Source organism: Arthrobacter sp. SIMBA_036 (assembly GCF_046535135.1).
Classification (GTDB): domain Bacteria; phylum Actinomycetota; class Actinomycetes; order Actinomycetales; family Micrococcaceae; genus Arthrobacter.
Map to the genome: position 1 here is coordinate 173015 of NZ_JAWRXG010000006.1, position 56050 is coordinate 229064.

65 protein-coding genes, 2 tRNA genes and 1 other RNA gene (2 of these 68 cut by a window edge) are annotated in these 56050 nt (G+C 61.3%); 45 read left to right on the top strand and 23 right to left on the bottom strand.

The features are described 5' to 3' along the window. A protein-coding gene (locus SB659_RS10350) for a hypothetical protein (RefSeq protein WP_410550335.1) crosses the window boundary here: on the bottom strand, positions 1–96 show its 5' end (the start). The gene continues 498 nt to the left of window position 1, outside the view; only the first 96 of its 594 coding nucleotides appear in the window; its start codon is at positions 94–96; its stop codon lies beyond the left edge, outside the window. A gap of 83 nt (positions 97–179) precedes the next feature. Between SB659_RS10350 and SB659_RS10355 the strand changes: the two genes are divergently transcribed. The 26 genes from SB659_RS10355 (at position 180) to SB659_RS10480 (ending at position 22420) form a co-directional block, all read left to right on the top strand. Further along, positions 180–263 (top strand) — tRNA-OTHER (locus tag SB659_RS10355). Between the two features lie 158 nt (positions 264–421). Further along, positions 422–730 carry an HNH endonuclease gene (locus tag SB659_RS10360; RefSeq protein WP_410550336.1) on the top strand — a complete coding sequence of 103 codons (309 nt, stop codon included), beginning with the start codon at positions 422–424 and terminating at the stop codon, positions 728–730. 143 nt (positions 731–873) lie between these two features. Beyond that, complete coding sequence (locus SB659_RS10365; RefSeq protein WP_410550337.1) at positions 874–1170, top strand: hypothetical protein; 297 nt, start codon at positions 874–876, stop codon at positions 1168–1170. Positions 1171–1252: 82 nt separating this feature from the next. Continuing rightward, on the top strand, positions 1253–2593 hold the full coding sequence (locus tag SB659_RS10370; RefSeq protein WP_410550338.1) for a terminase large subunit domain-containing protein: 1341 nt from the start codon (positions 1253–1255) through the stop codon (positions 2591–2593). Beyond that, on the top strand, positions 2590–4176 hold the full coding sequence (locus SB659_RS10375) for a phage portal protein (protein ID WP_410550339.1): 1587 nt from the start codon (positions 2590–2592) through the stop codon (positions 4174–4176). Before SB659_RS10370 ends, SB659_RS10375 begins: the two co-directional genes overlap by 4 nt. Beyond that, entirely contained in the window at positions 4154–4891 is a 738-nt protein-coding gene (locus SB659_RS10380; protein ID WP_410550340.1) for a hypothetical protein, read from the top strand. The genes SB659_RS10375 and SB659_RS10380 overlap by 23 nt, the downstream gene beginning before the upstream one ends. 89 nt (positions 4892–4980) lie before the next feature. After that, the gene (locus SB659_RS10385) at positions 4981–5457 is read left to right on the top strand and encodes a hypothetical protein (RefSeq protein WP_410550341.1); all 477 of its coding nucleotides are present in this window, start codon (positions 4981–4983) and stop codon (positions 5455–5457) included. Positions 5458–5472: 15 nt separating this feature from the next. After that, positions 5473–6393, top strand: a complete 921-nt coding sequence (locus tag SB659_RS10390; RefSeq protein WP_410550342.1) for a major capsid protein — start codon at positions 5473–5475, stop codon at positions 6391–6393. Further along, entirely contained in the window at positions 6393–6665 is a 273-nt protein-coding gene (locus SB659_RS10395) for a hypothetical protein (RefSeq protein WP_410550343.1), read from the top strand. The genes SB659_RS10390 and SB659_RS10395 overlap by 1 nt, the downstream gene beginning before the upstream one ends. Positions 6666–6690: 25 nt before the next feature. Beyond that, positions 6691–7164: a hypothetical protein gene (locus SB659_RS10400; RefSeq protein WP_410550344.1), complete on the top strand. Its 474-nt coding sequence runs from the start codon at positions 6691–6693 to the stop codon at positions 7162–7164. A 334-nt stretch (positions 7165–7498) separates the two neighbouring features. Further along, a complete protein-coding gene (locus SB659_RS10405; protein ID WP_410550345.1) occupies positions 7499–7792 on the top strand; it encodes a hypothetical protein in 294 nt (97 codons plus the stop codon). Continuing rightward, positions 7789–8193 carry a hypothetical protein gene (locus tag SB659_RS10410; RefSeq protein WP_410550346.1) on the top strand — a complete coding sequence of 135 codons (405 nt, stop codon included), beginning with the start codon at positions 7789–7791 and terminating at the stop codon, positions 8191–8193. The genes SB659_RS10405 and SB659_RS10410 overlap by 4 nt, the downstream gene beginning before the upstream one ends. A gap of 50 nt (positions 8194–8243) precedes the next feature. Further along, positions 8244–8909: a hypothetical protein gene (locus SB659_RS10415; protein WP_410550347.1), complete on the top strand. Its 666-nt coding sequence runs from the start codon at positions 8244–8246 to the stop codon at positions 8907–8909. 90 nt (positions 8910–8999) lie between these two features. After that, complete coding sequence (locus SB659_RS10420; RefSeq protein WP_410550348.1) at positions 9000–9152, top strand: hypothetical protein; 153 nt, start codon at positions 9000–9002, stop codon at positions 9150–9152. A gap of 30 nt (positions 9153–9182) precedes the next feature. Next, positions 9183–9530 carry a hypothetical protein gene (locus tag SB659_RS10425; protein ID WP_410550349.1) on the top strand — a complete coding sequence of 116 codons (348 nt, stop codon included), beginning with the start codon at positions 9183–9185 and terminating at the stop codon, positions 9528–9530. 47 nt (positions 9531–9577) lie between these two features. Next, positions 9578–9967, top strand: coding sequence for a hypothetical protein (locus tag SB659_RS10430; protein WP_410550350.1), 390 nt, complete (start codon positions 9578–9580; stop codon positions 9965–9967). 19 nt (positions 9968–9986) lie between these two features. Beyond that, a complete protein-coding gene (locus tag SB659_RS10435; RefSeq protein ID WP_410550351.1) occupies positions 9987–13670 on the top strand; it encodes a peptidoglycan DD-metalloendopeptidase family protein in 3684 nt (1227 codons plus the stop codon). Between the two features lie 12 nt (positions 13671–13682). Beyond that, positions 13683–14657, top strand: coding sequence for a hypothetical protein (locus SB659_RS10440; RefSeq protein ID WP_410550352.1), 975 nt, complete (start codon positions 13683–13685; stop codon positions 14655–14657). Beyond that, positions 14651–15778, top strand: a complete 1128-nt coding sequence (locus tag SB659_RS10445; RefSeq protein ID WP_410550353.1) for a Gp37-like protein — start codon at positions 14651–14653, stop codon at positions 15776–15778. Before SB659_RS10440 ends, SB659_RS10445 begins: the two co-directional genes overlap by 7 nt. Continuing rightward, positions 15778–16764 (top strand): hypothetical protein, encoded by a 987-nt coding sequence (locus tag SB659_RS10450; protein ID WP_410550354.1) that lies wholly within the window; start codon positions 15778–15780, stop codon positions 16762–16764. The genes SB659_RS10445 and SB659_RS10450 overlap by 1 nt, the downstream gene beginning before the upstream one ends. Beyond that, a complete protein-coding gene (locus SB659_RS10455; RefSeq protein ID WP_410550355.1) occupies positions 16761–17219 on the top strand; it encodes a hypothetical protein in 459 nt (152 codons plus the stop codon). The genes SB659_RS10450 and SB659_RS10455 overlap by 4 nt, the downstream gene beginning before the upstream one ends. Continuing rightward, the gene (locus SB659_RS10460) at positions 17212–17661 is read left to right on the top strand and encodes a hypothetical protein (protein WP_410550356.1); all 450 of its coding nucleotides are present in this window, start codon (positions 17212–17214) and stop codon (positions 17659–17661) included. Before SB659_RS10455 ends, SB659_RS10460 begins: the two co-directional genes overlap by 8 nt. Continuing rightward, complete coding sequence (locus tag SB659_RS10465; protein WP_410550357.1) at positions 17661–18545, top strand: M23 family metallopeptidase; 885 nt, start codon at positions 17661–17663, stop codon at positions 18543–18545. Before SB659_RS10460 ends, SB659_RS10465 begins: the two co-directional genes overlap by 1 nt. A gap of 3 nt (positions 18546–18548) precedes the next feature. Beyond that, positions 18549–18938, top strand: coding sequence for a hypothetical protein (locus SB659_RS10470; RefSeq protein ID WP_410550358.1), 390 nt, complete (start codon positions 18549–18551; stop codon positions 18936–18938). Further along, positions 18931–21288, top strand: coding sequence for a hypothetical protein (locus SB659_RS10475; protein WP_410550359.1), 2358 nt, complete (start codon positions 18931–18933; stop codon positions 21286–21288). The genes SB659_RS10470 and SB659_RS10475 overlap by 8 nt, the downstream gene beginning before the upstream one ends. A 139-nt stretch (positions 21289–21427) precedes the next feature. Then, entirely contained in the window at positions 21428–22420 is a 993-nt protein-coding gene (locus tag SB659_RS10480) for a hypothetical protein (protein ID WP_410550360.1), read from the top strand. A 99-nt stretch (positions 22421–22519) separates the two neighbouring features. On the opposite strand, the gene SB659_RS10485 is transcribed toward SB659_RS10480, so the two are convergent. Beyond that, positions 22520–23125, bottom strand: a complete 606-nt coding sequence (locus tag SB659_RS10485) for a hypothetical protein (RefSeq protein WP_410550361.1) — start codon at positions 23123–23125, stop codon at positions 22520–22522. A 215-nt stretch (positions 23126–23340) separates the two neighbouring features. After that, entirely contained in the window at positions 23341–23520 is a 180-nt protein-coding gene (locus tag SB659_RS10490) for a hypothetical protein (RefSeq protein ID WP_410550362.1), read from the bottom strand. Positions 23521–23574: 54 nt separating this feature from the next. Between SB659_RS10490 and SB659_RS10495 the strand changes: the two genes are divergently transcribed. The 7 genes from SB659_RS10495 (at position 23575) to SB659_RS10525 (ending at position 27905) form a co-directional block, all read left to right on the top strand. Next, positions 23575–23952, top strand: coding sequence for a hypothetical protein (locus tag SB659_RS10495; RefSeq protein WP_410550363.1), 378 nt, complete (start codon positions 23575–23577; stop codon positions 23950–23952). A gap of 422 nt (positions 23953–24374) precedes the next feature. Then, a complete protein-coding gene (locus SB659_RS10500; protein WP_410550364.1) occupies positions 24375–24800 on the top strand; it encodes a hypothetical protein in 426 nt (141 codons plus the stop codon). A gap of 157 nt (positions 24801–24957) precedes the next feature. Further along, positions 24958–25413, top strand: a complete 456-nt coding sequence (locus SB659_RS10505) for a hypothetical protein (protein WP_410550365.1) — start codon at positions 24958–24960, stop codon at positions 25411–25413. Further along, entirely contained in the window at positions 25410–26084 is a 675-nt protein-coding gene (locus SB659_RS10510; RefSeq protein ID WP_410550366.1) for a hypothetical protein, read from the top strand. Before SB659_RS10505 ends, SB659_RS10510 begins: the two co-directional genes overlap by 4 nt. A gap of 1 nt (position 26085) precedes the next feature. Next, a complete protein-coding gene (locus SB659_RS10515) occupies positions 26086–27099 on the top strand; it encodes a hypothetical protein (protein ID WP_410550367.1) in 1014 nt (337 codons plus the stop codon). Positions 27100–27471: 372 nt separating this feature from the next. Then, positions 27472–27669, top strand: a complete 198-nt coding sequence (locus tag SB659_RS10520) for a hypothetical protein (RefSeq protein ID WP_410550368.1) — start codon at positions 27472–27474, stop codon at positions 27667–27669. Then, positions 27666–27905, top strand: a complete 240-nt coding sequence (locus SB659_RS10525; protein ID WP_410550369.1) for a hypothetical protein — start codon at positions 27666–27668, stop codon at positions 27903–27905. Before SB659_RS10520 ends, SB659_RS10525 begins: the two co-directional genes overlap by 4 nt. 265 nt (positions 27906–28170) lie before the next feature. On the opposite strand, the gene SB659_RS10530 is transcribed toward SB659_RS10525, so the two are convergent. Further along, positions 28171–29301: a tyrosine-type recombinase/integrase gene (locus SB659_RS10530; protein WP_410550370.1), complete on the bottom strand. Its 1131-nt coding sequence runs from the start codon at positions 29299–29301 to the stop codon at positions 28171–28173. 99 nt (positions 29302–29400) lie between these two features. Beyond that, positions 29401–29485 (bottom strand) — tRNA-Ser (locus tag SB659_RS10535). A 349-nt stretch (positions 29486–29834) separates the two neighbouring features. Here SB659_RS10535 and ffs point away from each other — a divergent pair. The 3 genes from ffs (at position 29835) to recR (ending at position 33574) form a co-directional block, all read left to right on the top strand. Beyond that, positions 29835–29931, top strand: an RNA gene (gene ffs / locus SB659_RS10540) — signal recognition particle sRNA small type. A 34-nt stretch (positions 29932–29965) separates the two neighbouring features. After that, positions 29966–32941: a DNA polymerase III subunit gamma and tau gene (locus SB659_RS10545; protein ID WP_410550371.1), complete on the top strand. Its 2976-nt coding sequence runs from the start codon at positions 29966–29968 to the stop codon at positions 32939–32941. 33 nt (positions 32942–32974) lie between these two features. After that, the gene (recR, locus tag SB659_RS10550) at positions 32975–33574 is read left to right on the top strand and encodes a recombination mediator RecR (protein ID WP_284979175.1); all 600 of its coding nucleotides are present in this window, start codon (positions 32975–32977) and stop codon (positions 33572–33574) included. A gap of 31 nt (positions 33575–33605) precedes the next feature. Here the strand turns inward: recR and SB659_RS10555 are convergent, their stop codons facing one another. Together SB659_RS10555 and SB659_RS10560 are read right to left on the bottom strand one after the other, a co-directional pair. Beyond that, entirely contained in the window at positions 33606–34988 is a 1383-nt protein-coding gene (locus SB659_RS10555) for a sensor histidine kinase (protein ID WP_410550372.1), read from the bottom strand. Next, complete coding sequence (locus SB659_RS10560; RefSeq protein WP_284979177.1) at positions 34985–35695, bottom strand: response regulator transcription factor; 711 nt, start codon at positions 35693–35695, stop codon at positions 34985–34987. The genes SB659_RS10555 and SB659_RS10560 overlap by 4 nt, the downstream gene beginning before the upstream one ends. 141 nt (positions 35696–35836) lie before the next feature. Between SB659_RS10560 and SB659_RS10565 the strand changes: the two genes are divergently transcribed. The 4 genes from SB659_RS10565 to SB659_RS10580 all read left to right on the top strand — a co-directional run bounded on the left by SB659_RS10565 (position 35837) and on the right by SB659_RS10580 (position 40078). Beyond that, positions 35837–36361, top strand: coding sequence for a hypothetical protein (locus SB659_RS10565; RefSeq protein ID WP_410550373.1), 525 nt, complete (start codon positions 35837–35839; stop codon positions 36359–36361). 211 nt (positions 36362–36572) lie between these two features. Beyond that, positions 36573–37919 carry an aspartate kinase gene (locus SB659_RS10570; RefSeq protein ID WP_284979179.1) on the top strand — a complete coding sequence of 449 codons (1347 nt, stop codon included), beginning with the start codon at positions 36573–36575 and terminating at the stop codon, positions 37917–37919. 132 nt (positions 37920–38051) lie between these two features. Further along, positions 38052–38351: a DUF4193 domain-containing protein gene (locus SB659_RS10575; protein ID WP_284975731.1), complete on the top strand. Its 300-nt coding sequence runs from the start codon at positions 38052–38054 to the stop codon at positions 38349–38351. A 272-nt stretch (positions 38352–38623) separates the two neighbouring features. Beyond that, positions 38624–40078: a purine-cytosine permease family protein gene (locus SB659_RS10580; protein ID WP_284979180.1), complete on the top strand. Its 1455-nt coding sequence runs from the start codon at positions 38624–38626 to the stop codon at positions 40076–40078. Between the two features lie 30 nt (positions 40079–40108). Here the strand turns inward: SB659_RS10580 and SB659_RS10585 are convergent, their stop codons facing one another. The 14 genes from SB659_RS10585 to SB659_RS10650 all read right to left on the bottom strand — a co-directional run bounded on the left by SB659_RS10585 (position 40109) and on the right by SB659_RS10650 (position 52116). After that, the gene (locus SB659_RS10585; RefSeq protein WP_284979181.1) at positions 40109–40318 is read right to left on the bottom strand and encodes a hypothetical protein; all 210 of its coding nucleotides are present in this window, start codon (positions 40316–40318) and stop codon (positions 40109–40111) included. After that, positions 40315–40674, bottom strand: coding sequence for a lipopolysaccharide assembly LapA domain-containing protein (locus SB659_RS10590; RefSeq protein ID WP_284979182.1), 360 nt, complete (start codon positions 40672–40674; stop codon positions 40315–40317). Before SB659_RS10590 ends, SB659_RS10585 begins: the two co-directional genes overlap by 4 nt. Positions 40675–40778: 104 nt before the next feature. After that, positions 40779–40994 carry a hypothetical protein gene (locus SB659_RS10595; RefSeq protein ID WP_284979183.1) on the bottom strand — a complete coding sequence of 72 codons (216 nt, stop codon included), beginning with the start codon at positions 40992–40994 and terminating at the stop codon, positions 40779–40781. A gap of 121 nt (positions 40995–41115) precedes the next feature. Next, entirely contained in the window at positions 41116–41721 is a 606-nt protein-coding gene (locus tag SB659_RS10600) for an SDR family oxidoreductase (RefSeq protein ID WP_410550374.1), read from the bottom strand. 75 nt (positions 41722–41796) lie between these two features. Next, a complete protein-coding gene (locus SB659_RS10605; RefSeq protein ID WP_410550375.1) occupies positions 41797–43290 on the bottom strand; it encodes an NAD-dependent succinate-semialdehyde dehydrogenase in 1494 nt (497 codons plus the stop codon). Continuing rightward, entirely contained in the window at positions 43290–44477 is a 1188-nt protein-coding gene (locus tag SB659_RS10610) for an iron-containing alcohol dehydrogenase family protein (RefSeq protein WP_410550376.1), read from the bottom strand. The genes SB659_RS10605 and SB659_RS10610 overlap by 1 nt, the downstream gene beginning before the upstream one ends. 5 nt (positions 44478–44482) lie before the next feature. Then, entirely contained in the window at positions 44483–45472 is a 990-nt protein-coding gene (locus SB659_RS10615) for an NAD(P)-dependent oxidoreductase (RefSeq protein WP_284979187.1), read from the bottom strand. 32 nt (positions 45473–45504) lie between these two features. Further along, positions 45505–47034 (bottom strand): aldehyde dehydrogenase, encoded by a 1530-nt coding sequence (locus SB659_RS10620; RefSeq protein ID WP_284979188.1) that lies wholly within the window; start codon positions 47032–47034, stop codon positions 45505–45507. A gap of 9 nt (positions 47035–47043) precedes the next feature. Then, the gene (locus SB659_RS10625; RefSeq protein WP_410550377.1) at positions 47044–48147 is read right to left on the bottom strand and encodes a mandelate racemase/muconate lactonizing enzyme family protein; all 1104 of its coding nucleotides are present in this window, start codon (positions 48145–48147) and stop codon (positions 47044–47046) included. After that, positions 48144–48668: a formaldehyde-activating enzyme gene (fae, locus tag SB659_RS10630; protein WP_410550378.1), complete on the bottom strand. Its 525-nt coding sequence runs from the start codon at positions 48666–48668 to the stop codon at positions 48144–48146. The genes SB659_RS10625 and fae overlap by 4 nt, the downstream gene beginning before the upstream one ends. 2 nt (positions 48669–48670) lie before the next feature. Continuing rightward, positions 48671–49609, bottom strand: coding sequence for a glycine betaine ABC transporter substrate-binding protein (locus SB659_RS10635; protein ID WP_410550379.1), 939 nt, complete (start codon positions 49607–49609; stop codon positions 48671–48673). Positions 49610–49638: 29 nt separating this feature from the next. Further along, positions 49639–50424, bottom strand: a complete 786-nt coding sequence (locus SB659_RS10640; RefSeq protein WP_410550380.1) for an ABC transporter permease — start codon at positions 50422–50424, stop codon at positions 49639–49641. Then, positions 50421–51458, bottom strand: coding sequence for an ABC transporter ATP-binding protein (locus SB659_RS10645; protein ID WP_410550381.1), 1038 nt, complete (start codon positions 51456–51458; stop codon positions 50421–50423). Before SB659_RS10645 ends, SB659_RS10640 begins: the two co-directional genes overlap by 4 nt. Further along, the gene (locus SB659_RS10650; protein WP_284979194.1) at positions 51451–52116 is read right to left on the bottom strand and encodes an ABC transporter permease; all 666 of its coding nucleotides are present in this window, start codon (positions 52114–52116) and stop codon (positions 51451–51453) included. The genes SB659_RS10645 and SB659_RS10650 overlap by 8 nt, the downstream gene beginning before the upstream one ends. Before the next feature lie 167 nt (positions 52117–52283). On the opposite strand from SB659_RS10650, the gene SB659_RS10655 reads away from it, so the two are divergent. Beyond that, positions 52284–53159, top strand: a complete 876-nt coding sequence (locus SB659_RS10655; protein ID WP_410550382.1) for an IclR family transcriptional regulator — start codon at positions 52284–52286, stop codon at positions 53157–53159. 7 nt (positions 53160–53166) lie between these two features. Here the strand turns inward: SB659_RS10655 and SB659_RS10660 are convergent, their stop codons facing one another. Next, positions 53167–53391, bottom strand: a complete 225-nt coding sequence (locus SB659_RS10660) for a hypothetical protein (RefSeq protein ID WP_284979196.1) — start codon at positions 53389–53391, stop codon at positions 53167–53169. A gap of 102 nt (positions 53392–53493) precedes the next feature. Here SB659_RS10660 and SB659_RS10665 point away from each other — a divergent pair, with 102 nt between their 5' ends. From SB659_RS10665 to SB659_RS10680, 4 genes are read left to right on the top strand one after another with little or no spacing between them, the layout of a single operon-like run. Next, positions 53494–54021, top strand: coding sequence for a MarR family winged helix-turn-helix transcriptional regulator (locus SB659_RS10665; protein WP_284979197.1), 528 nt, complete (start codon positions 53494–53496; stop codon positions 54019–54021). Positions 54022–54047: 26 nt separating this feature from the next. Further along, positions 54048–54509: an SSI family serine proteinase inhibitor gene (locus SB659_RS10670; RefSeq protein ID WP_410550383.1), complete on the top strand. Its 462-nt coding sequence runs from the start codon at positions 54048–54050 to the stop codon at positions 54507–54509. Positions 54510–54521: 12 nt separating this feature from the next. Next, the gene (locus SB659_RS10675) at positions 54522–55472 is read left to right on the top strand and encodes a 3-methyladenine DNA glycosylase (protein ID WP_410550384.1); all 951 of its coding nucleotides are present in this window, start codon (positions 54522–54524) and stop codon (positions 55470–55472) included. Positions 55473–55474: 2 nt separating this feature from the next. Next, positions 55475–55864, top strand: coding sequence for a serine protease inhibitor (locus SB659_RS10680; protein WP_284979200.1), 390 nt, complete (start codon positions 55475–55477; stop codon positions 55862–55864). An 80-nt stretch (positions 55865–55944) separates the two neighbouring features. On the opposite strand, the gene SB659_RS10685 is transcribed toward SB659_RS10680, so the two are convergent. Beyond that, positions 55945–56050 carry the 3' end of a S8 family serine peptidase gene (locus SB659_RS10685; RefSeq protein ID WP_410550392.1) on the bottom strand. The gene runs 2954 nt beyond the window's last position, so only the last 106 of its 3060 coding nucleotides appear in the window; its start codon lies beyond the right edge, outside the window; its stop codon occupies positions 55945–55947.

Genomic DNA, 56050 nt, shown 5'->3' on the forward strand with positions numbered 1-56050 from the left:
AACAATGAGGACAACGCCGGCCCCCCCTACGGCTGCACAGATGTGGCCTGGATTTGCGCCTTCATCATCGACGAACCAACTCTTCAATTTTTCCACCCCTGAATCCTATTAGAGGCCTGACGCGGTCATGGCCAACCATGGCCCATGAGGAGTATGCAGCCCGCCATACTCAACCACCCGGAGGATATGCGAAAGGTGAGCAGCCTGTTTACTAAAACGGGTACGGCCGAAAGGCCCAGCAGGTTCGATACCTGCATCCTCCACTGATCGAAACGCACGCCGACTAAACCATTGAGGACCGCGGCCTAGCAAAGTAGATCACCACACCCGTGCGCCGTCCCCGGGTTACGAGATCGGCAACGCCGGACCCCAGTCAGTGCACATGACTGGGGCCTGGCACCAACGCCCATGTGAGGTGACCATGGCGAGCAGCAGGACAGGCACGGCGCAATGGCAACGAGTACGCAAGCAACGACTCGACCACGACAGGGAAGCTGGCCTAACCAAGTGCCCACGCTGCGGCATCGGACTTGACTGGGTCTACACACGCCGGCCCAACAGCCCAGAGCCAGACCACATCATCCCATGGTCAAAAGGCGGCAAAGACACCTTCGAAAACACCCGAACCATATGCCGACAATGCAACCAGCAACTCGGTGGACTCCTAAACCGCAAGAAAGCAAGACCCATTGTCAACACCGTAGAGCTCCAAACATCCACCAACTGGTAGCCGGGATGCCCAAAGAGGGGTTATCCACAGGTTATCCACAGCCCCCAGGGGGTATACCCCGGGACCCCCCTACCGCCTAGCCCCACCCTGCATAGCGATCTCCCCCCGAGTTTTTTCCACACAGCCCGTCAGGAGGTGGCGGCATGTCCAAGAGCCATATACGTGCCGTGGGTCCCGATGAGAAGGCTGAACGGGCTGAACCCAAGACGGTCCTTGAGGCTGCCGAGTCTGGGGATCGTGTTGCTGAGCTGACTGCTATGCGTCGTGTTATTGCCCGCGCTTTGGATAACGAGAACACTTCCCCTCGCGACCTTGCTGCGTTGTCTCGTCGCCAGATTGAGATCAGCAAGGAGATTGATGCTCTGAGGCGTCAGAAGCTCGAGGAGGAACGAGAGAGTGACATCTCCGCCGACGAAGAGTGGTCAGAGGAAGCTATCTGAGGTTGCGCGGCATATTTGCCGGCCGACTGGGATTGTTTCGACTGGGTTCCCGCCTGTGCGTGACAGGGCTAAGGCCATGGGCATGCCGATGGATCCTTGGCAGGATGGCGCCGCACGCCTGGCTTTGGCTAAGCGCGAGGATGGTCTCTACGCGGCCGGCATCGGTGGTGTGGTCCTTTCGATCCCTCGGCAGGTTGGAAAGACCTATCTGATTGCCGCTATCGTTTTCGCTCTTTGCACTCTCTTCCCGAATCTGACTGTGATCTGGACGGCTCACCGGACCAGGACTCACAACGAGACGTTCAAGAAGATGCAGGGCATGTCTCGCAAGCCGAAGATCGCCCCGTACATCGAGAATGTCCGGGCGACTAACGGCGAGCAAGAGATCATGTTCAAGAACGGGTCTCGTATCTTGTTCGGCGCCCGTGAGTCTGGTTTTGGCCGTGGTTTCGATGAGGTTGACATCCTTGTGTTGGATGAGGCCCAGATCCTTACGGCTGATGCGATGTCGGATATGGTGCCGGCGACGAATGCGGCACCGAATGGTCTTGTTTTCATGATGGGCACCCCGCCGCGGCCTAAGGACCCGGGCGAGGTCTTCACGAATGTGCGCCAAGCGGCGCTGAAGGGGGATCCTGACACGCTCTATATCGAGTTCTCGGCCGATAAGGGCGCGAATCTGGATGACCGTAAGCAGTTGGCGAAGGCTAACCCGTCTTATCCTCACCGGACCAGTGACGCGGCGATTCAGCGCATGCGGAAGTTGCTGGGCTCTGATGAGAGCTACCGCCGTGAGGCTTATGGCGAGTGGGACGAAGAAGCTCTCACAAAGAAGGCCATCAAGGTTACTGCTTGGGATGGGTTGAGGATCAGCCAGGACGCTGTTCCGGATGATGACAGCCGTCAGGTGTTCGCGGTGAAGTTCGCGATTGATGGTTCCGCGGTGGCTCTTGCTGCTGCACGCCGACCGGATGCCGGGGCTGTCCATGTCGAGGGCATCAAGATGTCTTCGATGGCTGATGGTACGCGGTGGCTTGTGGATTGGCTGCTGGAACGTTACGAGCGTGCCGCACAGATCGTCGTTGACGGTAAGTCCGGTGTCGGTTATCTCGTGAATGCCCTCATCGAGGGTGGTGTTCCGAAGTCGGTTATCTGGACTCCTGGGACTGATCAGGTGGTCGCGGCTCATTCAATGCTTGAGGCGGCCATCGTGTCCCAGGATAAGGAATTGTCCCACCTTGGCCAGAAGGATCTGGACGACCAAGTGAAGGCTGCTGAGAAGCGGAAGATAGGCGCGACTGGCGGCTTTGGTTGGGCTGCTCCGGAGGGCGAGAGTGTGGTTTTGCTGGATGCTGTGACGCTTGCCCATTGGGGCGTAAAGACGACGAGACGCCGACCAGGCAGAAAGGCGGGTTTCCTGTGAGTGCATGGACCGCCGCTGACATTACTGGGCTGCGTGTTGACAACGCGACCGATGATGAGCAGTCCAAGATCCGGAGTTTGCTCGCCGAGTGGAGCGCCCGCCGGGATAAGAACTTGAAGCGTTCGCTGTACTACGACGGTGAGCAGGCGTTCAAGGATCTCAACTTGATGCTCCCGCCGCAGTTGAAGAACGCGAAATTCTATCTGGGCTGGGGCACGATGGCTGTCCGGAAGCCTGCGATTCGTTCGCAGTTCGAGGGGTTGCGGCTGCCCGGTTCTGATGATCCTTTGGGGTTGGGGCGGACGCTCACGGAGAACAACTTCGGTCTTGAGCTTTCGCAGGGCATCGTATCGGCGTACAAGCATGGCCCGGCTTTCGTGACGGTGGCGAAGGGCGATGTTGGTGAACCTGATGTGCAGATCCAGTCGCACTCTGCCGAGACTTCTGCGGCTTTGTGGGATCGGCGTCGGCGCCGTATCAGCGCTGCCCTGACGATCTCCGCCTTCAAGGAAGACAAGCCATCCGAGTTCATTGTGTACTTGCCGGACGTGGTTCTCCGCTGCGCTCGTAATGCCATCGGGCGATGGTGGGCCGAGCGGATCGAGAACAAGATTCGCCGGACGCTTGTGGAGCCGCTGACCTACGATCCGCAGTTGACCAAGCCGTTCGGCCGGTCAAGGATTACTCAGCCTGTCATGGCTCTTTGTGACATGGCCGTCCGTGCTTATGTCCGCATGGAAGGCAACGCGGAGTTCTACAGTTCCCCGCAGCTTGCCATTGAGGGTATCGACCCGGATTCGTTCGGCGAGGTTTCGGAGTCGAAGAAGTTCAAGCTGGCGATGGATCGGCTGATTGCTTTGACTCGTGATGCTGACGGCAACGCGCCGAGCATCAAGCAGTTGCAGCAAGCCACTATGACGCCGCACTCGGACATGCTCCGGACTGTTGCTTCGGCGTTCTCTGGTGAGACTGGTATCCCTCTGAACTCGTTGGGTGTCATCCATGACAACCCGGCAAGCGCTGAGGCTATCAGGGCGGCCGAGCATGACCTTCTGATTGATGTGACGTACCAGAACAAGTACGTGCTGAGCAACGCTGTGGCGTCCATTGCGCGGCTAGCGGTCATGGTCCGTGACGGGCTCACTGAGCCGCCGGAGGAGTCGTGGAAGTTGTCGGCTAGGTTCGCTGATCCGGAGTTCCGTTCGACGTCGGCCAACGCTGATGCGTATGTGAAGCTCGCCGGCGCCAATGAGGATCTGAAGAGCTCTCCGGTGTTGCTTGAGACGGTCTTCGATGATGACCAAGTCGGGCGGATTCTGGACGAGCGGGCGAAGGCTGCAGCCGGGCAGTCATTGATGGCTCTGATGGGTCAGGGTGGCGGCGCGCCGGGCGATCAGGCTAAGGCTGAGGCTGAGGCGTTGAACATCAAGGCCACAGCGCTTGGCACTCTGCGGCGCGCTGGTGTTGATGCTGATGCTGCGGCGGCCATTGTAGGGCTGGATAACGTGAGATTCATTCCGGGCCAGCCGATCACGATACGTGCTGAGGGGGATCAGGTGAATGTTGGCACGGGAGGACATTGAGCGGTTCCGTGCCGCCAACAACGAACTCTCCAAGCGGGTGCAAGACACTCTAGAAGCGTTTGTTCGGTCGCTCAACTTCAAGCAGCCCGAGATGGTTCGTGATGCCCTGTTGGAGTTCATGCCGGCACTGACGGCTCAGTATGGCTCTGTGGCCGCTTCGATAGCTGCGGAGTGGTACCAGGAGCAACGGACGGCTGATGGCGCCTCTGGGAGGTTCCGGCCGGCGCTGGCCGCCAATGTCCCGGCGGACGCTGTGCAGTCGAAGGTGAGATACCTTGCCAGCCATCTTTGGACCCCCACGCCGGAAGCGATTATCGGCCCGTTGTTGACGGCTGCGGATAAGTACGTGAAGCAGCCAGGGCGTGCCACGACGGCACTCAACGCCAAGCGTGAGGGCGTCGCGTGGGCCCGCGTTCCGACCGGGGCAAAGACGTGTACGTGGTGTCTGATTCTGGCATCTCGTGATGCTGTCTATGTTTCGGAGCGGTCAGCCAAGACTGGCAAGGACGGCGAGCACTATCACGGTGACTGTGACTGCCAAGCGGTCCGCATCGGGTCAAGTCGTGATTATCCGCCCGGCTACCTGCCGGATGACTACTACGACATGTACCAGTCGGCCCGTGACGAGGCCGGCTCGAATGACGTGAAGGACATTGCCGCGGCTTTCCGGCGGCTGCATCCGGACGCGGTCAACGACGGCGTCCACACCCACTAAGACTTCCGCGGTTCTCCCGCGAGGCGGTACGCGCCCGTAGCGCGGTTCAAAATGCCCGACGGGGCCAAACGGAAAGGTGGTGTTTCGCCATGGGCGACACCGAGAACACCGCAGCAGCGGGAGACAACAACGATCAGGGCGGCAACGAGTTCAAGGCGCCGGCAACTCAGGCCGACCTCGACCGCATCATTCAGGATCGGGTGGCAAGAGTCCAGTCGAAATATGCCGACTACGACGACCTGAAGGCGAAAGCCGGACAGGTTGACACTTTCCAGTCGCGCATCTCTGAGCTCGAAACCACGAACGGTGAGCTTACCGGCCAAGTGCAAACCTTCACCCAGGAAAAGGAACGAGCAGCGCTTGTTTCCGCCATCGCGAAGGACAAGAACGTACCAGCCGACGCTCTCCGCGGTACGACCAAGGAAGAGCTCGAAGCACACGCTGACCAGCTCGCAGAACTCTTCAAGCCCTCCGGCCCGATCATCCCGGGCCAGGAGAGCACCCCAGGCCAGGTGCCGGGCAGCCCCGAACGGAAGTTCGTAGGCAGCTTGTTCGGCTCCGAATAAACGAAAGGCAACACCATGGCTGTATTCGGTACAACCGAAACCAAGGTCCTGCTTCCCCGTAATATCGCGGATGGCATGATCCAGCAAACCCGCACCACGTCCACTGTCGCTAAGCTGTCCGGAGCCGAGCCGCAGCGCTTCGGTGAGACGGACTACATCGTGTTCAACGGCTTCCCCAAGGCGGAGTTCGTGGAGGAAGGCGCCAACAAGGCATCCACCACGGGCGGCTTCACCAGCGTCACGGGCAAGCCTCACAAAGCGCAGGTCACCATGCGCTTCAATCAGGAAGTCCAGTGGGCTTCTGAGGACTACCAGCTTGACGTCATGAACCAGCTCGCTGGCGCCGGGCAGACCGCCCTTTCCCGCGCTCTGGACTTGGGCCTGTACCACCGGATCAACCCGCTCACGGGCACCGCCATCACCGCGTGGGACAACTACCTGACGTCTACCACGAAGCGCGTCGAGATCGGTACCGCCGAGGCTGATGCTGACCTCCGCGCCGCGGTGGGCCTGCTGCTCAACGCTGACACCTCGTGGGGTGTCAACGGTGTTGCCATCGATCCGCGCTTCGCGTGGTCGCTGGCGAACCTGCAGAGCAAGAACGCTGACGGTTCCCCGTCCGGCGTCCAGCGCTACCCGAACCTCGGCTTCGGCACGGACGTCACGTCCATCCTGGGCATCAACGCCGCGCAGGGCAACACCGTGGGCGGCACCCCGGAAGCGGCTGACACGAAGGTCCGCGCCATCGTGGGCGACTTCCAGAACGGCGTCCGGTGGGGTGTGCAGCGTGAACTGCCTGTCGAGCTGATCCGCTTCGGTGACCCGGACGGCCAGGGCGACCTGAAGCGCAAGAACCAGATCGCTCTCCGTCTGGAAGTTGTGTTCGGCTGGTACGTCTTCGCTGACCGCTTCGCCGTGGTTGAGGATGCTGCCTGATGCCGCGCCTCATCAACTCCGTCACGGGAGTCATCGTGAACGTGGACGAAGAGACGGCTCAGTCCCTTGGCCGTGAGTGGTCCGTCAAGGTCAAGGCTCCGAAGGGCGACAAGCCCGCGCCGGAAAATCCGGGCGCCGGAGACCAGACGCCGCCTGCGGGTAACGCTGCTCTCGCCGACTGGCAGGCCTACGCACTTGCCAAGGGCAAGACCGAAGAAGAGATCAAGGACCTCAAGCGCGAGGACATCAAGGCTCTCTTCGAGTCCGAATAGGCAACACAACTAGGAGGTCAGGCCAATGGCTGATGTGACACCGTTCCCATTTGCTTCCCTATCGGAGCTTAAGGATCGTTGGCCTGACTTCCCGGTTGGCGCTGATGCTTACGCCAACACCCAGTTGGAGGATGCGTCCCAGTTCATTCTGGACACAGTGCCGACTGCTGGTGCGGCTGATCCGAAGACTCGCCGGCGGATCGTTTGTGCCGTGGTCAAAAGGGCTATGCCTGAGTCGGACGAAGCCGGTATGGAGAGCATCCAGCAGTCCGGTGGCCCGTTCTCGCAGACGTTCAAGCCGGTCAACCCGAACGGCGACTTCTACCTTACGAAGCAAGAGCGTAAAGCTCTTGGTGATGGGGCGCAGAAAGCTTTCGGTGTGACCATCGCCGGCCCTTGTAACGCCACTCATTTGCCGTGGTGCAATCTGAACTTCGGGGCGACGTACTGCTCTTGCGGTGCGGACATCGCGGGCGAACCGATCTATGAGGGTGCCTGATGGGTATCGTTCGGCGGTTTCCTAGGAAGTGGCGCACTGATGTGGTGGTTTTGCGTGGCGGTGGCAGGGACTCGAAAGGCAACCCGTTGCCGGTAACGGAGATCCCGCTGAAGGATTGCGTTGTGGCCCCGCGTGCGACGTCGGAGCCGGTTGATCATGCGGACCTTGTTTCGAGTACGGCTGTTCTGTTGCGGGATCCTGACCCCAATTTTCGGTTCTTGCCGAAGGACCGGGTGAGGGTTCCTGTGACTGCCCGGATGGCTGGTGACTGGTCGGTGGATGGTTTGCCGGGTGAGTGGCCGTTGGGTGACGAGATCGCGTTAGTGAGGCCCTGATGGCGTTACGCAAGGTTGGCAAGAACTACTTCGCGGATGATGCTGGGCTGAAAGATCTTGGCACGTCAGCGGCCGTCGGCGATGTGACCCTTGCGGCTGCTAAGCGGCTGGCTGGGAACGCTGAAGCTGTTGGCCGCGGCAAATACGAAGCGGCACCGGCCACGGTAACTGCTGGCTGGGCTAACGAACGCCGCGCCGGTGCCGTGGTCCGTGAACGCTCGCACGTTTACAAGGACGCCCGGGATTCGATCCTTCGCCGCGTTATCGAGTCCATGAAGGTGGTGGGACGGTGATTGATGGTCTTGTGTTCCCGGATGTGCGCGAGTGCCTGAATGACCTGATTGACGGCACTGAGCATTTGGACGAGACGGTCCGGATGGTGTGGCATCTTCCGGCCGACGATTACGGCTCGTTGCAGGGCCCGTTCCCGATTGTGTTGGTGTACACGAACGGCGGCACTGAGGGCTTTTATGACCGCGTGGACCGGGTGACCTTGGAATGCTACGCGCCAGGCACTCAAGCGGTGAACACGTTGGAGTCCATCAAGGCGTTCATCTGCGGCACTGGCATCGAAACCACTCACGGCTACCTAGACAACATCAAATCTGATCAGGTGCCCGAGGATGTCCCTTACGCCTCGGACACGCTGAACAAGGCGTCGGCGACTTTCACGGTTACGTCCCGCCCCCTCTAGCCCCCACCGGGGACAACAAATCACATTGCCCTTGAAAGGGGTTCATTGTTATGCCCACATTCCAGACAATTCAGCAGGAAGCCGATGACCGGAGCCTGATTCGGAAGATTCAGCGGGCAGTTGGTTTCCTTGCCCCGACATCGGTGGAGCTGCCGGCGTCGATCTTCTCCGGCGCTGGTGCGCTGGTGGATCTCAAGGCCCTCGGATACCTGCCACTGGGCATGGTCACGCCGGACGGTTACGAGTTCGGCCGCGACGTGAAGTCAGATTCGGTCAGTGCGCTCGGCTATGCCGGGTCTGTCCGCTCCGACGTCAGCGAGGTGGCCCGCACCATCACCGTCACCGGCATCGAGACGGGCCGCAAGCATGTGCAGGAGCTCATCTACGGCACGGACCTGTCGGCGACGACCCAGGCCACCGCGACGGGCGAAATCGTATTTGATGAGCCTGACCTTCCTGTGGGCAAGGAGTACCGGTTTATCGTGCTCGGCTCTGACGGGCCGGCCGACAACAACTGGATCCTTGGCCGCGGCTACGGGCTGGTCAAGATCGCTTCCACAGATTCCCAGAAGTGGGGTTCGGCTGACCCCATCTCGAACTCTCTGACGTTCGACGTGTTCACGGATGACGAGATCGGCACACCTGTCCGCCACTACATGGGCGGCACTGGTGCGCTGAAGCACAAGACCGCGCTGGGCTTCACTGCCGGCGCCTAACTAGACCGCGGGCCGCGCCGTTCTTCCGGGTGGTGGTGGCGCGGCCCGCTCACACCCTCGACCACCCCCCCAACTTTCTAGGGAGTCATCATGCCCCGATTCATCAAGGACGGCCTGACCGTCGAGACCTCCGTGCCCCGTGAAGCTGCTGAGCTGCGCGCCCAGGGCTTCACGGAGCAGAAGGCCAAGACGGCCGCTGTGAAGGAAGCCGACACGGCCAAGCCCACCCAGTCCGACAAGTAACCAACCCCACCACCACCCGGAGGTAACACCATGGCAACTGACAAGCCAACAATCCACCTGTCCCTGTCCGCTCTTGAGGCTGAGGTTGCGAAGCCTGAAGCGTTCGTCCTCGCCCTGTCCGGCGGTAAGCGCATCACCTTCCCGGACCTTTTCGACATGCCTGCCGATGAGGCCAGCCAGTTCTTCAAGGATCTTGAAGAGACCGGCCAAAACGACTTTGAGTTCCTTGAGAAGTGGCTCTCCGAGAAGGACTTCGCGGCGTACAAGGCTGAGAAGATCCCGATGCGCGTTCATGCTGCCCTGATTCAGCGCGTCATGGATTACTACGAGCAGACGGTTGGGAAGCCGGGGGAAGGGCGCGCCTCCGCGAGCTCCTAACCCGCTACCGTCCGCAGATCCGCGCCGACCTCGCACATGAGTACGGCGTGGATCTCGCGGAGTGGTACGCGGGTAAGCGGTGGGCGGGCTTGCTCGAGTTGATCGACATGCTGCCCACCGCTTCCAGGCTCAACGAGGCTATAGCGAACGATCCTGAAGCGGCCAAGGCCATCGCTGAGTCGCAGCGGGGCAAGGAAGGCCCGGCGTGGGCGCCGCGCACCGCCGAATGGGACCTTCACGCAACGATCCTTGGTCAGATCGCCACGGGAATTGAAGTTCTCACCGCGGCGACGATCAAGGCCAACGGCGGGAAACCGGGTGACGTCAAACCGTTCCCGACCCCAAGGACAGAAATTCAGGCGGCCATGAAGGCCGCCGAGCGCGATTGGGCTGTGCAGTTCGCAAGCCAGTTTGGTTTCTCCGCGGAGGACCTATGACAACTCAATAGGAGGCCCTGTGCCCACCATCGGCGTAGCTGAAGTACTGGTCAAGCCATCGTTCAAGGGAGTGCAGCAGAGCGTCGGGCGGGAGCTTGACGGGATCGCTGACTCTGAGGGCAAGCGTGCCGGCTCGACCATGGGCCAGAAGCTCGGCGGGGCGCTGAAGGTTGGCGCTGTCGCCGTGGGCGGGGCAGCCATCGCCGGTCTTGGCGTGGCGCTGACCAAGGGCTTCGGCCGCCTGCAGGCCATTGAGAACGCCAAGGCGAAGCTCTCCGGCCTTGGGCACTCGGCTGAGTCCGTGACGGCCATCATGAACGATGCCATGGCGGCCGTGAAGGGCACTGCGTTCGGCATGGACGAGGCCGCGACGGTGGCCGCGGGCGCTGTGGCTGCCGGAGTGAAGCCGGGCAAGGATCTGGAACGGACCCTCAGGCTGACCGGTGACGCGGCAACCATCGCGGGCGTCGGCATGGGCGAAATGGGTGCGATCTTCAACAAGGTCGCCTCATCGAACAAGATCCAGGGCGACGTTATCGCGCAGCTCAACGACGCGGGTATCCCGATTGTGCAGCTCATGGGTAAGGAGCTCGGCAAGACCGCCGAGGAAACCTTGAACCTCGCCTCTGAGGGCAAGATCAACTTCGAGACCTTCCAGAAGGCAATGGAGAACGGCCTTGGCGGGGCTGCGCTGAAGTCCGGCGACACCTTGCAGGGCGCGTTCAAGAACACCATGGCCGCCGTTTCCCGTATCGGGGCAAGCCTGCTCTCCGGCGTCTACCCCAGGATCCGGGAATTTTTCGCCGGCGCCATCGAGTGGCTGAAGCCTCTTGAAGCCGGCGCGAAAGAGGCCGGCATCAAGGTCGGCGAATTTCTGGGTAAGGCCATCGACGGTGCTCAGGGGCTTTACGACTTGCTCGTCAAGGGTGACTTCACCGGCAAGTTGTCTGCGGCTTTCGGGTGGGCTGAGGACTCCAACGCGGTTACTTTCCTTCTCCGCATCCACGACGGCTTCAATACCGCGAAGGATGCCGTTGAGAAGTTCACCGCCGGGATCGGCATGGGCCGCGATGAGGTAAGCAAGATCGGCGGCGACATCGACCCGCTGGTGAAGGCTGGCTTTGACCTCAAGACGGCATTCGAGGGCGCGATAGACATTTTCAAGAAGACCATCGCGAAGATGTGGGAGTTCAAGGAGCCCATCGGCATCATTGTCGGGCTCATCACTCTCTCGCTCATTCCTTATTGGATCCGCCTCGGGATCGTTTCTTTGCAGGAAGCGGCGAAGGTGAAAATCGCTTGGCTGACGACACAATCGGCAGCCTACAAGGCGACCTACGCGAGCATGTGGAGCTTCGCGAAGATGATCGCCGGCTGGGTCGCCTTGGCCGCAGCGGCGGTCAGCTCTGGTGCTATCACAGCGGCTATCTGGCTGATGTATCAGTGGGACTCAGTCAAGGCCGTGGCCGCCATGGTCATCGCCCGGGGTGCCATTATCGGCAGTTGGATCATGATGGGCGCCCAGGCAACAATTCAGGCGGTCAAGATCGCGGCTGCATGGTTTATCGCACTGGGCCCTGTCGGTTGGATCATCGGCATTATTGCGGCTGTCGTGGCTGCCTTTGTGTGGGCTTACAACAACGTCGGATGGTTCAAGGACGGCGTGGACGCGGCGCTGCGCTGGGTTGGCGGCGCTTTCAAATGGCTCTACGAAAACGCGATCAAGCCAGCCTTCGACGGTATCGCGTTCGCGCTTGGCTGGCTCTACACAACCATCCTGAAACCAACCTTCGACGGGATCTTGGCTGCGGTGAAATTCGTGGCCGCAGGGTTCAGTTGGTTCTATTCGGCTGTCCTGAAGCCAATGTTCGATTCGGCGTCTGTGATCATCGGCGGTTTTTACCTGTTTTTCCGGGGCATTTTCCAGCTCGTCGTATCCGTGTTGCAGTACATTGTGGCTCCTGCCTTCCAGTCGTTTTACGACACGGCGGTCAAGCCTGTCTTCGACGCCATCGGCGCGGCGATCAACTGGGTGTGGCTGAGCGTCATCAAGCCAACTCTGGACGCCTGGGTGAACATGTTCACGGTTACCATCCCGACGGCGTTGAACTGGCTTTACGCGAACGTTGTGCAGCCAATCTTTACCGGCATCGGCAACGCCGTGAACTGGGTGTGGCTGAACGTGTTGAAGCCGACCCTGGACGCTTGGGTGTGGTTCTTCACGGTGGTCATCCCGAACGCTGCGAATTGGCTTTACCAAAATGCCATCAAGCCGATCTTTGATGGCATCGGCAACGCGGTGAACTGGGTGTGGCTCAACGTGGTCAAGCCGGTGCTCGACACGTTGGTGAACTTCTTCACCGTGGTCATCCCCAACGCTGCGAACTGGCTGTACAGCAACGGCATCAAGCCGGTGTTCGACAGCATCGGCAGTGCCATCAAAACGGTGTGGGATACCGTCATCAAGCCCGTCTTCGATTTCCTGTCCACGACCATCCAGAACGACATTCCGAAAGCCTTCGAGACTGGTGTTGCTGCGGTCAAGAAGGCTTGGGACACGATCCAGGACATCGCGAAGGCTCCGGTGCGGTTCGTCATCGATACGGTCATCAATGATGGCCTGATCGGCGCGTTCAACACGGTCGCGGGCGCACTGCCAGGCATCGACAAGCTGCCAAGGGTTGCTTTGCCTGCAGGATTCGCCGATGGCGGTTACACGGGTGACGGCGGGAAGTATGAGCCGGCGGGCATTGTGCACGCTGGCGAGTTCGTTTTCACCAAGGAGCAGACTGCCCGGGCCGGTGTGGGGAACCTCTACGCGATGGCCAAGGCTTTGGCCGGCTACGCGAAGGGTGGCCTTGTTCGCCCGATTGGGAACGCGACTGTGTCACAGCCGTTTAGCCCGACCCACAACGGTATCGACTTCGCTGCCGGTGTTGGTTCGCCCGTCGTGGCGGCCGGTCCTGGCCGTGTGTCGTCCGCTGGCTGGTCCTCCTATGGCGGCGGCAACGAGATCCACATTGATCACCCGAACGGGCTGCAAACGTGGTACGCGCACCTGTCCTCGTTCGCGGTCAAACTGGGCCAGATGGTCACTGCCGGAACGAAGATCGGCGAGGTTGGCTCGACGGGCAATTCGACCGGGCCGCACCTGCACTACATGGTGCTGAACGGTGGTTGGCCGTCCTATGTGAACCCGTCCGATTACTTGGACGGCGGCGGCGCGGCTGGTGACGGTGGCGGCGGGTGGCACTTTGACCCGATTGCGCCGATCATCGACGGCCTCGTAAACCTGTTCAAACTGGCCTTCCCTGCCGGCGGAATGATGGCCGACATGGCCATTGGCATCGGCAAGAAGGCCATGACCAGCGCATCGGACTTCCTAACCGGCAAAGCAGGGAAGAAGCCAGAGGGTGGCAAGGACAACGGTATCGGCACCGGCTCAACCGGGATGCCGTACCTGTACGACAACGGCGGTGTCCTGAACCCGGGCCTGACTCAGGTGTTGAACGCAAGCCGGAAGCCGGAAGCGATCTACACCAACGAGCAGAACCGGGCGCTGCAAACCCTTGCCGAGCGCGGTGCCACTGGTGCCGGGCGCGGCGGGGTGAACTTCAACGGCCCGATCCACGTCCGCGACGAGCACGAGATGGCTCGAATCATCGAAACAAAGCAGCGTGACGCGCTGGCACTCACCCGATAGGTAGGAGGCCTCATGGGCATTAGTTATGCGACCCCTTACCGGCCACCGCAGCCCGCGGTCAGTCCTTGGACCCGGGCCAGGATGACGTGGACAGCGAAGGGCGTTACGTGGCCGCTGACGACCCCGGCATCAGGAGTGTTCTTGATGCCGGGCGTTCGTGGCCTTGGTTCGATTTCCTCGGAACGGCATTCGACGTCGTCACCGGCTGTTGCAGGTTCGCGGTTTGAGGGCGTGTCTGTCCATGACCGTGGCGTGTTCTGGCCGGTGCATCTTTTCCACGATGCCGGTTCGGAAGCATGGGTTGAGCTCGACCGTGCCTTCTGGCAGGGCATGGACCCGGAAGACACCGGAGTGTGGGAGATCCTGCACCCGGACGGTTCGCGCAGGTCCCTGCGCCTGCGGTTCCAGGACGACGGAGACCACACAACCACCTTTGACCCGGTCCGGTACGGCTGGCAAACGTACGGCATCAACCTCATCGCTGAACAACCGTTCTGGGAGGGTGACCCGGTTGTGCGTTCGTGGAAGAACCCGGTGTATGCGCCGTTCTTCGAGCCGAACGGCCCTCACCTGTTCAATATCGGTTCGGGTGCCGACGTCTCAACGGCCGCAATAGACAACCCTGGCGACGTTGAATCCTATGCACGCTGGTTCATTGACGGTGAGACCACGGACGCGAGTGTCGGTGTTGATGGTCTTGTTGCCCGGGTGCCGTTCCCGGTGCCTGCCGGTAAGTGCCTGGTCATCGACTCGGATCCGGCCCGGATTGGCGCGATCATGTACGACGTCGTGCCCGGTGCGCCGAGTAAACCGTCGGAGCGCGTGATCGGGGTGGACATGGTCAACCCTGTGGACCGCACGCCCGACTTGGGTGAGGCGGACTTCCCGCCCATCCCGGCAGGTGCCATGGTCGCATTGTCCCTCTCACTAGCCGGGGCCGGTGAGGTTGAGGCGTTGCTGCCGACCCTGTATCGGAGGCCATGGTGAGTGTCTTCCGCGTGGCGGTCTATGACAAGGATCGACGGTTCCGGTGCCAGATCGGCAACCCGTCAGCACTGTCGGCCACGATCAGGCATAACCTCGTGTCCACGATGAGCATCACTGTCCCCTTCTCGCATGAGCGTATCCCTAAGCTCATGGAGGACGGGGTGCGGTTGAAGGTCTCGTTCAAGGGTCAGCACCTTATCTCAGGCCCGATTGTGTCAGAAGAGGGCGAAACTGACGGTGTCGGCGGGCACGTGACGTTCAGCGTTGAGGATGACTTCGCCGTGTTGAAGGACATGCTCGGCTGGCCCGTCCCCGGCTCCCCAGTGGGCAGCCAGTCAGCATCCGCGTACCGGACCTATACGGGGAACGCTGAGAGCATCATCAAAACCGCAGTGATCGAGAACGGTGTGAACCGGCTGGCCGTGCCTGGTCTTGTGGTGGCGCCGAACTTCAACCGTGGCGCCGTCGTGCCCGGCGGTGTGCCGCTGCGCATGCACCCATTGTTCGATCAGATGTTCCCTGCCCTTGAGAAAGCCGGCATTGGTGTTTCGGTGCGGCAGGTCGGTTCGGACCTTGTCCTTGACGTGTACGAGCCGAAGCTTTACCCGCGAACCTTGCGTGTTCAGGGCCGGACTTTGAAGACCGCGAAGTGGACCCGCGCCCGTCCGACTGCCTCGAGGGTGGTCATCGGCGGTCAAGGGGAGGACACTGCACGGAACTTCAGGCAGCTCGTTGATGCTGACCGTGAATCCCAGTACGGGATGCGGGCCGAGACGTTCCGGGACGCCCGGGACGACAATACCGCCACGGTCATGGACTCCCGGGGCCGGGAAACGTTGGACGAGATGGGCCCGAAGAACGGGCTATCCCTTGACTTGGCCGGGACGGGCATCTTCCAGTACGGGCCCGGCGGTTTCCAAGTCGGGGACCGCGTGCCAGTGAACGTCGGCGCCGGGCTGGTCATCACGGAAACAATCCGGGAAGTCACGTTGAACTGGGTCTCCAAAAACTATGCCAGCGCTCAACCGTCCATTGGCGAACTGACAAACCAACCCGCGCTGATCTTCGCGCAACGACTTGCTGCCCTGGCTAAGGGGCAGCGGAATCAGGAGCGTCACTGATGCCTGTTGCATTCACTTCTCATGGCTATGACACGACCCCCGCTAAGCCCTATAACGAGGATGCCTGGGCGAACGCTCACCCATTCATTGGTGCCGCGAAGTACGGCGTGAACGGGCCGGGTGACTGGAAGGTCAGCATCGTGGCCGGCGCTACCCGCACAGTATCCATCGCTCCCGGGGGCGGCTGGGGTTGCGGGGTCACTGATGAGACGTCACAGAATGAGACGCTGCAGTTCCCTCCCTCTGCCTCTGGGGTGCGCTGGGACACCGTCGCGGTACGCCGTGACTGGACCCCAACCGCTGGTGTTTCACAGTTCGTGATCATCCCGGGCGGGTCCTCCAAAGCAATCTCAGGGTCCCGACTGTTCGGGCCCGGTCAGATCGATGATCAACCCATCGCGTTGGTGCCGATCAAGGAGAACCAAACCCAGCCGGATCCCGTGGTGGATATACGATGCTGGGCCGCTAATGGCGGCGTGGTGGCCAAGGACGCCGCGGCTCTCGGGTACCTTGCCCGGCTGGGTGCACGCGTGAAAATCGGCAACGCGACATGGTCTTACGGGCTGGACAAGAACGACAGCCCGATCTGGACCACGGACGCACCGGACCAGAAGGCCATTGCACTGTCCGGCGGGTACGCATCGCTGGGTGCTGGAATTGTTGCACCGAACACGCAGAAACATTCGGACGGCCGCGTCTATCTGGGTGGTGCTATCGGCGCTTCTGGAACGTACGTGAACGTGGATAAGAAGCTGCCTGCCCGGTTCAAGGTCGGCCAGATCGACCCGAGCCACCTTCCGGCGGGCATCGAAGTTCTCAGGCCGATAGCTACGGCGTCCATGGGGAACGTCTATCTGTACGTGTACCCTGCCGGGCACGCAAAAGCAGGGTGGCTCGAGTTTGAGGCATCCAACGCCCCTGGCCTGATCCCCAAGGAAGCGTTCTCGATCCTGCTCACTGGCGGCCTGAGCTGGGCTGCCGCATGAGGATCCGTGAAGCGCTCCGGGGCCTGACCCGCACCGACTGGGCATTCATCCACTTCAAGGCCGCCTTGGCCCTGCTGTGGATCCTGCCGCTGCTGAAGAGCCCGTCGGTGCAGAACGCAACGCCCGTATGGTTCATCCTCGCGTGGGGGATCTTGACGACGCTGGGCTTCATCATTTCGGTCATCGGCCTTGTGATGTCGGCCCAAGGCTTCCAAACGCGGCGAAACGGCTTCCGGGTGGAGATGACCGGCATTGTTCTGCTCATGTCGGCGCCAGCGATCTATGGGTTGCTGCAGGTCGGCTTGGCGCTCACAACCGGCGCTGACCGATCCGTTGCCATCGCGTTCGCCTACATCATTTGCGCTGCACTACTGATTCGCATGGTCATGATCAAAACGGCGGCTAAGTCCCGAACGGTCATCTACCGCTACACGGAAAGCGTGATCGATGACTAACCTCTACTTCGCCGTCGCGGCCGACCCCGAGCCACTTTACGCTGGCATGCCGCTGCCGCTGCTCCTTGGCATCATCGGCGGCCTGATCACTATTGCCGGGGCCCTGATCGCCGCATTCAGCAAACGGTGGCGGACACCAGCCGATGACCGGGAAGACAAGAAGATCGGCATTGAAGCAGATGATCGCCTATTGCAACGGTTCCAGGATGTCATCGCAGAGTCGGACGCGAAGGTCGGCCGCCTCGAGGCGCGTGTTGCGCGTGTTGAGGAAGAGCTTGAAGAGCTCCGGTCGGAACGTTCCCGGCTCATCGATTGGATCTACGCGGCGGTCAAGGTTGTCCGTGACCTTGGCGGCATCGACCATCTACCGCCCCCGCCCCGGGGCGTGACCATCGCCGACCACTACAGCGCCCGCCAGGGCGCCAGCACAGGAGGTGCCTAATGACGTATCCGGTCAGGGCAAACATTTCCCAGAACTTTGGGGACAACCCGACTGCGAACATCATGCCCGGCTCGCCCGACTACTGGATCATCGAGAAGTTCGGCAACTACCAGCCGGATGGCCACACTGGCATTGACTGTGAGTGCGAGGTCGGCACTGAGGTTCATGCGGTGGCGGACGGCGTTGTGCTGCATATCGGCTGGATGGGCGGCACTTACGGGGACAATCCTTGGTGGGTTGCGCCCGGTTTCGCCGGTTACTGCGCAGTCATCGACCATGACAGCTTCATTGGCATCTACGGGCATTGCAAGGACGGATCCGCGAAGGTGACCAAGGGCGCCCGCGTCCGCGAAGGGCAGGTGTTCATCCTGTCCGGCAACACTGGCGGATCCACTGGACCTCACCTTCACTTCGAAATACTGCCCGATGGGTACGTCCTGAACTCCCGCTTTTACGGCCGAGTGAACCCGGTCCCTTATCTCGGCGCTGCCTCCATGGGCCCCGCTTCCATCACACCAGTTAAGGAGGACACGTTGTCCGCTGCAGAAGTCAAGGAAATCAAGGACCACGTCACGGCGACGGTCAAGGGCATCGCTTTGGCCGGTGAGGCTGGCCAGCGGGAGGCTGGGCCACTCTATAGCTTGGCCTCGAAGGTAGACCGCATCGATTCAGCTCTTCTTCCCGGCGTTGCTGGCCAGCGGCAGGCGGGGCCGATCTTCGGCGCACTGGCCTCCATCCAAGGGCAGAACGCAGGCTTGTCCGAGGCGATCCGTCAGATGGCCTCGAAGCCGGGCCAACCGATCGACTTGGCGGCCGTGGAAGCCGCAGCGGAGAAGGGCGCAAACACGGCGCTGGCCAACCTCCGCATCGTGTCGGAAGGCTAGCCCATGGGAACGCACCTCGCCCCGCAGCCAACACAAGCCCGCTACCCGTGGAAGACCACGATCCGGACGGCGTTTCAGGTTGGCATCCCGGCTTTCGTCGGGCTGCTCGTGATCCTGCCGCCGATCCTTCAGGACGTCGTTACCACGTTCGGGCATCAACTCCCGCCCGGGCTCACCGCTTGGTTGGCCGGCGCCGCGGTCACAATCACCGCGGCGTCGGCGCTGCTCGCCCGCATCTCAGCCATGCCCGGCGTCATCGCCTGGACCCGCAAATATCTTCCGTTCCTCGCACCCGACAACGCAAAGCACCGAACTAATCCGAACATCAGAACCCGTAGGGCCGCACCGTATTGGTGCGGCCCTTCTGCTTTAAGGAGGCCCGTCTGTGGCTGATTACACATTCGATTCCGAGCTGGTAGCGGACCCGTTCACGTTCCAGCGGGCTGGCAACTCCGCTATCACGATTTACGACGTCGCCGACGCCAATGAGACGACACCCCTAGCCTTGAAGGACCTCAACGGTTTGCCGTTACCTAACCCTTTGACGTCTTCGGCTGAGGCGTTTGTGCCCGCGTTCGTGGCACCCTCGGCGCAGGTCAAGATGGTGGGCGGTGGGCTCCGCGTGGTCCGGTCCAGCTTCCAAGGCGTCAGGGACGAAGCTGTCGCAGCCAAGGTGGCTTCACAGGCAGCCGCCGATGCCGCCCAAGCCGCGGTTGAGCTTGCACAGGCACCAACGGACGCGCAGGTGGACGCGGGCGTGGCCCGGGCCAACATCCCCTCGCAAGTCTCGGCTGTCGTGCCGGGGCAGGTAGCTACCGCTGTTCCGCCTTTGGTGGCGCAAGCCATCGCTGCTGATCCATCCGTAATTGCTGGTGCCGCATCAGCAGCCCAGAACACTGCCGGGATTATTCCCGCTTGGAAGGCCAACGAGGCTGTCACAGCCGGGCAGCGCCGGATCGCCCCGAATGGTGACGTAGTCAGCGCCAAAGTCAACTTCACCACCGGAACCGTGTACAGCGCCACGAACTGGAATGGATCAACGCAAGACGGCAGGATCGGGACGCTCGAGGCTAACCGTTATGACCGTCAGTCGGTGCTTACTACCGCATCGGTCCTTGACAGCCTTGACTCTGGCCTCTACCGCATCAGTTCGTCATCGGTAGCTGGCGCGCTGGGGATGCCAACCTCGAATGCTGGATCTCTTTGGGTTCATGTCGTAGATTCCAGCACTGCCGCACGGGAATGGCGGCCGGGGCCCTCCGGGGATGTCTGGGAGCAGCGGAAGAGTGGCGGCGTTTGGGGACCTTGGGGGACGGTGCAGTGGGGGAAGCCGAGCCTCACTCCGACGGCAGCCGCACCCCTAAACCTTGACACATTCCGCACGGAGGGCGTTTTCGAGGTTCCCTCATTGGCGTCGGCGCAGAACATCATCGGTCTTCCGATTGTGTCAACGGGTACTTTGGAGAACCTCTTCACCAAGACCTCCGTAACGTGGGCTCAACGCTTTACGGTTACCGGAAATCGGGATTCCTCACTCACTGGTGTCAAGGCCGGCATGTATTTCCGCTCTTACCGCACGATCAGTGGAGATGGGTGGAACCCTTGGCAACTTGTGCAGACCAAGGCGGTCGGCCCTCTTGTTTCCGGCATTGGGCTCTCTTTCACCGATACAGGTGTGGCCTACGTTCCCCGGTCGATTGGGACGGATGGATACGTCTACGGTTCCACCACCACCCAGGTTTACCCAATCCGGTCAGGAGACTCTTTCAACACCCCGCCGGAGCAAGGCCCTGACTTCCGCACATACGCGGGTTCCGGAAGTGGCTTGCAGTACGTGACCCGCACAACGGCCGGATTTGTGGCCGTCTGGGGCATCGACTCCACGCACTCGAGCGTGTGGTTTTCCACCGATTTCCAAGGACCGTACAAAAAGGTCTTGGACATGGGGCCCTGGCTACACACTGGCTTGTCCAAACCGGTCCTCGTGGCGGGGACCACTTGGCTGCTTTGGGGCGAATACACCAACGCTATTCTCCCGTCGTGGCCATTGAAGCGTTACCTATCTACGGACGGAGGGCAGTCGTGGACGATGGTCAAGCAGACCACCGTTATTGACAGCAATGTGAACTCTCACTCGCACACCGCACTCATCCGCCCCAATGGGAGGATCTACGTCTCGGAAGGGGACGGAATCAACAACTGGTTCGGGTACTCGGACGACCGCGGCAAATCTTGGATTAAGATCGACACTGACCCTGACGTTCAGACGGACGCGCCGTACACCGCGCAACCGACGGCCCTGATCGATTTCGGCAACAGTATTGGCCTCTGCCCAGACCGAGGTGGGTACGGTCCCGGCGTCTGGTCCATGGACCCCAACACGCACCGGATGCAGATTATGTTCAACCTCAGTGCGGGCGGACCATATAACGATGCCTCGAAACAGTATGGGCGAGCGGTCTACGCCCAGGTTGGTCCACAGGGACAGGAAGCCTATGTGCAGATGCCTGATTCGGGTTCCGGGAATAAGACGACGTACATAGTTGGAACGCCTGACGGCGGTAATAGGTGGGGGGTTGTAGCCACTATCCCGTGGGGCGCGTCCGGAGCGGACCCGGGGATTGGAATCATAGGTCCCGACCGCAACAGCAATATCTACATGCGAGGCACGAACTTACAGACATATGGGTCTAACGTCATGAAGGCGAAGATCCTCGACTGGGACAAAATCACTACAGCGTAAACGGCGCCCCATGACCCAAAGCTTGGGTCATGGGGGCCGTTTGTCGTTTATTAGACATCTCCTGTGTTAGGCCGCCATGTCACAACGCATAAACTGAAGCTCTTGCAATCAAAGCGCACTAATACGGGGGAGCCCAACCATGCAGTCGATCGGCGAAGATCCGTTCTACAAGGTCCCGATTTTTCAATTGGACAGCCTCGATGATTTCAACCCGGACCCAAGCGACCCGGAGCGGATCTATCACCTAGAAATTGGTGATGGCATGACTCTGTCCTTTATTGCCAAGCCAGTCCCTTGTGAGACTGAAGCGGTCCGAGTGGGCCTCCACTCGGCAAAGAGCCCGGCATCGCCTGATGATCACTTCTTCCAGCCCGTAAACATTCTGAAGAACTCCAAATCAGCGTACGTCGCTTTCGCGGATCCGACTCTTACCCTCAAACCGAACAACCGCCTCTCGTGGTTTGTGGGGACTCCTGACGTTGACCCTGACGACTGGATGGAAGCAATTATCAGGAAAATCATGGCCGCCTCAGGTTCGAAGTATGTCCTGACTGAAGGTTCCTCGGCTGGCGGGTATGTATCGCTGCGACTGGCCACACGCTTCGCTAACGCCATTGCCGTTCCGCGCATACCGCAGACGGATCTCTTTAGGTACGCCATCACCAGGCCGGTAACGGAAACACTTGATACTGCTTGGCACGGGCTCTCGTATGACGAGATCATGGCAAACTACTCTCACAGATTCCGGGTGGCTGACCTTTACGTCGACCCTGCTTGGAATCGTGGAAATCTTGTGTACTACGTTCACAATGCTGGTGACACGGAGCACACTACCAACCATCTCAGCCCGTTCCTGGACGAACTTGGCGAAGGCCCCGACGCCGTGAAGGCTTTGGACGGTCGCGTTATTGTCTCGCGCCCTTACGCAGGCGACGGACACGTCGGTATCCCATCCCACTATTGGCCTGGCGATGACGCCTTGGCTCTGTCCCTGTTGAAGGCGGCGCGCCCTTTGGAGGAAAACTTCCAGGCCGAGTCATCATTCGTCAAACCCATGGGGTCTCCAAACGACAAGGCGACCTCGGCAGCTAGGGCCAGGACTACAAGCTGGCACACTATCCCCTACTTCTAACCTGACGTTCAAATGCCCCCACCCTCTTCGGAAGGCGGGGGCATTCTGCGTCTAACTGCTGGCGTGCCCGTAGAAGCAATGTGGGGAACCCAAACTCGCCTATCGAAGGTTGGCGGGCAGGGAGACTAAGAACTCCCATGCAATCTGCCTCACACAGGCCGGGACGGGCGAACCTGGAGTCAGCAGGTTCTCTTCATTTATCTCCGACGGGTCTTCCATTCCTTCTGTCATGGCACCAGCCTGCACCGAAAGGGAGTTGAGTCTCGACAGTGCATGGTAGCGCTCTCCCAGTAGCGGGTCGACGTGCGCCCCGCCGTCAACATTGGCCAGAAACATGACCAGCTGCTTACGGGTAAACTCACCACCCTGCTTGTCATCGACCACGGGTTGATTCCACCAGTCATCGAACGGCAGATGGAATCCAGGGCCGCGTGGGGCTTTGCGGCCCTGGATTAGGGCTCGGATTTGTTGTTGGGGAGAAGGTTGCCCAATTGGCGGTCCATCACCAAGGAGTGGAGCGAATTCGAGACTGCCCCCGTCTTCGGTCATGCTGAATCGCGCCATTGCGAGCGGCCAGCCCGTGGCCAGATTGCCAGGGTCGAGCTGGCCAGCACTGTCACGGAAGCGTATTGAATCTTTTAATTGCATCTGCTTCAGGAGCGATTCGGAGGCCGGCGTATCGTGCAGCAGGACGCGAAGTGACACTGCGACACGTTTGGCCTCTGAGGCCTCTCCCTCATCAAATGCGAGGGCCGACCTCTTTAGAAAGCCCAACTGTTCGGAAAGAAGCACTGCATGCTCATCTAGTGGCCTAGGGATTTTCACCTACGAAGGCTACAGTATGGGATCACAAGGATCTCACCCCGTCAGCCATCCAAGAGAAGCCATTCTAACTTGGGGCGCTAAGTGACTTCCAGCGCTTATCCCCAGGCTGCCCGGACGACCATGTCAGCGTCCACGGCGATGTGCCGGCCAGTGTGCCCGGCGTCGAGAACACAGAAGACGTCGATGCCGAGATGGTCGGTTGATGCCGTGCACTCGTCAGCGCTCAAGGCTAGGAGCTCCAAGGGTATGTTGTCCCCTACGCCGAGTTCGCTCATGATGTCCTCTTCCTTAGGGGTGAAACCGTCGTACCAAGCATGCACTATTGGGGCATGCCCGCCCCTATGCCGCCGCCGCGTCGATTCCTGCTCGACGGCCGCACCCACGAGTACATAGAGCCGGAGCGTGACGGGCCCGTGGAGGACGTCCGCTCATGGCTTATGGGCGAATACCCAAGAGTGCACGCACGAGTGCCACTGGCGGCCGGTGGGACCGTTTACGTGTACGCCTCAGCCACGCACTGGGACCGGAACCAAATCCATGTCCAGTGGTACGACGACAACAAAGCCAGCCTCACCGCCTGGCTAGCGAAGGCGGACATTCGACCAGTCACCGACTCTGAATGGGACATCGACCAGTACAACCGCACACCCGACTGGCTCAAAAGCACCCGGTGGGGCTATAGGTTCCCAGGATTCCTGCCAGAGTAGAGGCGCCAACCACCGGGAGAATGGGGGCAAACTCCGGGTGGTTGGCGCACGTTCAAACCTAGCGGCACCTGACGGCCCGAACCCGCGATTTTTACGGAATCTTTACGGGCAAATTTCGAGCCGAAAGCTAGGGTCCAAGACAGCTGCGGTCCGATGTTTTGCCCATGCCCGGCCCTAGCTTGCAGTGCTACAGACGTCTCGGAATTCCGATATGAAAGGCGTCGACGGCAAGCTGGTGAAGGCTGTCGATCGTCATATTCGTGTTCGATGCAGGCGCCTCATCGGAGAGGTTTTCGAGCTTGCTTGCAACGGCCTTAAATGTTACAAAACGTGGATCAGCATATACCTATTTGCGTGTCTTCCGCACGCCGAGCTGTCTTAGGAATAGGAAAGAGTGGGCCGGAATCGTGTTGAATGAATCCATGACTCGCATAAATGACGACACTAGAACCCCGAACGCCTTCCGACTCTGGAACGAACCTCTCTTTCTTACCGGGGTCGGACTCACCTTGCTGGCAATCCTGACATTTGAGACCTCCAAATGGTTTTACGCGGCTGGACTGGCCCTGCGGCTGGGCGCGACCATCTTGGCCCTTGTCGCAGGCGTTGTCTTGTCTGTCTGGGCACTCCGCCGAGCAGAGTTAGGGCCGAGAAGAAGCGGGGCACTGGCCCTTACGTGCGGCATCTTCGGGATTCTCGGAGCCGGCGCCACTTACATCGCCGAACAAGCCATTCAGCACGCGATGAACACGGTCTCCTTTGGACCACTCGTTATCCTCACCATAACCCTGGCTGCTTTCGGAGCGATCTCACTGGTGGGCGGAATCGTAAAGCGCATCAACGCCTAGCAGGTAAGCCGTGGATTCGGGCGGACAGTCCTGTTCGTGCCCAGGCTGCTGGGATTCCTGGAAGGGCAAGGAACCCTGTGGGTAGCCCGTCAATAACGCCGAGGATTGCGTCACCCTCAGGCGCGACAAAGTCAGAGGTATCGGACAGAATGGAATCATGGTGAACAAGGTGGTGCTATGCCCGTCGGTAGGAGGCGGTACTGACCTGCGCATCAGCCAAGTCTCTACCGCTTTTCCAGCACGGACGCCGGCCGGAAGTGAGCTTCATCTGGGGAGTCAGGACCTCATTCGGTTCGCCAGTTATGCTTGTGTCCACGGTTTCACTGTGTCCTCGTTCATGCTGGCCGACGCCTACCTGGTCCCGTTGAATGAGGACGAGCAAGCCGAAATCTCTGCCGAAATGGTCAGGTCGCTTAATCAGTATGGCGAGGACGAGCTTGAGGCTTCATTGCGGGACGAACACGCGGGTGTATACGTCATCGGCGTCAACCTCATCGAGCCATCGACCGGTATGCGCATCAGCATTCGTCGCCGCGGTTATATCGAGACATCGATTGTTCAGGAAGCCGAGAAACTTTTAGAGTCTGCGTGGCGGGAGCTCCGGCTCACTTGACCAGCAAAATATATGGTGTCCTCGGGAACGCCTTTAAAGTGGCGATCGCCGCTTGGGGCACGATCTCAATTGATCCATGGGCCGAACAGACATTTCCGTTACTCGGAAAGCCCATTCAGTTTCTGATAGCGGCAATTATCGCCGCGATCATCTTGGAGTTCCTGCTACAGGTCATAGTGGGCTGGCCTCGAATCCGCGTCGAATGGAGAGATAAGGCTGAGGACGCTCCTATCACGGAGATCGTGGCCAGAATAAGACAAAGTAACTCGGAGTCCCAAGTATTTTCCCTGAAGATATCAGCACCCGGAGGCGGGTGGTTGGGTCACCAGCTCTTGAAGCTTTACACGCGCTCCGGCGCCCAACTCAAAATTTGCATAGAGCAGGCCTCGATCGTTCCGACCTGTGAGCTATCATCCAAGGTTGGCGGTGCGCCGTCGGTCATGCCTGATGACAGTTCAAATGGATTTACTGTTGAGCTCGGTAAAGCTCCACGGCGACCAGGACCTTGGCACTGGGCAGAGGTGAGGTGGCGGGACGAGTCCACGCCGGTCGGAGACGAGTTCAACATCGACTATGTCTTCCAACACAAGAATCCCTTGGTCAAGTCCCTCTTGAATGTACTTATATGGCGTTCGAAAAATGCCAGCTGTTTCCGAGTAGTAGGATCTTGAAATGCCCACGATGAGCCTAGACTCCGTCAAAGTGCTGCCAATGCAATCACGTTCAGCAATGACGTTGGCTGAGATTCGTGACGCCATGTCGGAGATGAAGCCGAGCCTCGACGGCTTCAAAGGTGGCTGGGCGAGTACAAACAACTACGAATCGAATCTCAGGCGTGCCGGCGTCGCACCGCCCGAATCAGTACCGACTATCGAGTCTGCGACAAATGTACTCCCTGAGATGCTCAAGGCGCGCTTCTACTACTGGGACCCGGCGCCGTCGGGCCTCAGTGATCAAGTTGAACACGACCCGCTTAGTACGCGCAGACTTAACGCAATCGACGTAATTATCACTGAGCCCGCACCCGGCCGTGTTGGCCTATTGTTCTCGACCCGGACGCGTGCCTACCTGAACCGAAATTTCGGTGTGATCGCATGTTTGGAGAGGATTCTCCAGAGCAAAGACGTAACCATCAAGGTCGATCGCGGGGAGTCACATCTGAGACTTCATGACGAAGAAATCTTCCTCTGGCTCGCTGTGCAGCGCCGGGACAAACCGCAACTTGCGGAAGATCTTCGAGTCGATATGATCTCAGGCATAAGTAGCCGCGATGGCGCAAGCCGTACCGCTGATCTCCGCTACGGCGTGGACTTCGAACGGTCAAACTTCCTGACCGCAGTCGCCGAGGTGGACACTCTCGGACCAATCGACCTTAACTTTGTTCATTACGTCGGCGGTGACAACCACTCGTACGAAGTGAGGCTTCACGTCGACGGCGGCTTCGAAATTCGAAAGAGCGGACTCCACTTCCCGGATCAGCTAAACAGGGAAGACATGATGATGGAAACAAGTTTGTTCCTTGCCTACTCGCTGATTCCTCGTTTAAACCAGCTCTACATCGACGACGCCCCCAATTGGAAGAACCAGCGAGTAGAAGTAATCGAGAGTGCCATGACGGCACTCGAAGAGCGCTATAAAACTCTAAAGACACTACTGCAGCACCAGCACGACGAGGAGTCGCACTAAGTCAAACTGGGAGCGCGGCTTCCTGAACCCTGCCTGTGGCTTCGGGCGAATATCACAGCAACTGGGCCCCTGGGTAAGGCTAAATGCGCAACCTCACCTGCCCTCGGTGAGCAACCGTAGTGCTCCTTGTCGTAAGCACGCGGCCTCTGCCTGTTGTCTGCGATGATCTGGGCTATCTCGTCTTGCTGGGCTGGTGAGAAGCGGTACAGGCGCCCAATACGGACGCACGGCCATGCGCCGTCCATGACTCTTCGCCGGACTGTGTCAGGCGTGATCTTGTACTTCGCGGCCATGTCATGGGCGGTCTTATACGAACGTTCTTCAGCCATGGGTCGTATCCTACTCAGCCAGCGAGTATCTAGGATCGATGGCATGACGATTCCAAAACTTGCCCTCACCTGGGATGAAGCCGCCGAAGCCTCCGGTTACAGCGTCCGAACCCTTAAACAGGCTGTCTACGACGGCAACCTCCTCGCCCGCTACGCCAACACCAAGGGAGTGATCCGCGTCGAAGACCTGGCCAAATGGCTTGACGACTTGCCGGCCGAATCTCCGAGTGGCCGCGCATGAGCGACTCAGTCCCCGTTTTCCGAACCCCTGAGGCCATCGCGCCAGAGTTGGGGATGACCAAGACGGAACTCCGACGTTACTGCCGAGAGTCAGGACACTGCACCAGACTCAGCAACAACAGGATCATGCTGCACGCCGACGACGTCGCCAACATCATCACCTGGGTACGCGAGCGGAAGGCCAAGGCCGCCGAGTGGTGGAACGAAGCCGAACCGGAAAAGGATCCCTTTGCCTGAGGGTGCGATTTCAAATCCGACCCCCATTTGAAATGCGACACTTCAGGGGCCGACGTCGGAGGGAAGCGAGCCCATCCAGGCGTCGAGCCCTGAAGCTCTGATTACGGGTTTGCTACGGACGTACTTGACGGCAATGTCTCCCGCGTTCAACGAGCCTTTGAAGGCTTCGGACTGAGACGCCGACCGAGTTGGCGGCTTCTTGATAGGTATACGCGAGCTCGGTTGCGCGGCCTGAGCAGCAACGCGAGTGCTTCTGCTCAGGCACCTATGCCTCCAGCGCCTTCTCGGCGATATCAATGGCTCTGAAATGGGCATCCGGGACAAGGTGTGAATACCGGTCAATAGTCGTCTGGATACTCTCATGGCCGAGGCGGCGGGACAGTTCGTAAATGCTCATGCCGCCAGCCAACATTAACGATGCGTGAGTGTGGCGCATGTCGTGAATCCGGGGACGGTCATCTTTCGGGTACGCCAATGCCTCCACAGCTTCATTCCAGAACTGCCAGAAAGTGGCGTGACGAATCGGCCCATCGTAGGTGGTCCGGAATACGTGCTGGCCTGGCTTAGCGCCTTCTACCAGCGGCTGGACGTCACGAACGAACGAAGGAGGAAGACTGATGGTTCGTCTAGATTTCTTAGTCTTAGGTGGGCCGATGTAGAAGCGGTTGTCACCGTCACGCTTCCATGCCCGTTCCACGCGCACAGAGGGCGTCGTGCTGTCCAATTGGAAGTCATCCGCGTAGAAGGCCGTGACCTCCCCGAAACGGGCCCCAGTCGCCCGCAGGCAGGCCACGAACACTTGGTACCGGTCACGGTGCGCCTTGACGATGTCTAGGGAAGCCTGCGCACTCATGAAGTACATCTTCTCTTCAGTTGCGTCATCCTTGGGCAGCTTGATTCCCCGGCAAGGATTGTCAGGCCTGCGCTTGAGTCGGATAGCTGTTTCCATGGACGCGGAGAGCAATCCGTGGTGATTGGCTATTGTCTTCGCAGACAGTGGCTTGCCCTTGTAGGTGGCGGCCTGCATGTACTTGATCCACAGCACCACGTCTTCATGCTCGACAGCAGCGACTGGCAGCTTCCCAAGGCGCTCACTGAAGTAGTTCTCAATCGCCGCGCCATAGCGTTTAATCTGGTCGGGTCCCGCGCTCGTCAGGAGCTCAACGTGACGCTGTAAGTTCTCTGCCACAGTGGGACCGCCGACTGATACCTTCTCCAGGATCTTCTCTACGGCGCTGAGGGAATTGCCGTTGGCTTCAACCATGCGCTTAAAGCGCAGCGCCTCATGCTCACTGTCCCACGGGTAGGACGTCTGTTTGCCCGTGTCAGAATCTCGCCACAGCACGGCGTGGGAGGTAGTCCCATCTGCCCGTTTGCGCTCTCGAATGCTTGCCATGTGAGCACTGTAGCGCTACCCCTGTCAACAAAACGCATCTGCGCGTCAACACGAAAAGAAAAAGGCCCCTAGATCGGCTAGATCTAGGGGCCTTTTCGGCGGAGAATGGGGGATTTGAACCCCCGAGGGCGTTAACCCAACACGCGTTCCAGGCGTGCGCCATAGGCCGCTAGGCGAATTCTCCTTGCTTCCGAATCGAAAGCAGATACTACTGTACCTGAGAATTTTTACATCGTGTAATCGCCTGAGGAGAGACGCCGTCGTACTTGTTCCGGGAACACCGCTTAACGGAAAAATGGGCGCCCCCAACGCGCCCATTCTCGCGGTGCGCCGTTGAGCTGCTGGGTCCGGCCCCTCGCCCCCAGGCCCCGCACCTCACAATCTTGAGATTGCCCCAATCGGCGTACCTACACATGGTCCGCCGCGGTTGCCCGATATGCAATGGTCGAGACCGGTTTGTAGCCGTCGTCGAGCCTTATCCACACGTCCGCGGACCCGATTCGAACCCCGAAGTAAGTTCGGGTAAGCTTGTCGACGGCCCCTCATGTGGCGTCATCCTGTTGAACTCCCCCAGGACCGGAAGGTAGCAAGGGTAGATGGGCTCTGGCGGGTGCATGAGGGGTCACTATATTTAAATGTCAGTCCCTATAGGTAGGTTTCCCCTGTGACTGTTACAACTGCCCTGTATCGAAGGTACCGACCCGACTCTTTCGCGGACGTTATCGGGCAGGAACACGTCACGGAACCGCTGATGACGGCGCTCCGGAAGAACCGCGTCAACCACGCCTACCTGTTTTCCGGTCCCCGCGGCTGTGGCAAGACCACCTCGGCCCGCATCCTGGCCCGGTGCCTCAACTGCGCCGAAGGACCTACAGACACGCCTTGTGGAAAATGCCCCAGCTGCATCGAGTTGGCCCGCGGCGGCTCCGGCTCACTGGACGTTATCGAGATCGACGCCGCGAGTCACGGTGGCGTGGACGACGCCCGTGATCTCCGCGAGCGCGCAACGTTTGCCCCCATCCGGGACCGCTACAAGATCTTCATCATCGACGAGGCCCACATGGTCACGTCGGCAGGTTTCAACGCCCTCCTGAAGATCGTTGAAGAGCCGCCGGAACACATCAAGTTCATTTTCGCCACCACGGAGCCGGACAAGGTCATCGGCACCATCCGCTCCCGCACCCACCACTATCCCTTCAGGCTGGTGCCGCCCGAACCGCTCTTGAAGTACCTGGAAGTCCTCTGCCAGCAGGAGAACGTTCCCGTCGCTCCCGGCGTGCTGTCCCTCGTGATCCGCGCGGGCGGCGGGTCAGTCCGCGACACCCTTTCGGTCCTCGATCAGCTCATGGCAGGCGCGGGACCAAACGGGCTCGCGTACGACCTCGCCGTCGCGCTTCTCGGATACACGGACGCTTCCCTGCTGGACGACGTCGTCGACGCCATAGCCGCGGCAGATGCACCCACGGTGTTCAAGGCGGTGGATCGCGTCATCCAAACGGGACACGATCCCCGGCGATTCGTCGAAGACTTGCTGGAACGTTTCCGCGACCTCATCATCGTGCAAGCCATGCCTGAAAGCGCCCAAGCCATCCTCCGCGGGATGCCCGCGGACCAGATCGCCCGCATGCGCAACCAAGCTACCAACCTGGGTGCGGCCGAGCTCTCGAGGGCCGCCGATGTCACCAACACAGCACTCACGGAAATGACGGGCGCCACCTCACCGCGTTTGCACCTTGAACTCCTCTGCGCCCGCATCCTGCTCCCGAGTGCTGAGCAAACGGAACGCGGTATCGCCGCCCGCATCGATCGCGTGGAACGTCGTCTGAACTACGCGGACGACGCCGGTACGCCTGCCGCTGCTTCATCCGCGCCTGGCGCGGTGGCTGGCTCGCTCACTGGCGCACAAGCAGGCGCGCCTACAGCTTCGGCACCGGCTCCCGTTGCGGCACCAGCATCCACTCCGCACCCAGCTGCCGAGCCGTCACCCGTACAAGCACAACCCGCCCTCACCGCACCCCGGGTGTCCACCAGCGATTGGCCCGTGGACGACCGCCCGGCTCCGAGCCGGCCGGTGCAGGCGGCACCTTCCCAGCCGTCGCCCGCCCCAACCGCGCCCGAACACGTGGCCGAGCCCGAGGCGCCAGCAGCACCCGCAAGCACTCCCGCGGCTACCACCGCACCCGCCCCGCAGCCCGCAACCGCTCCGGCGGTTAGCGGAGCTGAAGGCGCTGGTAGCGCTGCAGGGGCTGGTAGTGCCGGTGGCGACGTCGAAGTTCTGCGCCGCGCGTGGCCGGACGTCCTCCAGACATTGAGCAAGATCAAACGAAGCACGTGGGCACTGGTGGAACCGAACGCCCAGGTGGCCCAGTTTGATGGCCAGGTTTTGACCTTGGCCTTCACTACGAGTGGCTTGGCCGGCGCTTTCGGACGCGCAGACCATTCCGAGAATCTTCGCCAAGCGATCCATAAAACCATCGGCATCGACTGCCAAATTGTGGCAGTGGCCGGCGGCAACAGCTCAGCGAGCTCTGAGCCAAACCCAAAAGCGCCTACTAGCCGGCCGACGGCAGCGAGCCCCGAAGCACCGGCGCCGATACCCTCGGCCACGCAGCCAGTCTCGGCCGTGGACTCAGCGTGGGGCCTTGCCCCGGCTGCACCAACCGCTCCCGCGGCACCATCTGTTCCGGCACAAGCTACCGACCCTGCACCTCGTGACGTTACTCCCTTGCCAGCACAGGCCGCGCCTCAAGAGTCCACGCCTCGAGGGACCACGGCCGTTCCGGCGGCGAACGCTCCTATCCCGCCCGGGGTGGAAGCCTCATCGAAGGCGGCACAGTCCGCCCGGCACGCTGATGGCGACTATTCGCAGCCTGACGACGATTGGGGCCCTCCCCGCGACGAAGATGCCCCACCCATGGACGAGGAGCCTCCTGCAGATTGGGAGCCCCCAATGGAGGCGGCGCCGCCTGCGGGTGCTTTCCGAGGTGCCACGGACGCCCCAAAGACATACCCCGCGCCCGCTGCAATCCCCGGAGACAACCCTGAGATTGCCGCGAGCAGTACAAGCCGCGCCGCAGCACCGGACATTTCCGAGGATCCTTGGTCGCGGGCAGTTGAGCAGGCACCGGGCACGTGGGTGGTTGGCACGGATTCCAATGTAGGCCACGCAGCTAGCCGCCTCTCTGAAGGAGCCGGAGCGTCGGCGGAGAACCTCACCTCAAACGGGAACCCCGGCGAAGCCGAAAACCCCGGCAGCAGCGATGCCGCCGCCGCTTATGAGCCAGCCGCCGCCCAAGCACCAGCCGCAGCACCGGCACAATGGCCGTCCCTGGCTGGGCAGCCCGAGGAAGTACGGGGTTCGGTCGCTACCCTGGAGGAGGGACCGCCGTCGAGCGTTCCTTCAGGCCGCCAAAGCCTGTACCAACGGCTGACCAACAGCCCTGAGGCGCAAGCTGGCAGGGTTCAAGCTCCCGTGCGGACCCAAGCCCCAGCGGCCACGGTCACGGAGGATATCCCCAGCCCCGAGGACGAAACGATCGAGGAATCGCGGGTCTTTGGACGCGCGGCGGTGGAGCGTATTCTGGGCGGAAAGCTGATCGAAGAGCGCGCATTGGACGGCTCTCCCCTGCAAACCCGCTGATGGCGGCATTGATGTCAAACAAACGAGGAAATTTTGTACGAAGGTGCAGTTCAGGAGCTGATCGACGAACTTGGTCGGCTCCCCGGGGTCGGACCGAAGTCAGCCCAACGCCTGGCCTTCCACATCCTTGAGGCGGACCCCGAGGACATGCGACGCCTCGTCACGGCTATCACTACCGTCAAGGAACGAGTTAAGTTCTGCGCGGTGTGCTTCAACGTGACCGAGCAGGAGATGTGCAACATCTGCCGGGATCCACGCCGTGATCCTTCGGTGATATGTGTGGTGGAAGAGTCAAAGGACGTTCTCGCGGTGGAGCGCACACGGTCATTCCGCGGCCGCTACCATGTGCTGGGCGGCGCCATCAATCCCATCGCGGGCATCGGGCCCGAACAGCTGCGCATCCGCGAACTCCTCACACGCCTCAACGACGGTGCCATCCAGGAAATCATCATTGCCACCGACCCCAACCTCGAAGGTGAAGCCACGGCCACCTACCTTGCGCGGATGCTCAAGTCCATTGGCATCGCCGTGACCAGGTTGGCCTCCGGCCTGCCGGTGGGCGGCGACCTGGAGTACGCCGACGAGGTAACGTTGGGCCGCGCTTTCGAGGGCCGCAGAAACGCCCTGATCTAGCACCGACGGATCCAGCACCGTCGTCAGGCCATTACGAAACAGCAGCCGCACGCGGGAGACGGATACAAAAACGGGCACCTTGACCCGCCGGAACCGGTTCCACCGTGAGGCTGAGACCCATTCGCTGAGCCAACCGGGCCGCGATGGACAGGCCAAGACCGCTGCCCGTGGGGCGTTGTCCTGTGTAGCGGCGGGACAAGGCGCCGCGTTCGAACGCGACGGCGGCGTCCTCGGCAGTAAGGCCTGGGCCGCTGTCGTGCACTTCGACGCCGATCACGCGGCCTGATTCTTCCAGCCAGGCCCTGAGGGCAAGGGGTTGCCCGGGCGGTGTGATCCGCAGGGCATTGCCTATCAGGCCGTCGATGATTTGGCGGAGCCTTTGCCCGTCCGTGAGGGCCAGCACGGGGTGCCCATCGGGGGTTTCCGGCAGTTGGAGCGTCAGTTCGACGCCGGCTTGGACGGCCGCGCCGTTCCAGGCGCTCTGCGCCTGCTCCAAGACCACGGCGATGTTCACGGGTTGTATGTCCAAGGTGAAATCGTCGGCCTCCAACCGTGCCAACGCCAGCAGATCCCGGACAAATCCATCCAAGCGGTCCGTCTCGGCGGAGAGCGTGCGGCCAATCCCGGGGATGTCATCTTGCGGAATCAACCCGTCTTCGAGCGCCTCGGCGTAGCCACGCATGGCTGTCAGGGGTGTCCGGATCTCGTGAGAGATGGAGAGGAGGAATTCACGCTGCCTTCCTTCGCTGGCCATGAGCGCGTGGTCCAGGGTGTTGATCGCTTCTCCCACGGCGCGCACCTCAGCCACCCCATCGGGATCGAGGTGGACGGTCCGTTCTCCTGCGGCCATCCGCCGCGCGGCGGCAGCGGTCCTCACGAGCGGCCCGGAGAGCCGCCGGGCGAGCAGGGTCCCAGCAAGCACCGCGATCAGTAGGCCCGCGGCGAGGGCAAGCAGGGTCCGTTGGAGGAGTTGGGCGGAGGCTGCGTTCACGTCATCCAAGGACCTGGTCAGCACGATTGCGCCTCCCTTGGGGAGGGCTCGGGCTTCCACCAAGAACTGCACACCGCCCTTGGTGACCGTCCGGGACACCTTTTCCCCTGAAAGTACTTGCTGCGTCTCCCCTGCGCTGAGGAGCTGAGCTGCCGCGCCGCTGACGGCGCCGCCGACCGTGATGGTTGACAGTTCGTAGGTGTCAGGCCCGAGGAGGTGCCTCTCACGCAAGTCCAACGCCTGGGAGGCGACCGGGGTTGCGGCGAACGCATCCGCCTGACGGGCCAGTTGTTGCCTTGCTTGCTCGACGGCGGCCGAACGTATCAGGGGAAAGGCGGTACTGCCCGTGACCAGCACCGCTAAGACGGCGACGGCGGCCGTGACCAGCGTGATGCGCCCGGCAAGGGACCGTAACCAGTTCAAGGATGGCCTCCGTCCACGAAATAGCCGACGCCGCGCATGGTCCTGATGGGGCTGCCCTCGCCAAGCTTGGAACGTAGCTGGGCGATGTGGACATCCACGGTCCGCCCTGCCGTGTAACTGGCCTGCCCCCACACGGCGGACAGAAGCTGCTCACGGCTAAAAACCCTGCCCGGGCTGGCCATCAGGTAGGCAAGCACGTCGAATTCCTTGGCGGTCAGCTCTACCGCTGTGCCGTCTACGCTGATGCTGCGGTTATCCGGATCCAAGGCCACCGATCCGACGCGCAACACGCCATTCCGCGGTACACCAGTGGTACGGCGGAGGACGGTTTTGAGCCGGGTGACAAGTTCCCGGGGTGAGAAAGGCTTGGTCATATAGTCGTCGGCGCCCAACTCCAAGCCTAGGAGCATATCGACTTCCTCGTCCCGGGCCGTGACAAAAATGATCGGGGTCCAGTCATCTTGGGCGCGCAGGCGCCTGCAGACCTCGACGCCGTCGATACCCGGCAGCCCGACGTCGAGAATCACGGCCACAGGCCGCAGGCTACGGATCCGCTCCAAACCGCCTTCCCCGGTAGTTTCCACATGCACCCCGAACCCAGCCCGGGTGAGATACAGGCGTTGCACATCCGCGATGGCACGCTCGTCCTCCACGATCAGGACCAGGCCGCGGGACGGCTGGGCCGCCGGGGGCGTCGGTTGTTCCATGACTCCATTGAACGCTCTTGCAGACTCCAACAAGTGGCACGCCGCCCATACTTTACAGTCCTCTTACATTCCCTGAACCCGCTTCCGACGTCGGTGGGCAATAGTGAAATTGTCAGTCCACTGGATCACTAAGGAGCAATCATGAACACCACGCCACAGCGGGACGGCCGCGGCCGTCTCTGGCGCATCCGCGGCGCGGCCGCAGCAGGGGCAGTCCTGCTCGGCGGAGTCGCGCTGGGAGTCACGGGTGCCTCCGCAGACACCACGAGCCCCTCCCCCACCCCGAGCGCATCGGCCACGGCGAAGGCACCGGCGAAAGCAGGGGACGGAACACAAGCCAAGCATCCGTTTGTCCGCGCGCTCCGGGAAGAGCTGAGGACCGATATCAGCGGCACTCCCGGGTTCGGCGATAAGGCCCACGAGCTTGCCTATGTGTTGATCCACCACACCCAGGCTTTCAACAAGCTGCCTGCGAACTTGCAGACCGATCTCAAGACGCTCGAAGCGGCGGCGGCGTCCGAACGTGATAGTGACGCGACCAAGATCAAGGACACTGCCCTCAACGGAGGTTACGGCGACAAGATCCAGAAGGCAGCTAAGGCCATACAGACCAAGTTGAGCCAGCCTTCGGCCACGCCGTCAGCGACGCCTTCAGCCAAGCCTTAGGCTCCTACCTGGCTACGGGCCCAGGGACGGGTACGGCACTTGGGGTGCTGTACCCGTCCCTGGTGTTTTCCAGCATGTGGTTGGGGACGGTCACAATTCCTGCGTCGGCTGCCTGCGGCGATAAACTGGCCACATAAACTACGCAGGCGTGCTCCAAGCTGGAAAACAGCGTGCCTCGTTCGAACCCTAGTGATGCAGTGAGGGTGCGCACATGACTATGCCCACTACCGATGTGAAGATCGACGAGCTCTCCAACGAGGTTGCCTCCACCAAGCAACTGGTCGTTCAGAAGTTCGGCGGCTCCTCGGTTTCCGATGCTGAGGGCATCAAGCGGGTCGCGCAGCGAGTCGTGGACGCGCAGAAGGCCGGCAATGAGGTTGTGGTGGTGGTCTCCGCGATGGGAGACACCACCGATGAACTCCTTGATCTTGCCGCGCAGGTCACTGACTCTGCCCCGGCCCGCGAGATGGACATGCTCTTGTCCGCTGGCGAACGCATTTCCATGGCGTTGCTTGCCATGGCCATTAACAAGTTCGGCGCTTCCGCCCAGTCCTTCACGGGCTCCCAAGCGGGCATGATCACGGACGGCATCCACGGCAAAGCCAGGATTATCGACGTCGACCCCCACCGGATCCGCACGGCGCTGGACAAAGGGCACATCGCCATCGTGGCGGGGTTCCAAGGCATGAGCCGCACCACGCACGAGATCACCACACTGGGCCGCGGCGGTTCGGACACCACCGCCGTCGCGTTGGCTGCAGCGCTGGAAGCCGATGTTTGCGAGATCTACACCGACGTGGACGGAATTTACACGGCGGACCCGCGTGTTGTGTCCACGGCGCAAAAAATCGACCGCATCTCCAGTGAGGAAATGCTGGAACTTGCGGCTTCGGGCGCCAAGATCCTGCACCTGCGGTGCGTGGAATATGCCCGCCGCTTCGGTGTTCCCCTGCACGTGCGCTCATCGTTCAGCCAGAAAGAAGGCACCTGGGTCATCCCCGGAGCCGAGGAAAAGTTCACCATCGAAGAGGGAGTTGCCTTGGAGCAGCCAATCATCTCCGGCGTCGCGCACGACCGGTCCGAAGCCAAGGTCACTGTAGTTGGCGTCCCGGACATCCCCGGCAAGGCTGCTGCGATTTTCCAGGTCATCGCCGACGCCCACTCGAACATCGACATGATTGTCCAGAACGTCTCCACCCACGGCACGGGCCGGACGGACATCTCCTTCACCTTGCCCATCGTGGAGGGTGCGGACGCCCTGACGGCGCTGCGCGCAGCTGAAGGCAAGATCGGCTTCGAGAGCATCGAATACAACGAGAACGTTGGCAAGCTGTCCCTGATCGGCGCCGGAATGCGTTCGCACCCGGGCGTCTCGGCCACGTTCTTCAAAGCCCTGTCCGACGCCGGGATCAACATCGACATGATCTCGACCTCCGAGATCCGCATTTCGGTGGTTACCAGCGCCGATGCCCTCGATGACGCCGTCCGCGCCATTCACGCTGCCTTCGAGCTCGACGGCGACTCTGAAGCTACCGTTTACGGCGGCACCGGCCGCTAGAAGTGGGTTTTTTTGGCTGATACTTACGTGGTTTTCGCCACAAGCCGCAGAACTGGGGTATGGTACGGAATTTTCATGGCATGCTGTACGTTGCATACCCGGTAACCCCCTAACACGAAGAGGCATTAAAAAGTGGCAGCCGATTACGACGAACTCCGTACTGATGTAAAAGAGAACCAGGAGCAGTCCCTCCAGGCTCTCCAGTCCGCCAGTGCCCCCACGGCCAAGAGTGTCGTGTTGGAACTGGACGAAACCGATGGCCTCGACGCCAACGGCCCCGGCGGCGAAATTGTTGCCGAAGAACTAGTTATTCAGGTCATTCCCCAGGCCAGCGATGAGTTCACATGCAACTCTTGCTTCCTGGTCCGCCACCGCTCGCAGATCGCGCGGGAAAAGGATGGCGTGGCCTACTGCATCGACTGCGAAGGCTAAGACGAGCCCTTCCCCGGCGGACAGAGAGATCGTCAGGGTGTGCCGCCGTCGGGATTGACTGCAGAAGGACCGGAACAAGCTGAGCTGCCCCCCGTAAGTTGGACTTACGGGGGGCAGTTTTCTGTTTGGAAGCCTATGTGCTTCGACACGAAGACAAGCCGTAGTGGCCCGTTAGTGACCCGCGTCACCTATCCTGATTGAGCGGTCTAAAACCGCCGTGCTTTTCGATCCTTAACCGTGTCCGCAGCATCGCACAACCTAGGAGATATGCCATGAGTACAGCGACGACCCCGGGATCGGGGCGAGGACTGGAAGTCCGCTCGATCGACTACGTTCCGCTCGGGGAAAGGCACGGAAAGGTCTCGCATATCGGCCCGCTCTGGTTCATGAGCAACGCGCAGATTGCCACACTCGCGGTGGGGCTGATCAGTATCACGACTGGCGGGAACCTGATCTGGTCCCTGATCGCAATCGCGATCGGCGTGCTGGTGGGCACCCTGTTCATGGCGGCGCACTCCTCCCAAGGGCCCCAGCTTGGATTGCCCCAAATGATCCAGTCCCGGCCGCAGTTCGGTTACGTCGGCGCACTCTTGGTGTGGTTGTTTGCCTATCTTCAGTACGCCGGATTCAACATCTTCAACACCGTCCTGGCTGGCGAGGCCGTGGCAGGGTCCGTCCACTTCGGGAGCGAAACACTCTGGTTTTGGGTCGTCACGATTATCGCTGCGGCTGTGGCGCTGTTCGGTTATGACCTGATCCACGGTTTTGAGCGCTACCTGACCTACCTGACCATCGTCATGCTGGCCTTGCTCACGGTGGCTGCCCTCACGCATCTTAATCTGCCCGGCGGTGCCTTCGATCTGGGTGATTTCCATCTTGTACCGTTCCTGGGGCAGCTGGGCGTGGCCGCCGGGTACCAGATTTCCTGGGCCATCTACGTCTCAGACTATTCGCGTTACCTTCCCCCTGAGTCCGGGCGCGGTACGTTCAAGTGGACCTTCTGGGGCAGCGCCCTGGGTGGCATCTGGGTGATGTTCCTCGGTTCGTTCATCGCCGCGTCAGCCGGCAAGGACTTCGAGACCATCGCTTCAATCCAGGACACCGCCGACAAACTGTTTCCGGGGTTCGGGTCGATCGCGCTGTTCGTCGCCGCACTCGGACTCGTATCCGTCACTGCGCTGAACATGTACGGCGGCTCCCTGACGCTGATCTCCTCCATCGACAGCCTGCGCCGCATCCGGCCCACTGTCAGAATCCGCGTGATCACCATTGCCATCACCGCGATCTTCTCGCTGGTCTTCGCAAACATCGCCTCCGCCGACTTCCTCGCCAACTTCAACGACTTCCTGCTGCTGGTGCTGTACTTCTTTATCCCTTGGACGGCGGTCAACCTCACGGACTACTTCATTGTCCGCAAGGGCCATTACGCGATAGCGGAAATTTTCCACCCCAACGGGATTTATGGTCGGTGGGGCTGGGCCGGAATAACGGCTTACCTCGTTGGCTTTGCGGTGATGATTCCGTTCTTCTCAGCCGGCAAGCTCTTTGTGGGGCCGGCTGCCGCTGCGATGGGCGGCGCCGACATCTCCCTGTTCATCGGCCTGCCCGTGGCTGGCTTCCTGTATTGGGTGCTTACCCGCCACATCGACACCGCCGCGGAACTCCGTCTGGCGGAGGCCCAGGCAGCCGAACTTGAGGAAGCATCTAACTCACACCTCGAGCCCTGAGGTTCGGTCCCTCACTTGGAGCGGGTATAACTAGCCGGCCTCAGGCTCTGAGAGCCGCTCCGCATCCGTGTTTTCCGGAGCTATTACGGGCGAGAGCAGGTCGCCGAGAAGGCCCCCGGTGTTCTTGTTGGTCTCCGAGGACCCGTCCGGTTCAGGCTTGCCCGCTTCCGGTCCAGGCTCGTCCAGTTCTGGTCCAGGCTCGTCCGCAGGTGCATTATCGAGCGGGTTTCCATCATTCATGGTCGCGTGGCCTGCCCGTTCACCACTTTCTTGCGCCGATGGTTGGCGCGCCGGAGCTGCAGGATCCGGGCCCCGCCTGCCAGCGCCACCAGGACGCCCCCGCCTACTGCCGCAATGAACAGCGTGGTGCCCAGAGCCAAGCTACCCTCAAGTCCGAAGAAACGCACAGTGATCATGTCCTGGTTTTGGACGAAGAACACGATCAGCAGAACCAACACCACCAGGCCTACTGCCACTGCCACCCAGACGGCAGCAGTCCGGGTGGGCCGGGAAGTGCCTGGAGCAGCCGATGGAACCGCCGTACCTTGGTGCTCGGGACCTGATGGGATCCTCGCAGCATCCTCCTGAAAACTCATCAGCAGCTCCTCTTGTCCCGTCATCTCGCGTGTATACCAATCATAAGCATGCTGATTAGTCGCACAAGAGTCAGTGGGTCGCAGAAGTAACTGAGCCGACTTCCTCAGTCTTCCCAGCCGCGTTCATTGTTCCGAATGGCGTAGTGGTGCCCCTCGGAATCGGTTTCGATGTCAAAATTCTTCAGGTCTGCTTCAGAGGCCGTCTCAAAATCGTCGTGTTTGTGCACCACAGGGCTACTCGCGTCGCCGTGAGTGGCTGGTCCAAAAACTGACTGCAGCCGCTCGGTCACGTGGACGAAGCCTTCCAATTTGCGTCCCATGTTCTTCCACCCCCTTTCCTGCGGGAGAGAGAAAGAGCGGCAGGGCCAACGCGAGCCGTTCAATAGGCTCATTTTACGCCGAATGCGATGAAAACAGTGTGGAAGACGGCTCTTCATCGGCCTAGAATGCCTGCCCTGTGGCCCTGACCGTAACGTCCGAAATGTCGACGCCGGCAGGTTGGCTCAATGCCCACAGCATCGCCTCCGCCACTGATTCCGGCTGTATGGCAGCATCCGGCGCCTGCTCCCAGAGCGGGGTGTCCACGTGGCCCGGAGCGATGTGCAGCACCCGGACTCCTGATCCCACCAACTGTTGCCGGAGCGACTCTGCGTATCCGGCAACGGCCCATTTGGTGGCCGTGTAAAGGTTTCCCGGGTACACCTTCCTTCCGGCGGTACTCCCGATCAACACCATGTGTCCCCGGTTCTCCATCAGCTGCGGCAGTGCAGCCTTGGCAAGGATCGCCGGCCCGTACACGTTGGTGAGCACCATGTCCCGCCAGCGGTCCGGATCCCCATCCGCGAGGTCACCCGGTGCGGAGAAGCCGGCATTGGCCACGGCGACATCAATCCCGCCGAGGAACCTATCGGCCCTGGAGACCGCCCGGCATGTTTGCTCCCAGTCCCCGGCATCGGCCACGACGCCGCCCACCGGCCCCAAATCCGAGCACGATTCAAGGAAGGCGGCCAATCTACCGGGGTGGCGCCCCCGTAGTGAAGACCGCATGGCCCGCACGGAGCGCCTCCCTGACAAGGGCGGCACCGATTCCGCTGGTGCCGCCCGTGACAAGAATCCGAGACATCAGGAGGGGTCCGCGATACCGATGTAGCGGGTTTCCAAGAACTCTTCGATGCCTTCGGTTCCGCCTTCCCGGCCCAAGCCGGATTGCTTCACTCCTCCGAAAGGAGCGGCCGGGTTTGACACTATCCCCGTATTCAGGCCGAACATGCCGACGTCGACCTTTTCGGAGAGCCGGATTCCACGGTTCAAATCGCGGGTGTAGGCATAAGCCACCAAGCCGAATTCGGTGCGGTTGGCCAACGCAATGGCCTCGTCCTCGCTGCTGAAGCTGACAATGGGGGCAACCGGGCCAAAGACCTCTTCACGCAGGATCCTGGCAGTGGGGGGAACGTTGGCCAACACCGTTGGAGGGTAAAAATAGCCCTCACCAGATGGCGCCTTTCCGCCGGTGAGGACGGTTGCTCCACCAGCCACGGCATCGGTGACCAGCTCGTCGACCTTTGCGCGGCTCTTACTGTCGATCAGCGGCCCGATGTTGGTGCCGTCCGCGGACCCGCGGCCCAACGTCAACTCCGACATGCGGCTTGCAAGCCTCTGGCTGAACTCGTCCACCATGGATTCGTGGACGATGAACCGGTTGGCCGCCGTGCAGGCCTCCCCCATGTTCCGGAGTTTGGCCACCATGGCGCCGTCGAGGGCCGCGTCCAGATCCGCATCTTCGAACACCAGGAACGGTGCGTTTCCGCCCAATTCCATGGATGTCCTCAGCACCTGATGGGCCGAGTCGGCAATGAGCTGCTGCCCGACACCTGTTGAACCGGTGAAGGAAAGCTTGCGCAGGCGGCTGTCCCGGATGATTGGCCCGGTAACCTCGCCAGGCCGGGTTGTTGGAATGACGTTGAGGACGCCATCGGGCAGGCCCGCCTCGTGGAGCACCTGCGTGAACAGCAACGCCGTCAGCGGAGTCAGGTTGGCCGGCTTCAGCACCATAGTGCAGCCCGCTGCGATGGCCGGGGCGATTTTCCGGGTCGCCATGGCCAAAGGGAAATTCCATGGCGTGATGAACAGGCACGGACCTACCGGGCGCTTGGTAACCAGTAGGCGGGACTTGCCGTCCGGCGCGGTGGAATACCGGCCCGAAACGCGGACGGCCTCCTCCGAGAACCATCGCAGGAACTCGGCGCCGTAGGCCACTTCGCCCCGGGATTCAGCCAGGGGCTTTCCCATTTCGAGGGTCATGGCGAGCGCAAAATCCTCAGCCCGGGCAGTCACCAGCTCAAAAGCCCGACGAAGGATTTCGCCTCGTTCCCGCGGTGGTGTCAGGGCCCACGATTCCTGGCTCCGGGCGGCAGCAGCAAGCGCCCGCTCCCCGTCTGCCGGGGAGGCGTCGGCAACCCGGGTGAGCACAGCGCCAGTGGACGGGTCCTCGACGGCGGAAGTGGCGCCGTCGGAAGAGTCGATCCATTGGCCGCCGATGAAAAGCTGAGTCGGCAGGGTGGCTATGAATTCAAGCTCTGTGCTCGCAGGGGTGTCGGCTGTCAAGGTATTTTCCACTAGAGCGCTTTCTCGAGGATGGTCCGAATTTCGACGGCGGTGGGCGGCACCGGCGTGTTGTTGATGACCGAATCCGCCAGAGTGTCCGCCACGAGGGAGTCCAGGTCAGCGTCCGTGATGCCGAAATCGGCCAGGCGTGCCGTCATGCCCACATTGCGGGCGAGAGTGGCCACGGCCTGCACGGCGGCGTCAGCATTCTCTTCTGCGCTGGCGTCGGTTTGGCCGACCCCCAGCGCGAAAGCAAGCCGCGCAGTCCGGTCCAAGCGGTTCCGGAGGTTCAACCGCAGCACATCCTCGATCACCAGGCACAAAGCTAGCCCGTGGGGGATGTTGAATCGGCCACCAAGCGGGTGGGCAATGGCGTGCACCAGTCCGAGGCCGGTGTGCGAGAAGCCCACTCCAGCAATGTGGGAAGCAAGCAGGAGCTGCGAACGGGCCTCAATGTCACTCCCGTCAGCGACCGCTCGCGGAAGGAACTCGGCCACCATGGAGACCACCTGCAGGGCGATGCCGTCCGAGTAGGGATTTGGCCTGATGGAGGAATAGGACTCCACGGCGTGGGTGAGGGCGTCCATCCCAGTAGCGGCGGTCGCTTTGGGCGGCAGGCCAAGGGTCAGCTCCGGGTCCAGGACAGCAGCTTTGGGAAGGGCAGACTCGTGTCCGACGTAAAACTTGCGGTGCGCATCCACGTCAGTAACGACGCCGAAAGCATTCACCTCCGCTCCGGTGCCAGCGGTTGTGGGCACGGCGACGATGGGCAGCGCCGGATTGGCGAAGTGGTTGCTGTAGTCCAGCTCGGCACCCCTCGCAGGGTTGACAGCACCCAAGGAAATGCCCTTCGCGGCATCCATGGACGAACCCCCACCCACCGGCACCAGGACGTCCACGCCCTCTGAAGCGGCTTGATCGGAACCCGCATCAACGCAGGTGGTGGTGGGGTTGGGCGTCACTCCATCAAACACGGTGACGGCAAGTCCTGCAGCGATCAGGGAGGTCCGGACGGCGGCTACCACGTCCGTGGTGGCAAGGAACGGGTCCGTGACGATCAGCGCCGACTTCGCTCCCAGAGCGGCAACGATCCCTCCTACTTCCGCTACCTTCCCCCGCCCGAAGTAGGCCGTGGGCTTGGGGTCCAGCGTCAACTCCGTGGTGGCCAGCTCCGCGTGGATCTGTGCGCGAGTCTGCATGATGTTCAAGCTCCTTCTCCGGACGTGACGGTGGAGGTTGCCGATGCCGTCCGCAGTTGCATCCCGATGGCGTCCTCATAGAGTTTCACTGGTGTCATCTCGCCGGCTTTATCGCCATAGAGTGCCTTTGCCCGGCGGTAAAGCTGCTCCACCAAGCCGGAGAGCTCCATGGGGACACCCACCGAGCGGGCAAGGTCAACGGACAAGCCCAGATCCTTGCAGGCCAAGGCAATGGCGAAGCCTTCGTCGTAGTCGCCGTGGTTCAGGATGGACAGGACATCGTTCTGCACGAAGTTGGAGTTTGCCGGGCTGGCGATCAGCGCTTGCCGCAGGACTTCCAAGTCGACTCCGGCTTTTACCCCGGTGCTGAGGACTTCCGCGGTGGCCACCAGGTGCGAGAACCACAACTGGTTGATCATGAGCTTAACTGCGTAACCGGCCCCATGGCCGCCCACGTGCAGGATCCGGTCCGGGTCGCCCATCGCCTCGAACACGGGGCGGAGACGTTCGACGTCGGCCGTCTCACCACCGACGAAGATCTGCAGCATGCCGTTCGCGGCACCCACGGACATGCCGCTGACGGGGGCATCGACCACGCGGATGCCTCGCCCGGTGCCAGCTTCGCGAACCCTGTTGGCCACCTCCGGAACCGACGTGGACATGTCCACCCAGGTGCCGCCGTCGGGCAGTCCGGCCAGGATGCCGCGGGGGCTGAGCGCGACGCTCTCCACGTGCTTGGGCGTAGGGAGCATGGTGATGACGACGTCGGAACCGGCAGCTACGGCCGCGGCATCATCGGCCCATTCCGCGCCGTTTGCGAGGAGTTCGGCAGCGGATTCCTGACGGACATCATTGACGATCAGTTGAAATCCGGCCGCCTGGAGATTGCGTGTCATGCCGGAGCCCATGTTGCCCAATCCAATGAAGCCGATGCGGGCGCTGCCCGGCTTCAGGGCCAGTGTCTCCGAGGCGGAGACATGCGTTGTTGCAGTCATATCGAGTCTCAATTCAGGCTGGTATGCGTGGTTTAGTCATCCAGGGCGGTGTCGCCCAGGTTGATCCAGGTTGTTTTCAGGGCCGAATAAGCGTCCAAGGCGTGGAGGGAGCGGTCCCTTCCGAAGCCGGATTCCTTGAACCCGCCAAACGGTGTGATGATGTCGGCGACGTCGAACGTATTCACCCACACGGTGCCGGCGCGAAGTTCGCGTGCCGCGGTGTGCGCCTTGGTGATGTCTTGCGTCCACACGCTTGCCGCCAAGCCGTACTTGCTGTCGTTTGCCAAGCGGATACCCTCGGCTGCACCCCGGAAGGTGGATACGGCAAGTACCGGCCCGAAAATCTCTTCCTGTCCGATGCGCCCGGCATTGTTGACCTTGTCCAGGACCGTGGGTTCCAAATAGTAGCCATTCTCGACGCCGGCGGGGTGCACCCGCGTGCCACCGCTGGCGACTGCTATGCCCTCTTCTTCCGCGATGGCGTAATAGCCGAGGATGCTCCCGAGCTGCTTGTCGTCAATGATGGCGCCAATTTGGGTGGCCGGATCCAAAGGATCGCCAAGCTGCAGGGAACGCCCTACCTTAATGACTTCTTCGATCAGGGCGTCGTGCACGCGTTCATCCACGAGTAGCCGGGAGCCTGCGTGGCATGTCTGCCCTGCGTTGTAGAAGATCCCCCAGGCCACGGCGGAAGCACACGCGGTGAGGTCGCCGACGTCGTGCAGTACCACCTGGGCTGACTTCCCGCCCAGCTCCAACGCCACTTGCTTGCCATTGGATTCCGAAGCGTAGCGCTGGAAGAACCGGCCGACTTCAGGTGACCCCGTGAAGGTGACCTTGTCCACCAGTTGGTGCCGCCCAAGGGCAGCGCCGGCAACATGGCCCAGTCCCGGAACAACGTTGAACACGCCGTCGGGGACACCAGCTTCACTGGCGAGTTCGGCAAGCCGCAACGCGCTGAGGCTCGTCTGCTCCGACGGCTTAAGGACCACCGAGTTGCCGGCGGCGAGTGCGGGTGCCACCTTCCACGCCGTAATGATAAGCGGGTAGTTCCAGGGAACAACGGCACCGATAACGCCCAATGGCTCGCGGGAAATGATCGCCAGGGCATCACGCGGGGTGGGAGCGACGTCGTCGTAGACCTTGTCCAAAGCTTCGGCGTACCAGCGGAAGGTGCGTGCACAGCTGGGAACGTCGACGGCGAGCGCGTCACCGATGGGGTGGCCGGCGTCGGTGGACTCCAGGAGGGCCAGTTCCTCGAGGTTTTCCAGGATGAGGTCCGACAACCGGGTGAGGACAGCCTGGCGATGACGCCGATCCGTGCGGGACCATGTTCCGGCTTCGAAAGCACGGTGGGCTGCCCGGACGGCGTCGTCCACGTCCTGCTCGCCCGCTGCCGATATATCAGCGGTGACGGAGCCGTCCCGCGGCGAAACCGTGGGGAAGGTTTCGCCGCTCCGGGCGGCTCGAAAGCCGCCGTCGATGTACAGGCCGGTCGCCGGTTGCTGGGCTTTCGCCCGCTGGATCCAGTCGTTCTTGGTTGCTGGCTTGGTTACTGGCATGGCGTTTCCTTAGACCGAGTATTTCTTGACGGCGTCGTAGTCGATGATGGCGCCCAAGCCCGGCAAATCCGGCACCTTGAGGGTTCCTTCATCATCAATGTCCAGTGGTTCCATGAAGAAGTCCCGGCGCTCCGGGGTCCATCCTGGGGGGTCGTACGGGAACTCAAGGTAAGGACCGGCATCCACACCCGCAGCCACATGCAGGTTGGCCAACAATCCCAAGCCGTTACTCCAGGTGTGAGGGGTGAAGAACCGATGCTTGAGGTTGGCAGATTCCGCCACCTGGCGGGCTCGATACATCCCCACCGCCAACGCCACGTCCGGTTGATAGATGTCGTAAGCATCGGCTTCGATGAGCGCCATCATCTCGGGCATGCTGCGGACCATCTCGCCGCCTGAAACCTGGATCCCCGTCTGCTCACGGACCCGCTGGGCACCCTTGATGTCGGCCTGGGGCAACGGTTCTTCAAGCCAGCGGACATCGAGCTCAGCCAACTGGGCGGCCAGGCGGTGGACCTTGGCCAGTTCCAGGGCAGGCTCGATATCCCCGCTCATGCGCCACATCTGGTTCAGGTCCACCATGAGGTCGAAATCCTTGCCCACTGCTTCCCGGGTAGCACGGACGGACTCCACCCCTTCTTCCAAACGGTCCCGTGAGATGCGGATCTTCATTGCCTTGAATCCGCGGGCCTTGGCGGCCAGCGCGGACTCGGCCCGCGCTGCGGGGGGCTTCAGTTCACCGGAGGATGCGTAGGCCAGCAACCGGTCCTGCGCACCACCGAACAGGGTTGCCACCGGGAGGCCTGCCACCTTGCCGATGATGTCCCACAGCGCTGCTTCCAGCGGCCAGTAGCGGCCGCCGTGGAAGTTGATGGTTTCAAGCCGCCGGACCTGGTTCAGGATGGCCATGGGGTCGGTACCGATGAACAGGTGTTCGTAAGCCTCGAAGCCATCCATGGTGTCCCCCGAGCCCACTCCGGTGATCCCTTCATCGGTCTCCACCTCCACCAGGGTGGCCGGGAAGGAGGTGCGGGGTTCCGGATCCCACGCCGCGTTAAACGGCGGGTCCAAAGGCAGGACCATCCGGGTCAGCCGGATTGCGGTGATCTTCATGGTTGTGAACCTCGCGGGGTGAAGAAGGGATTGGTCGGAGAGTTGCGTGCCTCGATCACTTCTGCCGTGGATGGGAGGTTCTTGACCCCGTTTTCCAAAGCAGTCCGGACCGACTCGCGATTGTTTCGGTAGACGGCCTCGTCGTCGTCCGCGTTCGGGTTGACCCATACCGCTGCGATGAGCGCGTGCGAATCCGCCTGCTCGTCGGAGACGATGCCGTCGGCCACGGCATCGGCCACGCCTGCGGCGATCCCGGCTTGGGCTGCACCCCAGATCAGGTTCCCGTGCCGGTCATTGGCCGGGGCTGCCTTGGTGACGAACAACGTCAGCGGCTTCACCGGGAGGGATGGCCGCAGGACTGTGACGAAAGGTACGTGCCCGGCGCTGGGTGATGCAAGGGCCGTCGCCCAGGCTGTTCCTGCTGGCCCACTGCGATGTCCCAGGACCGTATTCACGTGCGCTGCATTGACACCGTTGCCCACGAAGGACTCACCGAGTTGGACTTCTTGTGCGTTCCCCATACCTAGATCAGGCCTTCGGATGTGAGCCATTCCTTGGCAACATCTGCTGGGTCGTCGCCATCGACGTCGGCTTTGGCATTGAGCTTTTGCATGACTTCGGTGGTGAGTTTCGGTGAAACCTTGGACATGATATCGGCGATGGCAGGGTATTTTGCCAAGAGATCGGACTTGATGGTGAGGGCGCCTTGGTAGACGGGGAAGAATTTCTTGTCATCATCCATGACCTGAAGCTTCAGTGCCGGGATGCGACCATCCGTTTCGAAGACCTCGCCGAAGTTGCAGTCCTGGCCCTTTTGGGTGGCGGTGTAGATGACACCGGTGTCCAGCATGGAAACCTTGGCGTTGGGGCTCAGTCCGTATTCCTTCTTCAGACCGGGCCAGCCGTCGTCGCGGGTGGAGAATTCGCTTTCCATGCAAAAGGTTTGTTCGCTTGCGGGGAGCTTGGCGACGTCGGACATGCTCTTGATGCCCAATTCCTTGGCCTTGTCCTCGCGGATCGCGAAGGCGTAGGTGTTGTTCAGGGGGGCCGGGTCAAGCCAGGCAATGCCCTTCTTGGCATCGACGTCCTTGACAGCCTTGAACATCTCAGCTTTGTCCTTGATGGGGGTGGTTTGTTTGTTGTAGGTGATCCACGAAGTTCCCGTGTACTCCCAATATCCGGCGAACTGGCCGGTCTCGAAAGCCGTTCGAACGTTGGCCGATCCCACCACGCTGGTGTTGGTGGTGGTGTTTGCTCCGTGGGCGTTCAGGACGAGGCTGGTGATGTGGGCCAGGATGAACTGCTCAGAGAAGTCCTTGGCGCCAATGACACCGGTCAGTCCGTCAAGTTCCTTACCGCCGGATGCTGCAGTTGAGGAGGAAGATGCCGCGCCTCCGCAGGCTGTGAGGCTCAGTGCCACCGCCACGCCCGTGGCCAGAAGGGTCATTACAGGTTTCTTCATGATGGTTCCTTTTGTTTGTTCGGGACGTTTCATATGCCTTTGGGCTTGAGGAGGTCCTCGGCCAGCCCGGCAAGCCAATCAATGGTTAGGGCAATGCAAGAGACGACGACGGCACCGGTCACCAACACGGGCCAGCGCTGCAGCTTGAGCCCGTTGACGATCATGTCGCCCAGGCCGCCGGCGTTGATAAAGGTTGCAACCGTGGCGACGCCGACGCAAAAGACCAACGCGGTCCTTAGTCCCGCCACGATCACGGGAATCGCCAACGGTAGTTCGATGGTGGTGAGGACCTGGAACGGCCGCATGCCCATGCCCCTTGCGGCTTCGGTAAGGCTGGAGTCAACCTGCTGCAGTCCCACCAACGTGTTGCGGAGCACGGGAAGTACCGAGTAGGCCACCAGCCCAACCAGCGCCACTTCGAAGCCGAGCTTCCACACGATGGCCAAAAGGATCACCAAGCCGATGGCAGGAGTTGCTTGGCCCACGTTAGCGATGCCAAAAACCACCGCATGCACTGCTTTGGAGTGAACCCGGCTGAGCATAATCCCGACGGGGATGGCGATGACGGCCACGATCGCGGACGCGGTCACCGTCAGCGCCAGGTGTTCACGGGTCCTGTCGGCGAGGTAACCCCAATTCAGGGTGCGGAGTTCGATGGAGTCCAAGGTGAGCGAGGAGATCCAGAGGAAAAGGGCGAGCAAGGCTGCAACGATCACCAACGGGGTACCAAACCGTTTGAAGGTGAAGTAGCCGCCCTTACGATTCGAAGGAGTACCGAACGAGGTGGCAAGATCCCTCGTTGCTTGTGCCGTCATGGCCTTGCTCCCCCGGCTAATGCAGGTGGGAGGACTTCGGTGCCAAGGACCGCCGAGATTCGCTCGATGTCGATGGATCCCACCGCCCTGCCGTTCTGGTCGACGACGGTGACGGGCAATCCGCCGGACAAAACCAGTGCATCCAGCGCATCCCGGAGGGAGGCCTCAACGCCGATGGTCAGCGCGCTCCGGCTGCCGGTAGGCCCCAAGGCCGCGTGGCCCACGGGAATGAGCCCAAGCCGCTTCAGCGCGGCCCCGTGCCCGACGAACTGCGAGACGTAGGCGTTAGCGGGATTCGCCAGGATGTTCGCCGGAGTGTCGAACTGCTCAATCTGCGAGCGCTCGGACAACACCGCAATCCGGTGCCCCAGGCGCACAGCCTCGTCGAAATCGTGGGTAACGAAGACAAATGTTTTGCTCAGCTTTTCCTGCAGCCGCAGGAACTCGCTTTGCAGCTTCTCCCGGGTGATGGGGTCCGTAGCCCCAAATGGCTCGTCCATGAGCATCACCGGCGGATCGGCGGCCAAGGCCCTCGCCACGCCGACGCGTTGTTGCTGGCCACCGGATAGTTGCCGTGGATAGCGGGAGGCAAAGGTGGCGGGATCGAGTTCGACGACGGCAAGCAGCTCCTCCACCCGGTCCCTGATCCGCTTCTTGTCCCAGCCAAGGAGTTTGGGGACCACCGAGATGTTCTCTGCGATGGTCATGTGCGGAAACAGCCCGATCTGCTGGATGACGTAACCAATCCGCCGTCGGAGTTCGTTGGGGTCGAGCGAAAGGACGTCTTCACCGTCGATGGTGATGGAGCCGGAAGTGGGTTCGATGATTCGGTTGATCATCTTCATGGTGGTGGTTTTGCCACAACCCGAAGGGCCGACGAACATGATCAGCTCACCAGGGGCGATGTCCATGGTGAAGGACTCGACGGCTGGAATCACCAGGCCGGGATAGGTTTTAGTGACGTCCTTGAGGACGATCCGGGCACCATTGGCCGGACGGGTTGTTGTTGCCGGATGGGTTGTTGTTTCAGACACGTAGTCCCCTTGAGGTAGTGACGCGGCGGATGAAGACGAATGCGCCATCCAGCAGCAGGGCAAGGATAATGACGCCGACAGTTCCCACGACGGCAAAGTTCAGGGCATTCTTGGATCCAAGGCTGGAGAGGCCTTTGAAGATCATCTGCCCCAGGCCCGGACCGCCCACGTAAGCCGCGATGGCGGCTATTCCCATGGACAATTGGGCTGAAACGCGCACGCCGGTCAGTACAACGGGCCACGCCATGGGGAGTTGGACCAGGAACAGCGTCTTGGCAGTTCCCATGCCCATGCCCTTGGCCGATTCCGAAACGGCGACTGGTACTTCACGCAGCCCCACCACGGTGTTTCGGATGATGGGCAGCAGTGCGTAGAAGGCCAGGCCCACGATCGTTGGCGTCCACCCAAGCCCCAGCACGGGGATGAGCAGCGCCAGCAAGGCCATGGAGGGGATGGTCAAGCCAACCCCGGCTCCTGCGATAGCTACCGAGCGGCCGATGGGCCTGTTCCATACCAGGACACCGACCCCCACACCGATGACTGTCGCTATCAGTAGGGAAACGAGCACAACCAGCAGATGCTGGCCTGCGGACTCGGCAATGTCAGCTGATCTCTTGGCGAGGAACTGACCGAGATCCGGCAGAAAAGAGTCGTTCAATGCGATCCTCCTTTTCACTTCGTTGGGGGAAAGGATCCGCTCACAGCGGCGTGAGCCATGACACAACCGTAGAAGGCACGTTCCCTTTTGCGCAATGCATGTTGTTGAAATGTCAACGCAAACGGGGTTAGGATCAATCAATCCGGTTGACTGAAGGAGAGAACCCCATGAAGGCAGCACCTGCTCCCCGGCGCAATTCCTCCGGCTTGCGGCGGGATCTGGAATTGCTCGAAATCCTGGGGTCTCCGGAGTCCGTGGCGGGAAACGGCCTGGGCGTGAACAAGGTTGCCGAGATCACCGGCCGGGACAAGGCCCAAGTATCCAGGACCCTGGCCACACTGGCAGAAGCAGGTTTGGTTAGCCGGGATCCTGAAAGCCTTCTCTACACCTTGGGGCACAGCTTGTATGCCTTGGCCGCGCGGACAACTGAGGCCAGGATGGTCAGCGCATCGGCACCGTACCTCAAGCGGGTGTCCGCGGCTACCCATGAAACCACGCACCTCTGCGTGCTCCGGGGCGGAACTGTCCTGACCCTGAAAAGCGAAATGTCGAACCACACTTACAGGGCCTTGGGCTGGGAGGGCGTCAGCGTTGACGCTTGGAGCACGTCGGCCGGCAGGGTACTTGTCAGCGACTGGGATGAGACCGCGCTAAAGGACTGGTATGACACCCACACGGCCGCCACCAAATCGGGCGTGCGGCCGGACCGCGAGGACCTTTCTCCCTTGGCTTTGCAGTCAGGCCAGAGCCCGGCCACTGGAGACCTCGCCTCCAAAATCCAGTCCTTCGATGACTTGCGCGCAGAGATCCAACTCATCCGCCAACAGGGTTATGCCGTGGTCGACGAGGAATTCGAGTTGGGCGTCGTGGGCGTTTCGGCGCCCGTGTATGACTTCAAACAACGGGTTGTGGCCGCCTTCAACGTCAGCGCCCCCAAGCAACGGTTCGGACGCCACTTGGACCAGGCCGGACAGCTCGCCGCCAAAGTAGCCAGGGACTTCTCCGTCGCGCTCGGCGCCTCCCCCGGCCCCAGCAGGGCGTAAGCGTGTCTTAGCGCAGCGATTTGTCGTCGGGATTTCGGGGCACCACGTAGGTGCTGCCGTCCGGACGGCGAACCGTTTCCCACTGCTGGGTTTCGGCTTGCCGTTGAGCCAGCAGCCTTTGGTTGTCTTCGGTCATCTCGTGATCGAGTGAACTGCTGTGGGCTGGCCCGAAGATGGCCCGCAATTTACCGGTGGCGCGCATGAACTTCTGGGCGAAGGGTTCCTTTGCCACGCTGAACGACTCCTTATTTAGGCGGTGCGATACAACAATAGTACCCTAATTGTTAGTACACTAACTAAAGGGGCGCGGGGTGCCCCTAACAAGGAGGAAGCCATGGCTGGCGCTAACGCCGTCGAGGAAACCGACGATCTCCTGCTGGAGCGGCAACTGTGTTTTGCCTTGACCGTGGCCTCCCGCAGCGTGGTGGGCATCTACAAACCCGTCCTTGAACGCCTCGGGCTGACACATCCCCAATATCTGGTCATGTTGGCCCTCTGGGAACGGAGTCCGCGGACGTTAAAGGACATCAGCGATAGCCTCCTGCATGACCCTGCGACATTGTCGCCGCTGCTTAGGCGCCTGGAAGAAGCCGGACTCCTTACTCGGGAACGCGTCCCGGGCAATGAACGAGCACTCGCCATCACGCTGACAGCCAAAGGCGCGGCACTTCGCGAGCAGGCCACCACGGTCCCCGGGCAGATCCGTGATCGCTTGCACCTTAGCCGGGAGGAGGTGGCGGAACTGCACAGGGCAATGACTGGACTCATCGCCGCCACGCAACGCGAGGGCGTGGATGCAAGCACGCATGGAGGGGCTTCGCCGTCGTCCATGGATGCTCCGGAGGCCAAAAGTCCCGCGTAAAATGGACGCAAAACCGAGGAGTTTGGATGCACATGTTGGATGTTCGCCCGGCCCTGGCAATGCTTGGGGTCGCCGCGGTGACGGCATGTTCGGGCAGTCCCGCTCCGGGCGGCCCCAGCGTCCCCAACTCCGCTCCCCCAACCGGGCAGGGCAACGCCGAACTCTCCATCATGGTGCTTGATGAACCGGGAGGCGTGCCAAGGACTTACACGCTGGTATGCACCGACGGCACTCCAGCCGCCGAAACCCAGCACCCGGCGGCGAGCGCCGCATGCACCGCCATTAAGGACCACCCCACACTTTTGAGTCCCGCGCCGGCCCGGACGGACTTTGCCTGCACCCAGCAATACGGTGGCCCGGCCACAGCCACCGTGACGGGATCCGTGGACGGCAAAGAAATCAACATCGCGTTCAAGCGCACCGACGGTTGCCAGATTGCCCGGTGGGACGCTGCCAGCAGCGTGCTTGGCTCCAGCGGCGGCAGCTGAGTGGCCGGACCCATGCAGCACTTATCCGAGGATCAATGGCTCCCACTGGAGGCAGCCCACCACGCCCGTGTGGCGCGTTATGCCGACCCCTATCTAGCACGGCGCTCGGCAGGTAAGAAGCATCCCGTGGAAGACTTCCTTTTCACCTACTACACCCAAAAGCCCGGGCAATTGCAGCGTTGGCACCCCGGCGATGGCAGGGTGCTGAGCGGTCCGCGGGCCGTCGACCGCGCGGGCTGGAAGTATTACCGAACGCCCGACGGCGAACTCGCCTCGATCGGGCTGGCGCCGGGAACTCCCGCCGTCACCTTCGACCGCACCCGCTTCCTCCGAGACCGCTCCGAAGCCGTCAACTTCGCTGGGATCATCCTGGCGGGAACGGCCAAGCGCCCCGCTCAGTTCGGCTGTTTCGGCCTCCACGAATGGGCGATGGTGTACCGGCAGGAGAAGTTCGAGTTACGCCACGAATACCTGGAGTTGCGGCTCGGCGCCGAGGGCACTGACGCCGTCGTGGACGAAAACCGCATCCGGTGCACGCACTTTGACGCTTTCCGCTTCTACACGCCCGATGCCATCCCCCTCAATGAACACCGACCCACCCGCGAGAACCAGCGGGCCATGGAACAGCCCGGCTGCCTGCACGCCAACATGGACCTCTACAAGTGGGCCTACAAATTGACCCCCGCATTGCCAAGTGACGTAGTGATGGATTGTTTCGAACTGTCATGGCGCATCAGGACCATGGACATGAAGGCCTCCCCGTACGACCTCGAGGAATGGGGATACCCACCCATCAAGATCGAGACACCGCAGGGCAAAGCCGAGTACGTTGAATACCAACGGGCGTTCGCGGCCGAGTCCCAGGAACTTCGGGCCCGTGTGCTTGAGGCAGTACAACCGTTGCTCGGTGAACGGCCCGGCGCAGTCACCGCCGGGGAACCCGCCGCCATCAGCGAAAGGTGACCATGGTTTCCCCCGAAAATAGCGAGTACGACGTCGACCTGACAATCACGTTGACCGAAGCGCCGGACGCGGAAAGCACGGAGTTCCACCTCAGGTCCGCCTCCGGCATCCTCTCGGCCGATCCCAAGTCCATTGATTCGAACCTGCCGGACGCAGCTGCGGCACTTGCCGCCGTCGAACAGTTCGGGGAAGAGGCGTTCTTTCCCGAACCGCAGCCGGACCGCACCTGCACGCAGCAGTATGGCGGTCCGCAAGTGGCCGTGGTGACAGGCTGGTTCCGCGGGCGCAAGGTGCACAGCAGGTTCAGCAAAACCGATGGCTGTGAGATCGCACGATGGCGCACCTTGGCCACACTCTTTGGCGGCAGCACCGGCTCCACCGGGGCCACCTAAACCCCAACGGCACAACAGCCGTGACACAACAGCAGCGGCCGGCGGATAATCCGCCGGCCGCTGCTGTTCACGCCGCTCAGTTAGCTTGCGTTATTGCTCTGCGCAGGATCCGCGTCGCGGATCTTTTTGTCTTTCTTATCCTTCTTCGGGTTTTCCTTATCCGGCACCACCACTGCACCGCCGGGA

Bases quoted from the DNA above. Each gene is read 5' to 3' on its own strand.
- SB659_RS10480 (WP_410550360.1), top strand. From the start codon at position 21,428: ATGCAGTCGATCGGCGAAGATCCGTTCTACAAGGTCCCGATTTTTCAA.
- SB659_RS10445 (WP_410550353.1), top strand. From the start codon at position 14,651: ATGGTGAGTGTCTTCCGCGTGGCGGTCTATGACAAGGATCGACGGTTC.
- SB659_RS10395 (WP_410550343.1), top strand. From the start codon at position 6,393: ATGCCGCGCCTCATCAACTCCGTCACGGGAGTCATCGTGAACGTGGAC.
- SB659_RS10585 (WP_284979181.1), bottom strand. From the start codon at position 40,318: ATGAATGATGGAAACCCGCTCGATAATGCACCTGCGGACGAGCCTGGA.
- SB659_RS10415 (WP_410550347.1), top strand. From the start codon at position 8,244: ATGCCCACATTCCAGACAATTCAGCAGGAAGCCGATGACCGGAGCCTG.
- SB659_RS10665 (WP_284979197.1), top strand. From the start codon at position 53,494: ATGGCTGGCGCTAACGCCGTCGAGGAAACCGACGATCTCCTGCTGGAG.
- SB659_RS10380 (WP_410550340.1), top strand. From the start codon at position 4,154: ATGTTGGCACGGGAGGACATTGAGCGGTTCCGTGCCGCCAACAACGAA.
- SB659_RS10360 (WP_410550336.1), top strand. From the start codon at position 422: ATGGCGAGCAGCAGGACAGGCACGGCGCAATGGCAACGAGTACGCAAG.
- SB659_RS10625 (WP_410550377.1), bottom strand. From the start codon at position 48,147: ATGAAGATCACCGCAATCCGGCTGACCCGGATGGTCCTGCCTTTGGAC.
- SB659_RS10530 (WP_410550370.1), bottom strand. From the start codon at position 29,301: ATGGCAAGCATTCGAGAGCGCAAACGGGCAGATGGGACTACCTCCCAC.
- SB659_RS10675 (WP_410550384.1), top strand. From the start codon at position 54,522: ATGCAGCACTTATCCGAGGATCAATGGCTCCCACTGGAGGCAGCCCAC.
- SB659_RS10560 (WP_284979177.1), bottom strand. From the start codon at position 35,695: ATGGAACAACCGACGCCCCCGGCGGCCCAGCCGTCCCGCGGCCTGGTC.
- SB659_RS10640 (WP_410550380.1), bottom strand. From the start codon at position 50,424: ATGACGGCACAAGCAACGAGGGATCTTGCCACCTCGTTCGGTACTCCT.
- SB659_RS10655 (WP_410550382.1), top strand. From the start codon at position 52,284: ATGAAGGCAGCACCTGCTCCCCGGCGCAATTCCTCCGGCTTGCGGCGG.
- SB659_RS10505 (WP_410550365.1), top strand. From the start codon at position 24,958: ATGGTGAACAAGGTGGTGCTATGCCCGTCGGTAGGAGGCGGTACTGAC.
- SB659_RS10620 (WP_284979188.1), bottom strand. From the start codon at position 47,034: ATGCCAGTAACCAAGCCAGCAACCAAGAACGACTGGATCCAGCGGGCG.
- SB659_RS10515 (WP_410550367.1), top strand. From the start codon at position 26,086: ATGCCCACGATGAGCCTAGACTCCGTCAAAGTGCTGCCAATGCAATCA.
- SB659_RS10385 (WP_410550341.1), top strand. From the start codon at position 4,981: ATGGGCGACACCGAGAACACCGCAGCAGCGGGAGACAACAACGATCAG.
- SB659_RS10590 (WP_284979182.1), bottom strand. From the start codon at position 40,674: ATGAGTTTTCAGGAGGATGCTGCGAGGATCCCATCAGGTCCCGAGCAC.
- SB659_RS10390 (WP_410550342.1), top strand. From the start codon at position 5,473: ATGGCTGTATTCGGTACAACCGAAACCAAGGTCCTGCTTCCCCGTAAT.
- SB659_RS10400 (WP_410550344.1), top strand. From the start codon at position 6,691: ATGGCTGATGTGACACCGTTCCCATTTGCTTCCCTATCGGAGCTTAAG.
- SB659_RS10440 (WP_410550352.1), top strand. From the start codon at position 13,683: ATGGGCATTAGTTATGCGACCCCTTACCGGCCACCGCAGCCCGCGGTC.
- SB659_RS10470 (WP_410550358.1), top strand. From the start codon at position 18,549: ATGGGAACGCACCTCGCCCCGCAGCCAACACAAGCCCGCTACCCGTGG.
- SB659_RS10460 (WP_410550356.1), top strand. From the start codon at position 17,212: ATGACTAACCTCTACTTCGCCGTCGCGGCCGACCCCGAGCCACTTTAC.
- SB659_RS10370 (WP_410550338.1), top strand. From the start codon at position 1,253: ATGCCGATGGATCCTTGGCAGGATGGCGCCGCACGCCTGGCTTTGGCT.
- SB659_RS10580 (WP_284979180.1), top strand. From the start codon at position 38,624: ATGAGTACAGCGACGACCCCGGGATCGGGGCGAGGACTGGAAGTCCGC.
- SB659_RS10425 (WP_410550349.1), top strand. From the start codon at position 9,183: ATGGCAACTGACAAGCCAACAATCCACCTGTCCCTGTCCGCTCTTGAG.
- fae (WP_410550378.1), bottom strand. From the start codon at position 48,668: ATGGGGAACGCACAAGAAGTCCAACTCGGTGAGTCCTTCGTGGGCAAC.
- SB659_RS10565 (WP_410550373.1), top strand. From the start codon at position 35,837: ATGAACACCACGCCACAGCGGGACGGCCGCGGCCGTCTCTGGCGCATC.
- SB659_RS10600 (WP_410550374.1), bottom strand. From the start codon at position 41,721: ATGCGGTCTTCACTACGGGGGCGCCACCCCGGTAGATTGGCCGCCTTC.
- SB659_RS10420 (WP_410550348.1), top strand. From the start codon at position 9,000: ATGCCCCGATTCATCAAGGACGGCCTGACCGTCGAGACCTCCGTGCCC.
- SB659_RS10450 (WP_410550354.1), top strand. From the start codon at position 15,778: ATGCCTGTTGCATTCACTTCTCATGGCTATGACACGACCCCCGCTAAG.
- SB659_RS10500 (WP_410550364.1), top strand. From the start codon at position 24,375: ATGACTCGCATAAATGACGACACTAGAACCCCGAACGCCTTCCGACTC.
- SB659_RS10520 (WP_410550368.1), top strand. From the start codon at position 27,472: ATGACGATTCCAAAACTTGCCCTCACCTGGGATGAAGCCGCCGAAGCC.
- SB659_RS10405 (WP_410550345.1), top strand. From the start codon at position 7,499: ATGGCGTTACGCAAGGTTGGCAAGAACTACTTCGCGGATGATGCTGGG.
- SB659_RS10615 (WP_284979187.1), bottom strand. From the start codon at position 45,472: ATGACTGCAACAACGCATGTCTCCGCCTCGGAGACACTGGCCCTGAAG.
- SB659_RS10595 (WP_284979183.1), bottom strand. From the start codon at position 40,994: ATGGGACGCAAATTGGAAGGCTTCGTCCACGTGACCGAGCGGCTGCAG.
- SB659_RS10680 (WP_284979200.1), top strand. From the start codon at position 55,475: ATGGTTTCCCCCGAAAATAGCGAGTACGACGTCGACCTGACAATCACG.
- SB659_RS10525 (WP_410550369.1), top strand. From the start codon at position 27,666: ATGAGCGACTCAGTCCCCGTTTTCCGAACCCCTGAGGCCATCGCGCCA.
- SB659_RS10570 (WP_284979179.1), top strand. From the start codon at position 36,573: ATGACTATGCCCACTACCGATGTGAAGATCGACGAGCTCTCCAACGAG.
- SB659_RS10495 (WP_410550363.1), top strand. From the start codon at position 23,575: ATGCCCGCCCCTATGCCGCCGCCGCGTCGATTCCTGCTCGACGGCCGC.
- SB659_RS10365 (WP_410550337.1), top strand. From the start codon at position 874: ATGTCCAAGAGCCATATACGTGCCGTGGGTCCCGATGAGAAGGCTGAA.
- SB659_RS10610 (WP_410550376.1), bottom strand. From the start codon at position 44,477: ATGCAGACTCGCGCACAGATCCACGCGGAGCTGGCCACCACGGAGTTG.
- SB659_RS10490 (WP_410550362.1), bottom strand. From the start codon at position 23,520: ATGAGCGAACTCGGCGTAGGGGACAACATACCCTTGGAGCTCCTAGCC.
- SB659_RS10455 (WP_410550355.1), top strand. From the start codon at position 16,761: ATGAGGATCCGTGAAGCGCTCCGGGGCCTGACCCGCACCGACTGGGCA.
- SB659_RS10465 (WP_410550357.1), top strand. From the start codon at position 17,661: ATGACGTATCCGGTCAGGGCAAACATTTCCCAGAACTTTGGGGACAAC.
- SB659_RS10635 (WP_410550379.1), bottom strand. From the start codon at position 49,609: ATGAAGAAACCTGTAATGACCCTTCTGGCCACGGGCGTGGCGGTGGCA.
- SB659_RS10670 (WP_410550383.1), top strand. From the start codon at position 54,048: ATGCACATGTTGGATGTTCGCCCGGCCCTGGCAATGCTTGGGGTCGCC.